Origin of the sequence: Micromonospora sp. MA102 (assembly GCF_025460765.1) — a bacterium.
Lineage (GTDB): Bacteria > Actinomycetota > Actinomycetes > Mycobacteriales > Micromonosporaceae > Micromonospora > Micromonospora halotolerans.
In genome coordinates, this window is the sequence record NZ_JAMWEG010000011.1 from 57,235 (window position 1) to 114,905 (window position 57,671).

52 protein-coding genes and 1 pseudogene (1 of these 53 running past the window's edge) are annotated in these 57,671 nt (G+C 69.9%); 33 read left to right on the forward strand and 20 right to left on the reverse strand.

What is annotated here, in order from left to right; genetic code table 11:
• Positions 1-145 carry the 3' portion of a hypothetical protein gene (locus NFX44_RS21810; protein ID WP_262285428.1) on the forward strand. It extends 71 nt beyond the left edge of the window, so only the last 145 of its 216 coding nucleotides appear in the window; its start codon lies beyond the left edge, outside the window; it ends in the stop codon at positions 143-145.
• Between the two features lie 495 nt (positions 146-640).
• On the opposite strand, the gene NFX44_RS21815 is transcribed toward NFX44_RS21810, so the two are convergent.
• The 3 genes from NFX44_RS21815 to NFX44_RS21825 all read right to left on the reverse strand — a co-directional run bounded on the left by NFX44_RS21815 (position 641) and on the right by NFX44_RS21825 (position 3,131).
• Positions 641-1,120, reverse strand: coding sequence for a hypothetical protein (locus NFX44_RS21815; RefSeq protein WP_262285429.1), 480 nt, complete (start codon positions 1,118-1,120; stop codon positions 641-643).
• Positions 1,121-1,303: 183 nt separating this feature from the next.
• Positions 1,304-2,353, reverse strand: coding sequence for an IS110 family transposase (locus NFX44_RS21820; protein ID WP_262285430.1), 1,050 nt, complete (start codon positions 2,351-2,353; stop codon positions 1,304-1,306).
• A 412-nt stretch (positions 2,354-2,765) separates the two neighbouring features.
• A complete protein-coding gene (locus tag NFX44_RS21825) occupies positions 2,766-3,131 on the reverse strand; it encodes a hypothetical protein (RefSeq protein WP_262285431.1) in 366 nt (121 codons plus the stop codon).
• 326 nt (positions 3,132-3,457) lie between these two features.
• Between NFX44_RS21825 and NFX44_RS21830 the strand changes: the two genes are divergently transcribed.
• Complete coding sequence (locus NFX44_RS21830) at positions 3,458-3,955, forward strand: YcxB family protein (protein ID WP_262285432.1); 498 nt, start codon at positions 3,458-3,460, stop codon at positions 3,953-3,955.
• An 891-nt stretch (positions 3,956-4,846) separates the two neighbouring features.
• Here NFX44_RS21830 and NFX44_RS21835 read toward each other — a convergent pair.
• Positions 4,847-5,380, reverse strand: coding sequence for a hypothetical protein (locus NFX44_RS21835; RefSeq protein ID WP_262285433.1), 534 nt, complete (start codon positions 5,378-5,380; stop codon positions 4,847-4,849).
• Between the two features lie 277 nt (positions 5,381-5,657).
• Here NFX44_RS21835 and NFX44_RS21840 point away from each other — a divergent pair, with 277 nt between their 5' ends.
• From NFX44_RS21840 to NFX44_RS21855, 4 genes and pseudogenes are all read left to right on the forward strand, one after another.
• Positions 5,658-7,415, forward strand: a complete 1,758-nt coding sequence (locus NFX44_RS21840) for an IS481 family transposase (RefSeq protein WP_262285552.1) — start codon at positions 5,658-5,660, stop codon at positions 7,413-7,415.
• A complete protein-coding gene (locus tag NFX44_RS21845) occupies positions 7,412-7,699 on the forward strand; it encodes a hypothetical protein (protein ID WP_262285434.1) in 288 nt (95 codons plus the stop codon). Before NFX44_RS21840 ends, NFX44_RS21845 begins: the two co-directional genes overlap by 4 nt.
• Positions 7,700-7,879: 180 nt before the next feature.
• A complete protein-coding gene (locus tag NFX44_RS21850; RefSeq protein WP_262285435.1) occupies positions 7,880-8,287 on the forward strand; it encodes a GrpB family protein in 408 nt (135 codons plus the stop codon).
• A gap of 801 nt (positions 8,288-9,088) precedes the next feature.
• Positions 9,089-9,565, forward strand: a pseudogene (locus NFX44_RS21855) (sulfotransferase domain-containing protein); the annotation flags it as partial.
• A gap of 34 nt (positions 9,566-9,599) precedes the next feature.
• On the opposite strand, the gene NFX44_RS21860 reads toward NFX44_RS21855, so the two are convergent.
• Positions 9,600-10,175: a DUF6069 family protein gene (locus NFX44_RS21860; RefSeq protein ID WP_262285436.1), complete on the reverse strand. Its 576-nt coding sequence runs from the start codon at positions 10,173-10,175 to the stop codon at positions 9,600-9,602.
• A 179-nt stretch (positions 10,176-10,354) separates the two neighbouring features.
• Here NFX44_RS21860 and NFX44_RS21865 point away from each other — a divergent pair, with 179 nt between their 5' ends.
• The gene (locus NFX44_RS21865; protein WP_262285437.1) at positions 10,355-10,717 is read left to right on the forward strand and encodes a YciI family protein; all 363 of its coding nucleotides are present in this window, start codon (positions 10,355-10,357) and stop codon (positions 10,715-10,717) included.
• A complete protein-coding gene (locus NFX44_RS21870; protein ID WP_262285438.1) occupies positions 10,714-11,967 on the forward strand; it encodes an RNA polymerase sigma factor in 1,254 nt (417 codons plus the stop codon). Before NFX44_RS21865 ends, NFX44_RS21870 begins: the two co-directional genes overlap by 4 nt.
• Before the next feature lie 297 nt (positions 11,968-12,264).
• On the opposite strand, the gene NFX44_RS21875 is transcribed toward NFX44_RS21870, so the two are convergent.
• Positions 12,265-12,789 (reverse strand): hypothetical protein, encoded by a 525-nt coding sequence (locus NFX44_RS21875; protein WP_262285439.1) that lies wholly within the window; start codon positions 12,787-12,789, stop codon positions 12,265-12,267.
• Positions 12,790-12,910: 121 nt separating this feature from the next.
• Here NFX44_RS21875 and NFX44_RS21880 point away from each other — a divergent pair, with 121 nt between their 5' ends.
• Positions 12,911-14,128 (forward strand): DUF4236 domain-containing protein, encoded by a 1,218-nt coding sequence (locus NFX44_RS21880; RefSeq protein ID WP_262285440.1) that lies wholly within the window; start codon positions 12,911-12,913, stop codon positions 14,126-14,128.
• A 34-nt stretch (positions 14,129-14,162) separates the two neighbouring features.
• Here the strand turns inward: NFX44_RS21880 and NFX44_RS21885 are convergent, their stop codons facing one another.
• Positions 14,163-15,404, reverse strand: coding sequence for a hypothetical protein (locus NFX44_RS21885; protein WP_262285441.1), 1,242 nt, complete (start codon positions 15,402-15,404; stop codon positions 14,163-14,165).
• 816 nt (positions 15,405-16,220) lie between these two features.
• Between NFX44_RS21885 and NFX44_RS21890 the strand changes: the two genes are divergently transcribed.
• Positions 16,221-16,868 (forward strand): hypothetical protein, encoded by a 648-nt coding sequence (locus NFX44_RS21890; protein ID WP_262285442.1) that lies wholly within the window; start codon positions 16,221-16,223, stop codon positions 16,866-16,868.
• A 615-nt stretch (positions 16,869-17,483) separates the two neighbouring features.
• Here NFX44_RS21890 and NFX44_RS21895 read toward each other — a convergent pair.
• The 3 genes from NFX44_RS21895 to NFX44_RS21905 are packed head-to-tail and all read right to left on the reverse strand — an operon-like array spanning position 17,484 to position 19,214.
• Complete coding sequence (locus NFX44_RS21895; protein WP_262285443.1) at positions 17,484-17,744, reverse strand: hypothetical protein; 261 nt, start codon at positions 17,742-17,744, stop codon at positions 17,484-17,486.
• 5 nt (positions 17,745-17,749) lie between these two features.
• Entirely contained in the window at positions 17,750-18,844 is a 1,095-nt protein-coding gene (locus NFX44_RS21900) for a WXG100 family type VII secretion target (protein ID WP_315974620.1), read from the reverse strand.
• 10 nt (positions 18,845-18,854) lie between these two features.
• Entirely contained in the window at positions 18,855-19,214 is a 360-nt protein-coding gene (locus tag NFX44_RS21905; RefSeq protein ID WP_262285444.1) for a hypothetical protein, read from the reverse strand.
• A gap of 365 nt (positions 19,215-19,579) precedes the next feature.
• On the opposite strand from NFX44_RS21905, the gene NFX44_RS21910 reads away from it, so the two are divergent.
• The 6 genes from NFX44_RS21910 to NFX44_RS21935 all read left to right on the forward strand — a co-directional run bounded on the left by NFX44_RS21910 (position 19,580) and on the right by NFX44_RS21935 (position 23,957).
• The gene (locus NFX44_RS21910) at positions 19,580-20,368 is read left to right on the forward strand and encodes a MarR family transcriptional regulator (RefSeq protein WP_262285445.1); all 789 of its coding nucleotides are present in this window, start codon (positions 19,580-19,582) and stop codon (positions 20,366-20,368) included.
• Positions 20,369-20,459: 91 nt separating this feature from the next.
• Positions 20,460-21,098 carry a GGDEF domain-containing protein gene (locus tag NFX44_RS21915; protein WP_262285446.1) on the forward strand — a complete coding sequence of 213 codons (639 nt, stop codon included), beginning with the start codon at positions 20,460-20,462 and terminating at the stop codon, positions 21,096-21,098.
• Positions 21,099-21,306: 208 nt separating this feature from the next.
• The gene (locus NFX44_RS21920) at positions 21,307-21,891 is read left to right on the forward strand and encodes a hypothetical protein (RefSeq protein ID WP_262285447.1); all 585 of its coding nucleotides are present in this window, start codon (positions 21,307-21,309) and stop codon (positions 21,889-21,891) included.
• The gene (locus NFX44_RS21925; RefSeq protein WP_262285448.1) at positions 21,888-22,151 is read left to right on the forward strand and encodes a hypothetical protein; all 264 of its coding nucleotides are present in this window, start codon (positions 21,888-21,890) and stop codon (positions 22,149-22,151) included. The genes NFX44_RS21920 and NFX44_RS21925 overlap by 4 nt, the downstream gene beginning before the upstream one ends.
• A 199-nt stretch (positions 22,152-22,350) precedes the next feature.
• Complete coding sequence (locus NFX44_RS21930) at positions 22,351-22,872, forward strand: hypothetical protein (RefSeq protein WP_262285449.1); 522 nt, start codon at positions 22,351-22,353, stop codon at positions 22,870-22,872.
• A complete protein-coding gene (locus NFX44_RS21935; RefSeq protein ID WP_262285450.1) occupies positions 22,869-23,957 on the forward strand; it encodes a C40 family peptidase in 1,089 nt (362 codons plus the stop codon). Before NFX44_RS21930 ends, NFX44_RS21935 begins: the two co-directional genes overlap by 4 nt.
• 55 nt (positions 23,958-24,012) lie before the next feature.
• Here the strand turns inward: NFX44_RS21935 and NFX44_RS21940 are convergent, their stop codons facing one another.
• The gene (locus tag NFX44_RS21940) at positions 24,013-24,837 is read right to left on the reverse strand and encodes a DUF4262 domain-containing protein (protein ID WP_262285451.1); all 825 of its coding nucleotides are present in this window, start codon (positions 24,835-24,837) and stop codon (positions 24,013-24,015) included.
• 292 nt (positions 24,838-25,129) lie between these two features.
• On the opposite strand from NFX44_RS21940, the gene NFX44_RS21945 reads away from it, so the two are divergent.
• Both NFX44_RS21945 and NFX44_RS21950 read left to right on the forward strand, forming a co-directional pair.
• Positions 25,130-26,014 carry a hypothetical protein gene (locus NFX44_RS21945; RefSeq protein ID WP_262285452.1) on the forward strand — a complete coding sequence of 295 codons (885 nt, stop codon included), beginning with the start codon at positions 25,130-25,132 and terminating at the stop codon, positions 26,012-26,014.
• Positions 26,011-27,084, forward strand: coding sequence for a DUF4314 domain-containing protein (locus NFX44_RS21950; protein ID WP_262285453.1), 1,074 nt, complete (start codon positions 26,011-26,013; stop codon positions 27,082-27,084). Before NFX44_RS21945 ends, NFX44_RS21950 begins: the two co-directional genes overlap by 4 nt.
• 16 nt (positions 27,085-27,100) lie before the next feature.
• Here NFX44_RS21950 and NFX44_RS21955 read toward each other — a convergent pair whose 3' ends face one another.
• Positions 27,101-27,880, reverse strand: a complete 780-nt coding sequence (locus tag NFX44_RS21955) for a hypothetical protein (protein WP_262285454.1) — start codon at positions 27,878-27,880, stop codon at positions 27,101-27,103.
• Between the two features lie 416 nt (positions 27,881-28,296).
• Here NFX44_RS21955 and NFX44_RS21960 point away from each other — a divergent pair, with 416 nt between their 5' ends.
• Both NFX44_RS21960 and NFX44_RS21965 read left to right on the forward strand, forming a co-directional pair.
• On the forward strand, positions 28,297-28,599 hold the full coding sequence (locus tag NFX44_RS21960) for a hypothetical protein (protein ID WP_262285455.1): 303 nt from the start codon (positions 28,297-28,299) through the stop codon (positions 28,597-28,599).
• A gap of 501 nt (positions 28,600-29,100) precedes the next feature.
• Positions 29,101-29,292, forward strand: coding sequence for a hypothetical protein (locus NFX44_RS21965; RefSeq protein WP_262285456.1), 192 nt, complete (start codon positions 29,101-29,103; stop codon positions 29,290-29,292).
• Between the two features lie 339 nt (positions 29,293-29,631).
• Here NFX44_RS21965 and NFX44_RS21970 read toward each other — a convergent pair whose 3' ends face one another.
• Complete coding sequence (locus NFX44_RS21970) at positions 29,632-30,000, reverse strand: hypothetical protein (protein ID WP_262285457.1); 369 nt, start codon at positions 29,998-30,000, stop codon at positions 29,632-29,634.
• 101 nt (positions 30,001-30,101) lie between these two features.
• Positions 30,102-30,641 (reverse strand): hypothetical protein, encoded by a 540-nt coding sequence (locus NFX44_RS21975; protein WP_262285458.1) that lies wholly within the window; start codon positions 30,639-30,641, stop codon positions 30,102-30,104.
• A gap of 433 nt (positions 30,642-31,074) precedes the next feature.
• On the opposite strand from NFX44_RS21975, the gene NFX44_RS21980 reads away from it, so the two are divergent.
• The 12 genes from NFX44_RS21980 (at position 31,075) to NFX44_RS22035 (ending at position 41,653) form a co-directional block, all read left to right on the forward strand.
• On the forward strand, positions 31,075-31,203 hold the full coding sequence (locus tag NFX44_RS21980) for a hypothetical protein (protein ID WP_262285459.1): 129 nt from the start codon (positions 31,075-31,077) through the stop codon (positions 31,201-31,203).
• Between the two features lie 133 nt (positions 31,204-31,336).
• Positions 31,337-31,642 carry a hypothetical protein gene (locus tag NFX44_RS21985; RefSeq protein ID WP_262285460.1) on the forward strand — a complete coding sequence of 102 codons (306 nt, stop codon included), beginning with the start codon at positions 31,337-31,339 and terminating at the stop codon, positions 31,640-31,642.
• A 252-nt stretch (positions 31,643-31,894) separates the two neighbouring features.
• Positions 31,895-33,019, forward strand: coding sequence for an AAA family ATPase (locus NFX44_RS21990; protein ID WP_262285461.1), 1,125 nt, complete (start codon positions 31,895-31,897; stop codon positions 33,017-33,019).
• Positions 33,020-33,037: 18 nt separating this feature from the next.
• Positions 33,038-34,633 (forward strand): VWA domain-containing protein, encoded by a 1,596-nt coding sequence (locus tag NFX44_RS21995; protein WP_262285462.1) that lies wholly within the window; start codon positions 33,038-33,040, stop codon positions 34,631-34,633.
• 206 nt (positions 34,634-34,839) lie between these two features.
• Positions 34,840-35,829 carry a DUF4192 domain-containing protein gene (locus NFX44_RS22000; protein WP_262285463.1) on the forward strand — a complete coding sequence of 330 codons (990 nt, stop codon included), beginning with the start codon at positions 34,840-34,842 and terminating at the stop codon, positions 35,827-35,829.
• Positions 35,795-36,163 (forward strand): hypothetical protein, encoded by a 369-nt coding sequence (locus NFX44_RS22005; RefSeq protein ID WP_262285464.1) that lies wholly within the window; start codon positions 35,795-35,797, stop codon positions 36,161-36,163. Before NFX44_RS22000 ends, NFX44_RS22005 begins: the two co-directional genes overlap by 35 nt.
• Positions 36,164-36,388: 225 nt before the next feature.
• The gene (locus NFX44_RS22010; protein WP_262285465.1) at positions 36,389-36,820 is read left to right on the forward strand and encodes a DUF3085 domain-containing protein; all 432 of its coding nucleotides are present in this window, start codon (positions 36,389-36,391) and stop codon (positions 36,818-36,820) included.
• Between the two features lie 68 nt (positions 36,821-36,888).
• Positions 36,889-37,410 (forward strand): hypothetical protein, encoded by a 522-nt coding sequence (locus tag NFX44_RS22015; RefSeq protein WP_262285466.1) that lies wholly within the window; start codon positions 36,889-36,891, stop codon positions 37,408-37,410.
• Between the two features lie 987 nt (positions 37,411-38,397).
• A complete protein-coding gene (locus NFX44_RS22020) occupies positions 38,398-38,769 on the forward strand; it encodes a hypothetical protein (protein ID WP_262285467.1) in 372 nt (123 codons plus the stop codon).
• Positions 38,770-39,039: 270 nt separating this feature from the next.
• Positions 39,040-39,276, forward strand: a complete 237-nt coding sequence (locus NFX44_RS22025; protein ID WP_262285468.1) for a hypothetical protein — start codon at positions 39,040-39,042, stop codon at positions 39,274-39,276.
• 679 nt (positions 39,277-39,955) lie between these two features.
• Complete coding sequence (locus NFX44_RS22030) at positions 39,956-40,306, forward strand: DUF4352 domain-containing protein (protein ID WP_262285469.1); 351 nt, start codon at positions 39,956-39,958, stop codon at positions 40,304-40,306.
• Between the two features lie 105 nt (positions 40,307-40,411).
• On the forward strand, positions 40,412-41,653 hold the full coding sequence (locus NFX44_RS22035) for a hypothetical protein (protein WP_262285470.1): 1,242 nt from the start codon (positions 40,412-40,414) through the stop codon (positions 41,651-41,653).
• Between the two features lie 413 nt (positions 41,654-42,066).
• Here the strand turns inward: NFX44_RS22035 and NFX44_RS22040 are convergent, their stop codons facing one another.
• Together NFX44_RS22040 and NFX44_RS22045 are read right to left on the reverse strand one after the other, a co-directional pair.
• The gene (locus NFX44_RS22040; RefSeq protein WP_262285471.1) at positions 42,067-43,770 is read right to left on the reverse strand and encodes a response regulator; all 1,704 of its coding nucleotides are present in this window, start codon (positions 43,768-43,770) and stop codon (positions 42,067-42,069) included.
• Positions 43,752-48,416, reverse strand: coding sequence for a hypothetical protein (locus NFX44_RS22045; protein ID WP_262285472.1), 4,665 nt, complete (start codon positions 48,414-48,416; stop codon positions 43,752-43,754). Before NFX44_RS22045 ends, NFX44_RS22040 begins: the two co-directional genes overlap by 19 nt.
• A gap of 4 nt (positions 48,417-48,420) precedes the next feature.
• Between NFX44_RS22045 and NFX44_RS22050 the strand changes: the two genes are divergently transcribed.
• Positions 48,421-48,972 (forward strand): hypothetical protein, encoded by a 552-nt coding sequence (locus NFX44_RS22050; RefSeq protein ID WP_262285473.1) that lies wholly within the window; start codon positions 48,421-48,423, stop codon positions 48,970-48,972.
• Positions 48,973-49,584: 612 nt separating this feature from the next.
• Here NFX44_RS22050 and NFX44_RS22055 read toward each other — a convergent pair.
• From NFX44_RS22055 to NFX44_RS22070, 4 genes are all read right to left on the reverse strand, one after another.
• A complete protein-coding gene (locus tag NFX44_RS22055; protein WP_262285474.1) occupies positions 49,585-50,448 on the reverse strand; it encodes a DUF2637 domain-containing protein in 864 nt (287 codons plus the stop codon).
• Positions 50,445-53,405, reverse strand: a complete 2,961-nt coding sequence (locus NFX44_RS22060) for a BTAD domain-containing putative transcriptional regulator (protein WP_262285475.1) — start codon at positions 53,403-53,405, stop codon at positions 50,445-50,447. Before NFX44_RS22060 ends, NFX44_RS22055 begins: the two co-directional genes overlap by 4 nt.
• A gap of 231 nt (positions 53,406-53,636) precedes the next feature.
• Positions 53,637-55,619 (reverse strand): hypothetical protein, encoded by a 1,983-nt coding sequence (locus tag NFX44_RS22065; RefSeq protein WP_262285476.1) that lies wholly within the window; start codon positions 55,617-55,619, stop codon positions 53,637-53,639.
• 67 nt (positions 55,620-55,686) lie between these two features.
• On the reverse strand, positions 55,687-57,555 hold the full coding sequence (locus tag NFX44_RS22070; RefSeq protein WP_262285477.1) for an Hsp70 family protein: 1,869 nt from the start codon (positions 57,553-57,555) through the stop codon (positions 55,687-55,689).
• Between the last annotated feature and the right edge of the window lie 116 nt (positions 57,556-57,671).

Sequence of the window (57,671 nt, forward strand, 5' to 3'; positions counted from 1 at the left end):
GCTGATGCAGCGAATGGGGCACGCGAGCATGCGTGCGGCGTTGATCTACCAGCACGCGACCAGCGAGCGGGACCGCGAGATCTCCTCTGCCATGGACCGGCGGATCGCCCGGCAGACTCGGCGCAAGGGCGGCCAGAGCGGCTAATGGCCCACGGGTGGCCCGCAAGATCGGAACGGGGAGTGGCCGAGCGGCCCAGGATCGGGGGATGCAGCCTCTGACCTGGGTCGGATGCTGTTGGAGCGGGCGACGGGAATCGAACCCGCACCGTCAGTTTGGAAGGACGAAGATCACGGCCTGCATGGACCTGGTGGGCCAGGCCAGCCGCAGGACGTGGGGATCGTTCGTGCCCGCTGATGACCGCTGGAGGTACGGGCTACTGGCACGTGGGTGGCACGGATGACTACGCATACGAGATCAAGTTGCCCACCACGGTCTACCTGCCCCAATCTCGTCTGGCCTGCGGAAACCCCTCTCGATATCTCTCAGCGCCGGCCGCCGGGGCTCGCCCTCTTGAGGACTGGATGAGGACCGAGATGCAGCAGGCTCATGACCGTCTGTCCGTCGTTGTCGGGCCGTTGGCGATCGCTCGGTATGGGCCGCGCCTGCCTGTGCCTCTATTCCGGCCTCACGCACCGGCTGCTACCAGAGGTCCAGTAGCATCGGCGGTACCTGACAAGCCAGGCCTACATGATTCATGCGATCGGTGATCGGAACCCCATCGTCCGTCGGCACGGCAAAGCGTCGCTTGCCTCCGGCGGCGAGGTCCCGGGCATACTGCTCGCGGACCTCGATAAGGGCTTCCCAGTCCGATAGCCAAGCGGCGGTCGGCCGGTCATCATCAAGCCGTTTGCTTCCTAAGCCCCGCACGCGTGCCACCATGGCAACCACCGCGGCATTCTGGTCCCGGATCGAGCGAACCCTCACGTCGATGGCAGCGTTGGAAGGTGCAGCCCTCGCGGCGACGGCCGCCTGCATGGTGGTGCAGGCGCTCTCCGCAACCTCGGCGACCTCGGGACTGTCAATCAGTTCGGGACGGTCATGGTTCGCATAGAGCCACCAGCCGGCGCAGGAAAGGAGGATGAAACTTGCGGCGACAACTGCGACCACCACTACGGCCACGGCCACGATTATCCCCTGACGTTCCGAGCGAGCATCGACGTCAACTATTGGCGGCGGGGGCACGGGCGTCATGACTGCATCCTGTCGCCCCTGTCAACATTCAGTCGGTGCCAGCGGTGGGGCCTGGCTGTACGGACGGCTGTGCGACGGACCGGCGCTGACCATCTGACGCTTCTATGTTTGTCAAGCGGCAGCCATGTTGAGGCTGCGGTAGAGCTCGCGGGCGATGTAGCGCTTGAGACAGCGGCGGATTTCGGGGTCGGATATGCCTTCCGATCGGCGGCGGGTGACGTATGCCTGGGTGCGGGGACAGGTGCGCCATCGTGTGAGCAGGATGTCGTGTAGGGCTCGGTTGAGGGCACGGTCGCCGCCGCGGTTGAAGCGGTGACGCACGATCCTGCCGCTGCTGGCCGGGATCGGACTGGCACCAGCAAGCGCGGCGTAGGCGGCTTCGTTTCGGCAGCGACCGGGATGAGACCAAGACACGATGGCCTGGGCGGCGCTGACGGGACCCACACCATGCTTGGCCAGCAGATCGGGCGCGAGGTCGGCAACCAGGTTGGCGAGTTGGGCCTTGTTGTCGGCAAGGTCTCGACCTACGGCGCGGACCGCCAGGGCCAGACGGCGTGCTTCGGCGCGGCGCACCGCCTGCTCACGGGTCTGGTCGCGAGGGCCACGACGGCGAGCGATGTGGGCCAACCGTTCGGAGGTCAGCGAGCCGCGAGACAACGTTCGGTCCGCCTCATCTCCGGTCAGTAGCAGCGCACGCAGACGATTCACGGCCCGTGTTCTGGTGGCGACCATCTCCCGCCGAGCACTGAGCAGAATCCGTAATGCCTCCCGATCGCCGTCAGCCCGCGGCGTCGGCAGCCTCTGGGCGTCCAGGCGCAGGGCGTGCAGCGCGGCCAGCCGAGCATCGATCGGATCAGACTTGCCCCGCCGCCGCTCGACCCGGCGTGGACGTTCGACCTCCACCACCATCAGCCCCGCCGCGGTCAGCGCCCGCGCCAGCCCGATCCCGTAGCTGCGGGTGCCCTCCAACGCGACAACGACGCGTGGGCCCGGGGCGTGCTCGCCGATCCACGCCAGCGCTTCGGCGAAGCCGGCCTCATCGTTGTTGATGCTCAACGTGGCGATGTGCACGCCACTCGGCGCAGTCAGCTCCAGAGCATGGGAATCGCGGTGAGTGTCGCCGCCGATGACGGCATCTACGACGTCTGCCAGCATGGGCATACGGCCTCGGTCTCCTTCCAGGCAGGGGCCAGGGGTCGGCGCCGGCCTGGGTGGAGTCATCGAGCGGCACATCTGTGAGGAGTCACGCGTTGCAGCGCGGACAGGCTTCTTATCAAGCCAACCCGGTGGGCCAGGCCGGTGCCGGCGCTGCCGAGGACAAGTCAGAAGAAGAGCACGCAGCTCCGCGGCGAAATCCGTAGCGAGTCATCCGACAACACCGGCACCGATCCTGGCGGCAGTCCACCCAGAACCGCCAGACGTGACACTCACTGATCCGTAGGAGCGTCCCGCATACACCGTCACCCGCCTCGCCTCCCCGCTGGCTCGTGGCCGACGTTCATCCGGTGGCCGCTGTTGGCGTCGCGCTGGGGTCAGGCTGGGGTCAACGAGCGCCAGTGTCTGTGATCTTGATCTACGCCGACGACAGCCAGAGGCCGGGCAGCGCCATGCCCTCGGGAACGCCGTCGAGGATCAGGGAGGCGTTTACGCCAGCCGGAGCAACCCGCGGATCGATGGACCTGGTGCAGAAATGCCTGACGCCCCGCACGGTGACCCTGTGCCGCAGCGCGCCCTCGTTTAGCCAGAGGAGATCGCCCTCGCGGATGTCCTCCAGCTCCGGGCGCCCGGTGACCACGAGGCCGACGCGAGGAACCGTCAAGGAGTCAGCGATGAGCATCCGAGTCACGGTGACCTCCTTGAGAGTCTCGCTTCCGCCCAGCCGGCCTCTAAGCATGGCCCCCAGGCTGTCCGCTTGGGAATTGTCGATCTCCAGCAGCAAACCGGCTTGGCAGCCTGGTTTCGGCAGTCTTTGTGGCCTCGGCTGGCCCCTGCTGTCCTCGCCCAATGGCACGCCGGGTGCCCGCCGCGACCGCCGGCCGGAAGCGATCGGCGACCCCTGCCTTGCAAAGATCAAGCCTGTTGGCTGTCGACGTCTGCCATTGCGGCTGACCTGCTCGTCTCGTCGCCCCGCGTCGGCGTTTGACGGTCGCAATCGCTCGGCTTGGCTGTACGGATGGCTGTACGGCGGTGTCACCAATGGCAAGATCTCGGTGCACGTCGTCGTATGCCCTGGCTCATGCTGAGGCCAGTTTGGAGGAAGCGCCCATGGAGATCCGGGTCAACAAGCCGTACGATCCCGCCCGGCTGCTCGCTGACCTACGGATCATCTACGGCGACACCCTGCACCTCACACGATCCTTCGCCGCAGCCGCGGTGGCCGTCGGTGTTGGCGGTGCAGTGCTGCTCCTGACCTTTTCGGGCATGAGTGGCCTCGTGGTTCTCCTACTGGCGCTGGCGGCCTACGGCGTCTACCTCGGCTTCGGCCATTCGCGATCTCTACGGCGTGCAGTGTCCAACCTCCCCGAGATCTGCCAGCACGAAGCGCTTCTCACCGTGACCGAGGATCGGATCATCCAGGAGCACCCTTCGATCCGTAGCGAGATTCTGTGGACAGCGATCACCCGTGTCGTAGAAACAGACGCTGGCTGGCTGCTGTTTTACGGCTCTCGGCAGGCTATCTCTGTGCCTAAGGAGGGCATGGACGAGGACCAGGAGCTGCAGTTCCGGACCTTCCTCACTACGCACACGCCGGTGGCAGCCTGAGAGGTGCGAGGTCAATGGGGTGCCGCCGACCTACACATTACGAGATCAAACTGCCCGTCCCGCCGACCTGGCCACACGGCGATCAAGCAGCGGAAACGCCTCTCGATACCTCTCACCACTCGCCCGCCATCCGCCGACCTCTTGCGGACCAGATGCGGACTGGTCCAATCGGGAGACGAGCGCCGCTGCCCCGTTCCTGCGATCTGTGCACGCTCCTGCGCCGATGAGGCATTCAACAAGCCGCCGGCGAGTCGTGATCGGTGTAGCCCTGGCACTGCCGTAGCCTTGTTGATCTACTCGGCGATCACACAGAAGTCCTATTGGACGGGCGTGGCTGCGTCCTTGCCGGCAGCTGCGGCCGTCCTCCTAACGGCGGTAGCGGCAAACCGACGAAACGAACGCAAGTAGTAAGGCCGTTAGCTCGGGCCAGAGCCCCTGGCGGACTACAGCACCGTCAGTTTGAAAGAGCGTGCTCAACCGGCCGTGATGCCCGAAACGCCTACTCGCGACGGTGGGCGGGCCAAGTCTCGTGCCGCTGGTGACCGCTCGCACCCGTGGCTACTGGCCCATGGATGGCCCGTGTCGCCACGCTGCCCCCATCCCCCGGATAGGTGCCAGAGACTGCGGCACCCGGTCGGGGTCAAGGGTGGCCGGAGGCCATCGGCTTGCCGACGCGGAGCGCCCTTGACGCCGGGCGGGTGGCGTAGAGGATCCGGCACCCGGGGGATGGTTACGGCCTGGTCCTCGTCGTCAGCGAACCGCGGGCGGTGCGCACCGAGGCTCGGGGGCAGGCAGCTCTGCTGCGCGGCAGCGATCGCCCCAACCTCGACGGCGAGCAGCCAGGACGGCGCTCGGCCCGCCTCACCATGCCGCCGGTTGACAACCGCTCGATTACGCCTCGTCGTACGCGTCGCCGTGGCTGGGCGCGAGAGTCGGATTCGCGCCGTCTGTGCTGAGAAGCCAGCGGAGCAACTCGGGAACTGATGTAGCGGCGACAGGCATCTCGCCGGCTAGGCCGTAGGTATCCCAACCGACCAGGTAGCAGCGTCCCTCCCGGGTCGGGTGGAGGTCGATCACGACGTGCGGGTCTGTGGATGCCCCGCCGCCGTCAGCGATGACGTAACAGCCGTTGGTCAGATCGTCCGGCGCCTCGGTCTCGACCTCTCGCGCGACGGCCTCAGTCAGCAGTCGGGGACTCGCCGGCACGAGGTCGTCGGGTCCGCAGATTCGCCATCGGTAAGGGCCGTCGCGGAACAGCCAGGCCCCGCCGCACAGCTCGTAGAACTCCCGCAGGTCGTGCGTGATGTAGAGTCCTCGGCCTGCCACAGCACCACCTGTCGGCGGCAGGACAGAACATCCATGGGTGCGCGCGACCTGATCGAGCAAGTCACGCAGCTCCCGGGCAACCCTCCCGGAATCCGTCACGTCAGAACGATAGGCCCCATGTGGCCGGCCGGCCCGGCCGATGCCGGCCGGAGGTCGCCAACAGGCCGGGGCCGGGGCGGCGCGGCCCGCTTGCGGGCCGCCTTGATTCATTAGAGGCCAATTCGGCAACGTACGGGCGGTAGTTGGTGTCCCGTCACGGAACATGCTTGACACTCGCGTCCCACCAGATGCTTGACATGATCGATATTCGGCTTCCTCATCGCGTGATGGTTGCGGGCATCACGGGCTGGGGAGGCCGGGATTGGCGCTGGTGGAGTTGTCGATCGTGGAACAGCGGTATCGGGCTGTCCTCGCCGTGCAGGCCGGAGAACCCGTGGTGGAAGTGGCGGCCCGGATCGGGGTGTCCCGGCAGACCATCCATTCCTGGCTCGCCCGCTATGCCGAAGTGGGACTCGCCGGGCTGGAAGACCGATCCCGCCGGCCTCAGGGGTGTGCTCATCAGGCGCCGGCGGAGGTGGAGGCGTTGGTGTGTGAGCTGCGCAGGCTTCATCCGCGGTGGGGCTCCCGGCGGATCGCGTTCGAGCTTGGGCGGCATGGGTGTCCGGAGCCGGCGCCGTCGCGGATGACGGTGTATCGGATCCTGGTCCGCCACGGTCTGATCGAGCCGGCCAAGCGTCGCCGGGGCCGCAAGGACTATGTGCGGTGGCAGCGGGCTCGGCCGATGGAGTTGTGGCAGATGGACATCGTCGGCGGGATCATGCTCGCCGACGGCACCGAAGCCAAAGTCGTCACCGGGGTGGACGACCATTCCCGGTTCTGCGTCATCGCCCAGGTCGTCAGGCGGGCCACCGGCCGGGCCGTCTGCCTGGCCTTCGCCGCCGCCCTGCAACGGTTCGGGGTGCCCGAGGAAGTGCTCACGGACAATGGCAAGCAGTTCACCGACCGGTTCGGCAAGGGCGGTGAGGTGATGTTCGACCGGATCTGCCGCGAGAACGGCATCATCCACCGGCTCACCCAACCCGCCTCCCCGACCACCACTGGGAAGGTGGAACGGTTCCACCAGACCCTGCGCCGGGAACTCCTCGACGAGGTGCCAGTCTGGCCCGACCTGGACACCGTCCAAGCCGCCGTCGACGCCTTCCGGCACGAATACAACACCGACCGGCCGCACCAGTCCCTGGACATGGCCTTCCCCGCCGACCGGTTCACCCCCGCCCCAGAGCAGGTGGTGCCGGTGAAACTGCCCGCCCGGCTCACCCAGCCCGTCGACCAGCCCCTCGTCTCCCCGCCGATTCCGATCCCGGCGGTTCAGCTCGTGCCAGGGGCGGTGGAGTTCGACCGCGTGGTGCCGCCCTCGGGAAACCTGCAGGTCGCGGGCAAGCAGTTCTGGCTCGGCCCGGCCCGATCCGGAGTGACGGTCACGTTCTGGGCCGACACCGACGTCATTCACCTCCTGATCGCCGGCACCCGCATCAAGTCGGTGCGCTCACACCTGTCCGCCGCCGACCTCGCCATCCTGCTGCGCCAGGGTGGCCGGCCAGCTGGGGAACCGCCCCTGCCGCCGGCGCCACCGGGCGAGGCGATCGAGGTTGACAGGACCATCAGCCGCGGCGGTCACGTCTCCCTCGGGCAGCACATCGTCCTGGCCGCCGAAATCCTCGGCGGGCAACGCGTCGGCATCCGCATTGACACAACCACGCTGAGCTTCTTCGACCTGACCACCCGGGAGCTACTACGCACCCGACCGAACCCGCTCAGCACCGCCGAGGTGGCTCGGCTGCGGGGCGCCCGACCCGCCGGCCCGCCGCCGCAACCTGCGGCCCGACCGGTGCAGGTGCAACGCCGCGCCTCCAACAGCGGCGTGGTCATGGTGGTCGGGCAGAAAGTCGCCCTCGGCCGAATTCACGCCCGCAAGACCGTCACCATCGACGTCACCGACACTGAGCTGTCCATCGCCTGCGACGACGGCATCCGCACCGTCCGACGCACCACCGACCAGCCCGTCCGCAACATCAAAGCCAGCCGACCCCGAAAGACCGACTCCCTCTACAGAACAGGCACGATGACCCGATGAGCAGCGCATACGAGACCGGCAGGTTCGCCAACATCCGCCCCGACGAGGTCGACCACGTCAACACCAACACCGAGGCCGCCGAGATCGTCGGGCGGATGCTCACCGACCTCCGCGCGCACCCCACCGAGTGGGAGAACCACACCCTCGAACGCTTCCTCGCCGCACTCGAGTCCTCGCTCAAAGCTCTGCCCTGGCTCTACCGCAACCGCGGGGACGACTTCCCCGACCAACCGACCTGGAAGCAGTTCACCGAGGCCCTCGTCATGGCCACCGGCCGCGAGTAGCCCTCGTCGAAGCAAGATCCCTAGACCAACCGTCAAGCATGTGCTGGGACGGATTCGTCAAGCATGTGGTGGGACTAGACAACGGGCGGTAGTTGGTGTCCTGTCACGGGAGATACTTGACATGATCGCCGGCCTATTGGTGGGGCTGCCGGGAAGCGGCCGCCCTGACAGAGTGGCGGCATGCCGGACAGCAATAGCAGCGATTCGCACGAGGCCAACGCGGGCGTCCACATTAAGCCCTGCGACCCGGCGTGGCCCGAGCGGTTCTCTGCCGAGCCCAGCGTGGTCGGCCAGTCCATCGGTGCCTGGATCACTGGCGGCATCCACCACGTCGGCAGTACGGCGGTGCCCGGGCTCGCCGCCAAACTAGTCATCGACATCATGGTGGACGTCGCGGACCTGAAGTCGTCGCGCCCGTGCATCGAGTTGCTGAAGCCTTTGGACTACTGCTACTGGCCCTACCTCGCTGAGGTTATGCACTGGTTCTGCAAGCCACGCCCCAGCCACCAGACCCAGCACCTGCACCTCGTCCCGACCGGCTCGCCGCGTTACCTCAACGACAGCCCAGTTTCACTCCAGTCCGGCTAGCCAATCGAGGAGCCGGCGAAGCGACCACCGTGCCGTTGAGCCAGGGCGGACAGGGCTTGGACCCGCGCCTCGAACGCTGGGCCAGGAATGAGTTCGGGGAAGGCGACAACGAGCTGCCAGTGGAGCCCTGCCGCTAAGTAATCATTGCTTGTCATCGGACGGCCTGCCTCCCCCGGCAGGTACGTGGCCAACCGCCGCGGGCCCAGCTCCGTCAACTCTGCCCGGCATGCTTGAACGGCCGAGGCACTCGGCAGGTCGATGCCGTACGTGGTCTGGCGCTCCGCCGCTGCGGGATACTCGTCACCGTGTCCCATGGCCCAATGCAAGCGCTGCGCCAGATCGTGAAGAAGAAGGTTGAGATCGCCCTCTGAGGCTCCTGCTGGCAACGGCCCATGCTCGGTCAGCCGCCGGATCAACCACTGCGTCACGACAGGTGGGAGCTGCTTCGCCGCCAGATGCCCATGCAGGACCACGGTCAGTCCGAGGATCGTCGATAGGTCCTCGTGTGGCAGGGGCCGCGTAACAGGCTTCACGTGGCCAACCTATCGGCCGTAACCAAGACGACCGTCACATGTTGAAACGGAACTTAGAGCGCTGTCGCGCCACCAGCGCGAGCGCTGCTCGACGCCAGCTCACACCGTGTCTCGGGCTGCCTCCCTTCGGCGCTTGTCGACGACGCCTCGCGGTGTCTTGTCCCCCTGTGAGCCCACTGCCGGGCGCCGGCGTTGCTGCGTTTCGCCGCGCTGCAATGCCCACAGCACCCTGTGACTTGCTTCGGCGGCCGCGCCTAGGCTGCTGCCCATGATCGTGTGGGTGTCCTCGTTTCCACGCTCGGGAAACACGTTCCTCCGCATCCTGCTGCACCGTCTATGCGGCGTACGGACGTCCGTCGTATACGACGTCGACGGCGTCGCCACACGCTTGGGCGCGTCCGTGGTCGGGTTCGAGGAGCGGCCTGCGGCAATCCGCGCGATGCGGACTGCCGAGCAGGTGCACTTTGTCAAGACGCACAGGCAGCGCGACGACGACGTCGACGAGTCGGACCGAGCCATCTACCTCGTCCGCGACGGCAGAGACTCGCTGGTCTCATGGGCTCGGCTCAACAGCGAAGGGAAAGGTCGCGAGTTCGAGACCGAACTGAGAGCGATGATCAACCGAGAAGACACGGTCGGGACCGGGAGTTGGGGGCAGAACGTGCTTAGCTGGCTGCTGCCACCAGCACCCCATCGGGTCATGCTCAGGTACGAAGATCTCGTACGTGAGCCGCGAGCATCCGTCCAGCGGGTGATGGCGCAACTACTGTTGTCCGGGATCACGCCTCGGGTCGACGTGGGCATTCCATCGTTCGAGGAGTTACACGCAATCCAGACCGGAACTCGGCCGCCCGTCGTGCTGCCCGCTGCGCGGAGCTGTCACTGGTTGGCTGGCTCGGCCAGCCTTCCGCACCCGCCGGGACGGCCGGGGAGTGACTGAGCCTGCGGGTGACGGCGGGGATGACGATGGCCGCGGCGAAAATGTGTGCCAGGGCGAGCATCACCTTGGTCGAGGTCGCGGTGGCCCCGGCGAGGAACGGCCCGGCCAGGGACAGCACGGTCAGTGCGATGGTGGTCCGCAGGTAGGTGCGTGCCGGGCGGCGGCCGTGCCGGGCGAGCAGCACCGCGAGGATGGTCCCCCAGAACACCGCGACTGCCGTGCCCATGGCGAACATGCCGATGGTGATCGGCCTCGAGACGGAGGCACCGATATTGCCTGCCTCCATCGGTACCCCTACCGCGCGGGCCGCCAGGCCGTAGAGTTCGGTCGCGGTGGCCGCGGCCAGTCCGGCCAGCGCGCTGACCTGCCACACCGGCCGCGTCGCAAGGATATCGGTTCCTGTCCTGGTACCCATGATGGTGCTCCCTCGTTCTCGCAGTGATGTGCCGTTGCCAGTGGAACGGAGCGGTGCTGCCGGGCTCGACATCGCCGGCGGAGAAAATCTCCGGTACGGATGTCGAGGCTGGCGCGCCCGCTCCGTTCGTGAGGTGAGGACGCACCGGGCACGGTGCCTGGATCGGAAGGACGACCCTGATGAAGTACCTGCTGCTGATCTACGGCAACCAGGAGAAGTGGAGCTCGATCCCGGCGGAGAGCTGGCCGGAGGCGATCGCCAAGCAGGACGCGTTCAACAAGAAGTACCAGGGGACCGGCGAGCTGCTCGGCGCGTACGGCCTGGCCGACGCCGCGGTGGCGCGGTTGGTGCGGCGCACGGGCGGCGCCCCGGCGGTGACCGACGGGCCGTACCTGGAGACGAAGGAGTACCTGGCCAGCCTCTACCTGCTGGACTGCGAGAACGAGCAGCGGGCGTACGAGATCGCCGCGGACATGCCGTGGGCGGACGTCGAGCCGGTCGAGGTGTGGCCGGTCCTGCACGAGGCGGCCGCGGACCTGTGATTCCTGATCGGGGCGTCGAGGACCTGCTGCGCGAGTTGGCGCCGCAGGTCCTCGGCGCGTTGGTTCGCCGTTACGGGCAGTTCGACACGTGCGAGGACGCGACGCAGGAGGCGCTCGTCCGGGCCGCGATGCGCTGGCCCACCGAGGGCATACCGGAGAATCCCCGCGGCTGGCTGGTGACCGTTGCCTCCCGTCGGCTGCTCGACGAGGTCCGCAGCCACCAGTACCGCCGGCAGCGGGAGAACGCGATCATCGCCGCGACCCCGCAGTCGGAACTGCTCGGCCGGCCCGCGGACGCCGATCCGGGCACCGACCGGGACGACTCACTGACCCTGCTCTTCCTGTGCTGCCATCCGGCGCTGTCCCCGGCCAGCCAGATCGCGCTGACCCTGCGGGCGGTGGGCGGCCTCACCACCGCGCAGATCGCCGCCGCGTTCCTCGTCCCGGAGCCGACGATGGCGCAACGCATCAGCAGGGCGAAGCAGAGCATCAGAACCAGCGGTACGACTTTCAGCATGCCCGAAGGGCCGGAACGCGCCGAGCGGCTGCGCGCCGTGCTGCACGTGCTGTACCTGCTCTTCAACGAGGGCTACACCGCCAGCACCGGCCCGGACCTCACCGCGCCCCAGCTGTCCGGCGAGGCGATCCGGCTCGCCACCTGGCTGCGCCGGCTGCTTCCCGAGGACGCCGAGGTGGCCGGGCTGCTGGCCCTCATGCTGCTCACCGAGGCGCGCCGGCCCGCCCGTACGACACCGGACGGGGCGCTGGTGCCGCTGGCCGAGCAGGATCGCAGCGCCTGGGACCGGACGCTCATCGGCAACGGGGTCGCGCTCGTCAGCGCGGCGCTGGCCCGGGGCCCGGTCGGCCCGTACCAGGTGCAGGCGGCCGTCGCCGCGGTCCACGACGAGGCCGAGCACCTGGACGCGACCGACTGGCCGCAGATCCTCGCCCTGTACGAACTGCTGGAGCAGCTCGCGCCGGGGCCGATGGTCACGCTGAACCGTGCCGTGGCCGTCGCCATGGTGCACGGCCCGTCGGCAGGGCTGGTGCTGCTGGCGGCACTGGAATCCGACAGCCGGATGGCGAGCCACCACCGCCTTCTCGCGACCCGCGCCCACCTGCTCGAACTGGCCGGCGAGCACGCCGCCGCGGCGGCCGACTACCGGGAGGCCGCCCGACGCGCCACGAGCCTCCCGGAACGCCGTCACCTCACCACCTGCGCCACCCGACTCGCGACGAGCGGACGTTGATGCCGATCCTCGGCCACCGTCGGCGCCCGGGTGGCCTCGGTGCGCGGTCACCCGGCCGCCGCAGGTCATGTCGTCGGCCTGCTCGGCGGTGAAGCTCGACAGCACGCCGAGGCGGGGCAGTTCCTCCCACGCCCCGGTGAGCCGCACCGGGGCGGTGGCGTCGCCCGGTCCGCTCATGGCCGGACCCCGATCCTGGACCAAGTCTCTAAGTGGCCGCAAACCGGGCGTACCGCCGACAACTGGCCTGTTCGTCAACAATGCACACCAGCCATGGGCCGGGTGCCTAAAGTGTGCGCATCATGCCAAGTGCCTGACAGCCATGCTTGACCGATCGATCGGCCCTGGCGACGCGAGTCGGCCTGCCTGGTAGGCGGTCAGCCGGCGCAGTATCTCCGCGCGGTCGTAGCTGGGAAATCGGACCAGCAGGAGGCGTAGCTCGAACTGCGACTCGCGTTGCTGGTCGAAGGTTGCCCTGTCCATAGGCCGGGCGGACACGTGCCACGAGTCCAGTGCTGCCCAGTGTGTCATCCGCAGGTAGAAGGCGTCGCGAGGGCCGGCTTGGGCGAGCGCAGTCAGGAACGCCATCCCGTCGTCAATCGGGAAGTCGATGTAGGCCCACCCTACTTGCGCGGCGATGACCGGGGCCATGTGCGGCAATTGCTCCGGCCAGTCAGCGTTGCTCTCGCCCGCATTCTGGCAACAGGTCCAGGTCGTCAGCCCCAGACGCCAGATGACCTCGATAATCGGCGCAAGCTCCTCGTCGATGTCGGCGCTAAGGTCGCCCACGCTGACCCGGCGGACGGCGTGCAGGTTGTCACTCACCCGCGCGATCTTAGTGGTCATGGATGCCGGCGTCGGCCGGCTGTAACGAAACCTCGCCCTCCAGCCCGCCTCGACCGTTGCACGCAGTGCAGCCTGAGCCTACGCATTCGGCTGACCGCTCGTGACGATCATCGCCGTAAGGAGTGGCTGGGCGTCCGAGCTGACATCAGGCGACAGGCTGACCGGCAAAACCGGCCCCCGGCTTTACGGTCAACGCGTGGGGTTTTCGATCAGGCTGGCTCCGGGGGTGCGGATTCGCGCTTCGTCGCGCGGCATCCGTACCAGTGTCGGCCCGCGGGTCGCCCGTGTTCACATCGGCGCCGGGCGAACCGGCTTCTCCAGCGGAGTCGGCCCGGTGGGGTTCTACACGCCGCTGGGCGGTGGCCGCCGAGGCGGGCGGGCGGCGCCAGCGGCGAGCTACCAGCGGCAAATCGCGGCGCAGCAACGTCAGGCGGTGCAGGCGCAGCGAATGGAGGAAGCCGGGCTGCTGGCGCAGGCGTTTCTGCGCATCCTCGACCTGCACCGGGTGGAGTTCCCCGCCGCGTCCCGACCGATCGCGCCGGAACCCGCACCACCGGACCGTGCCGCTATCTACAAGCACTACGAGCAGCACGCCCTGGTCGGCATCGGCATCTTCGAGCGCAGCAAACGGGCACGGGCGAAACAACGCGCGACCGAGTGGACCGAGGCTGAGGTGCAGCGGCAGTGGGCCAGCCTACGAGAGCAGCAGGCAGGCTGGCAGCGATACCTCGACGACCGCTGGCGGCAGCTGTACAGCAACAAGCCGGATGTCGTCCTAGAAACCCTTGAGGAAGCCTTCGAGGACAACGAGGCGCCGAGCGCCGCCGTCGGAGTCACCGACGACGAGGCCTCCCTCGTCGTGCTCGTTCCCGCCGTCGGCCAAGCTGTGCCTGAGCGGATGCCGACCACGACAGAGGCCGGCAACCTGTCGTTACGTAAGCTCCCGCAGCGCGACCGAGCGGCCTACTACAAACTGTTCGTCTGTGGGCAGGTTCTGGTTACCGTGCGGGAAGCCTTCGCCGTTGCACCGGGTATCGGCTCAGCGAGGGTGGCTGTTCTTCGTCAGGATGGACTGGACAGCTACGGCCGAAACCGTGTGTCGTGCCTGATGGCGACCAAGATTGAACGCGCCTCGCTCACCGGGGTGCGGTGGCAGGAGGCTGACGCCGCCGACATCGTCACCGACACGAGCTCGGAGCTTCTACTCAACCGGCGACCTCGTACGGGGGAACTGCTGCCGTTGAAACTTGAAACGGAGCCCGCGCTGGCTGCACTCATCAACGCCGTCGATTTGGCCGAGCTCACGGCTGCCACCTAGCTGTCGCACCGGAGCGGCGCGCGGTACCTCCCAGCTACTGGTCGTCTGACGCCTCGGCCGCCTCGATCTCTCGCCGCGGCTCACCAGCGGCATGCTTGCCCCGCTTCTTCGGCTTGAACAGGGACGTGACCCCCGCGCCGACGGTCCCGGCCGCACCGGCGATCGCCCCACCGACTCCCTTCACTGCGGTCAACGCCTGAGGCTCGTCAGGAACTCCATCGCCATCGAGGTCGACGCTTCGGAAGGGTCGGGTTACGCTGCCGGCTGCGTTCGCCACCCAGTTGCCCGTAGCTTTGGCCGCGTCCTCGAGCGCCACAAGCGCCCGGTTTGGCTCATCCTCTTCTTCTTCCGCCGTGACATTGGTCGGCACTGTGAGGTGATCGGGGAACTCCGTTGGCGCCTCGGCGAATGCCGTCTTCGCCGCCTCGATGACCTCGCGACCAAAAACGAACCGAGCGACACCGCCGGCAACGGCGCCGACGCCGTACTCAATCGCTGCCTGCTGCCTACCGTTCAGGCCGGAGCGCACGGTCTCCAACCGACCCGTCTGAACGGTCCGGATCAGGTCTTGTGCCGCGCCTCCTGGGAGGCTGTCTGCAAGAGTGTTCGCCCAATGCGACCAGTCTTTGCGGCCGGAGGCGATGGTGTGGCCGACGCCGACGATGCCGTCCGTCGACGCGCTCGCGAGGTCGGTGGCCATGGTTGCAATCTGCTTCTGGCTGACGCGTTCGTTAGACAGGAGGTAGACGAGAGCGTGGGCTTGGTCCCGGTCGAGAGCCATGCCGTGAATGTCGGCGATCGCGAGGGCGAAGATCGCGGTGATCTCGAACTGGAGTTGCTCATCACCAGCCGGAAGGAGTGCGGCGACCCTTTGGGCGCCTGTCTTCGCGGCGTTGAGCGCCAGGCCTTTCGCGGCCTTTTTCGCCACCTCCTTGCCGGCCTTCTTCGCTACCTCCTTGCCGGCTTTCTTCGCCGCCTGGGCGCTCACAGTCTTGGCAGCCGTAGCGGCGCCACCGCCCGGGATCAGCGCGATCCCGACGGCAGCGGCAATCGAGCCGGCGGTGACGATGCCCCCGGCGACGGTGATCGCTGCGACGTAGTGCCGCTCAAGCATCGTGATGACCTCGGCAGGAGTCGCGTCGGGGTTCCGCCTCCGCACCCGTTTCACGTACCTGCGGGCGATCGCGTGCCGGGCGCTCACAGCCTTCGCGATCTCACGCTCGGCGTCTTCGTTGGGGAGTTCCGCTTCCAGAGTGATGTTCTCGACGTCAGTCACAGGATCGTCTCCCCGTCGTTCAGGTAATCGTCGGCGCCAGCCCAGCTGCGCGAGTCTAGTTAGCGGGCCGTGTCGTAGGCGACCCCGAACACCTCGTCGGCGCTCATCGCCGGTAACTCAGCTCCGCCGCCCGCTGCCGGTGGTGGTCACAGACCGCCTCGCAAGCCCCACGGCCGCACGGGCCGGCGCCGGGCTTCCTCACCGACGCTGGCGCCCGGTCGGCGGCGTCCAGCTGTCACCGCCGCCGGCCGCGTGTCAGAGCCACCTGATCTGACAGGCATCCCGCAGCGCTGGCGGCACAGTCGTGACACGGACTGACATCGCAGGTCAGCAGCGCTTTCCGGCCAGGACGGGGCGGGGAGCGCTGACAGATCGGGCCGCTATCGTCTCGGCCAACACCATCCCCGTATATCGCTGCATCCCGGTTCGGTCCCACCGCAGGGATCCCCCGCCGCACCTCAGCGGTACGCGATGCCCACCCGCCTCGGCCGGTCGGCACGCGTCCCGCGCGGCGGCCTCTCGAGGTCGACCAGCCACTCGCACCACTGATGTGTCATCTTCCCGTCTGTCCTGAAGCCGACCCGCACCTCGTGGGCCGGTTATCCCTGCGCGCCCACGCGCAAGTCCATCAGAGGAGGATCACCCATGTCCCCTGTCAACGGCACCCCGCTAACCCGCCACGGCAGCCGCGTGCCCGCCACCCCAGCACGACCGCCGGCGAAGGCCACCCCAACGGCAGGGCCGCCACCGGCCGCCACCCGGGCGGCCACCACCGCATCGCGGCCGACCGTCACGCCGGCCCCGAGCGTCTCCACGATGGTGATCTGTCTGCCCGAAGAGCTTCCCGCCGCGGCGCTCACAAGCCACCACCTCGACACACACTTCGGTGTCAGCGGCACCCTCACGACCCTGTTCTGGACGGCGCCGCGGCTGCGACTCTGGCAGCACCACCTCATGATCGGGCTGCGCAAGGGCCGCCCCGCGCCGTGCGCGGGCGGTCCGATGCGGCTGCTCGACCTGGCCGGTATGCGCCACGCCGCCGCCGTGGGCGCCGGCATCCGCTACCAGATCTGGCAGCGGCTCGTGCATGGCACCAGAGCGGCCACCTCCTGGCCGATGTTCGAAACCCGCCACCTCACCGACCCCGACCGCTACCCCCTCGAGTCCGCGGTCGCGGACTTCCACGCCCAGCCCCGCGTACAGGCCATGCGTCTGCACGCCGCCACCCTCGGCCCCGGGCAACCCTCCGTCGGGGAGCTGGAGATGTACCAGGCAGGTGAAGTCGCCTACCAGCACTACCGGGCCGCGAGCGCCGTCGCCGGCGATGCGATGCTCACCGCCGATGGCCGCAAGCTCGCCCCGGCCAGCGATGCCCTCGCTCACCGCATCACCTACCTGGAGCAGGCCCTGGCCCACCTTGAGTCCCTCGGCCCAGATCAGCGGCTGCTCGCCGTCACCCTCTAGTACGACACAGGCCGCCGACCTCACTGTCACCTCAGGGACCCCGACCGCCGCCCGGTGCCTGACGCTGCCGCTGTCCGCCGCATCGGCTATCGAGCTGCGGACGGCTGCCGCTCCCCCGAGCCGGCTTAGTCCAACCGATCTCGCATCACCTCCAACCTGCCTCGACTCCGGCCGGCGGGTCATTCGTCGCCGGCCGTGGTGGCGGCGGGCCGGCCGACGGCCGCAGGAGGCGGCCGGCGCGCATCGCCAGCGCCCCGGGGCCGGGGCTTTCTCTGAGCCGAGGCCGGCGAGAGGCCGCTGTTTCCTCTTCCACCTGCCAATCGAGGGCCGCTCCGTCACGACACACCGGCTGTGCATCGCGTCGGGAACGTGCGCCACGCTGGCAGGACCTCCCTTGTCTGCTCCGCCACCGCCTCAACAGCTCCGCGGGTCGCCCGCTCAAGAGCGTCGGAGCGCTTCTTCGAAAGCCCGGGAGACGCCGAGGCAGCAAGAAGGCAGCGACCGCGTCGCCGCGACCAAGCGCCGGCACGGACGAAGTTCCAAGCGTGCAGCCCTTGTGGGACGGATGCGGACGCGGCGCACAGGACTCTTGTCAGTGAGGCCTCGTCCTGGTGGTCAGGAGGGGGTTGCGAGGTCGTCGCGCTCCTTGGGGGTCATCTCTTGGTATGCGGTCCAGAAGGTATGGAAGGGCGCTGTTAGCTCGACGCCGTAGGTGTTGCTGGCAGCTGCCTGGCGGAGGTTGAGCTGGCCGTCTTGAACTGCGGTGGCCATCTCGCGCAGCAGCGGGTTGTTGCTGCGGGCGAGTTGGTCCAGGACCTGGCGCAGGGCTTGCCCGCGCTTCTCGTCGCCGCCGGTGATGTCGTCCAGGTCGTCCACTCCGTTCACGCCTGTGCCCCGGCGAGGGGGTGGTCGTAACGGGCCCCGTCGGGGAGGGATGGCAGGGCGACGGCGTCGAGGTCGCTGAGTTCGCGGGTGAGGGCGGCCCGGAAGACGAGGACGGCGGCGGAGATCTGCTGGCAGAGCTTGGTCGCTTCGCCCCAGAGCCGGAACATGTTCGCGACTTCGGCGGCGGCGACACCGTAGCCGACGAGCGCGCCGACGCCGGTTTCGGAGGTGACGGTGCCGGCAGCGGCGGCGATGCCGGCGATGATGGCGGCGTCGATGAGGCTTTTGACGACACCGCCGAGGGCTTCACCGGCGGACCAGACGGCGTCGGCCATCTCCCGGTACGCCTTGCTGATCGCGGACATGGGGGCGTGGAGGTCGGCGGTGGCGTTGGCGGTAGTCGTGAAGTAGCGGAAGGCTCCGTCACCGGCGGCGCCACGCCAGAGGGGCCGCAGTGTGGTGGTGCCGGATTGGACGTTGTAGGCCAGGTCGTGCAGGGCGCCGCCGATGTTGTCGACGACGGGCGCCATGTTGGCCAGGGCTTCCCAGTCCCCGGAGACCTGGCTCTGGATCCTGCTGATGGGGTCGAAGCCGAAGACGTGGTGGAAGACCTCGTTGAGCCAGTTCGCGGGGCTGATGTAGTCCATCCAGCCCAGCGGGTTCGCGGGCTTGTCCGGGTCGCCGGGGGTGTCGAGGTGGCCGCGGACATCTCGGACGTCGACGAAGTTGGCTGGAGCGCAGGGGTTGTTCGCCAGTTCCAGTTCCAGGGCGGTGATGCAGCGGTCGACCGCCGGCGGCAGGGTGCGGTCGAGGCGCTCGGCGTTGGCCAGGTCGGTCGAGCGGTAATAGCCGGCGGCGGCTCGCAGTTCGGGGGCGGAGTTCTCCAGGAGGCAGGCGAGCCGGTTCAGGGTGCCGTTGATGACCTCTACCGCGTGCTCGTGCGCCTCTTTGGCGATCTTGATCTGTTCGCCTCCGGTCGCGACGTCGGCGTGCCGGTTGAGGTAAGCGCGGATCTCCGACACGTCTGCGGCGGCGCGGTCGACCTGGCGGGCGAACCCGACCAGCGCTTCCGGCTCGACCGACAGTGTGATCTGCGCCGCCCTAGTCGGTCAGGAACATGCCGGTCACGCCCACCGCAGCCAGGACGACGGCGGCGGCGAGCACGTAGAGCCGCGGGCGCGGTTCTCGGACGAAGTAGGTAGCCAGTCCGAACGCGCCGCTGAGGATCGACACGGCGTACCACGGGAAGCTCGCCGGTGTGGCCTGCCCGATGAACACCATCCAGGTGGCGACGACGGCGACGAAGATGGTGGCGTAGGCGATCGTCTGCCGCAGGTTTCGGTAGGCGGTGTGCTGCAACCGGCCGACGGACTCCCGGTAGTCCTGCACCGCCGCAGCCCGTTCCTCGTCGCTGGCCTGCCGCCGCTTGTTGCGGCTTCCAGAGCCCCGGCCCCCACTCATGCCGCAGAAGATACCAACGGCCGTCACGCCGCCGCTGCCCTGAGTGACGCCGACAGATCATCTCGACCGCGAGCCACCAGGCGACCCAAACACGCTGCTCTGGTGCGGGCCCGGGGGCAGTCCGCGCTGACCGCGAGCCCCCTGCGGGCAAGAACGATCGTCGCCTCCCACCAGCTGGCGGCCTCGGCGCCATACACCGCCAACGCCTCGCTTTCGCCGGATCCGGCCACACGCCGCCCGGCTACGCCGAACCAGGCCCTCTGGCCTGTCCCGAGATGCGGTCCATGCACTTGATCAGCGCCGCCTTCGAAGCGTGGATCAGTGCGCGGACCACGACCGCATCGAACGATGAAAGGACAACTGGCATGACCGACACGCACACGGAAAGCCCTCCCGCGCACAGCGCGTTCAAGGTCCTCACGGCGCTGGCCGAACTCGGCCAGGCCACCGCCGCCGAAGTCGCCGAGCACGCCGGACTCGGCTACTCCACCACCACCCCGAAGCTGCGCGCCTGGGAAGGCTCCGGGCAGGCCGAGCGAGTGCGCACCGGCGACGGCCGCACCCTGTGGCGGCTCACCGACGCCGGCCGCGCCGCCACCACCGCTAACCCGCAGCCCGCCGCGGCCGACGCACCCGCACCGGCCGCGGACCCCGAGGTTGCCCAGCTTGACGCCACCGAGGCGCAACTCCAGCCTGGTGATGCCGACCCGTCGGCCGCAGCCGACACCACCGGCCCGCCCGACAGCTCTCCTGCCTCCCAGCGGGAGCCCGAGCCGGAAGCACTGGATGCCGGTGCGTCTACCGCCGGCAACCCTGCGGGTAAGGCAACCGACCCGGCGTGCCAGACGCCGGCAGACAGCCACGACAGTGGCGACGGGCCGCGCGGCGAGGACCGCTCGGCGGCAGCGCGCCGTAGGGGCGGGTCGTTGCGCGGTGCGGTCCTGGACATCCTCGAAGCGCACCCCGATCGGGCCTACAGGACCGGCGAGCTGTGCAAGCTCATCGACGCCGCGAACGCCGGCACCGGCGCGGCGAAGGCCAGCGCCGGTGCGGTCGCCAACGCGGCCATCAAGCTCGTCGCTTCCGGCAAGGCGATGCAGACCGTCGAGCGTCCCGCCACCTTCCAGCGCGCCCCCGCCAGCGGCGGCGAGTAGTCCACCTGTCCCGGCAGCCCGAGGGCGGGCGTCGAAGTTTGGCGACTCACGCCCGCCCCCGGTGCTCCTTCATTGACAAGGAGCGTCCCGAGTGTCTCCCACCCTGAACACGATCGCTACCGCCGCCGGCGGCATCCTCGCCGGCCTCGCCTTCGCCGGAGCCTTGCTCTGGCGGCAGCAGCAAGCCCTGCAGACGGCCCGTTACCAGGCCACCCACGACGACATCACCGACCTGCCCAACCGGCGGCTGTTTCTCGGCCACCTTCGTGCCGCGCTCGCCGATCGCACCCCGGTCGGCGTGGTGCTGCTCGACCTGGACCGGTTCAAGGCCGTCAACGACACCCTCGGCCATGACGCCGGCAATGACCTGCTCGAACGGATCGCACGGCTCCTGATCGGCCTGCCCGCACCGGTGCAGATCGCGGCCCGGCTCTCCGGCGACGAGTTCGCCCTGCTCGTGTCCGGCGACCGGGACGACACCGCCGCCGTGGCCCACGCCGCCTGGCAGGTCATCGCCGCCACCCCGATCCGCGTGGTCAACGGCAACCTCCGGATGGCCGCCTCGGTCGGCCACACGCACAGCGGTAACCGGCACACCAGCCCCAGACAGCTGCTCGCCGAGGCCGACACGGCCATGTACCAGGCCAAGCGCTCCGGTAGCGGCGTGTGCGAGCACCACCCCCACGCCGCCGCACCTGGGCGGCGCAGCCGCGACCGCCACTACCGCTGACCACCGGGCGCCCGGCCTGCACGTCGCCGGCTGACATCCGCGCGGCCCCCACCGATGCCGGGCCGCCGCGGTCGGCTTCCCCGGGCTGCGCGGGCCGCGCAGCCCACCGGTCCCCCGCCCACCAGTGGGCCCGTTCCTGATGCCGAGGACCCCGAAGCCACCGACTGCGGGGTCCTCCCCTTTCCTGCTCGATGACAAGGAGACCCTTGTGTTGTCCTTCGCCGCTGTCCACACCCTCGCCGGATGCCTACTGGCCGTCGACGCCGACGCCGACACGCTGGACTGGGGCCGGCCCGTGACGCTGCTGCTCATCCACGACCGGCCCCTGATCACCGACAGGCCGACGCCGGTACGCCAGATGCGCAGCGTGGAGTTCCCGCTGCACCGCGACGACCTGCTCACCGACTCGGCCGGGCTGCCCGCGCTGCTGCACCGCCTCGCCGCCGGCCTCGACACCCCGGACGCGGGGGCACCCTACCGGGCCACCCTTGACACCATCGTCCGGCTGATCCGCGCGACGCAGCCGGACGTGCGGCTGCTTGCCTGGGCCGCCTGCTACGACGACATCCTCACCAACGACGGCCAGCCGAGGCAGGTCCGCCACATCGACGCCGTCGACACCGACGGCCGCGTCTACCAACTCACCCACCACCTGGGTGAGGACCACCCGGCGCTGGTCGTCGACGACACCCCCGACCCAGACGACACCCCCGCCACCCAGCCCGGACTGGCCGCGCTGGTGGCCGCCACCGCCCGCCACCCCCACTGGAGCAAGTCGGGGGGCACGGCATGACCGGGCAGCTGCCGCCTGACACCGACCCCGACGAGCCGATCTTCACCGTGTGCGGACCCGAAGGCGCGTCCATTCGGTGCCGGGTCTGCGGCGCGGTCGACCAGATCGTCTCCGACGAGGTGCCGTCCATGGCCGGCTACGGCGAGGACACCTACACCCGGTGCACCCGCTGCGGATCCGTCGAGACCACCGACCCGATCTTCGGCTGGCGCCCCCGGCCCGCCACCTGGCCGCCCCGCCCGGACCGCGCCCAGCCCTGACCGATACGGCGCCATCAGCTCCGCCCGTCCTACACGGACGGCATGGCCATACCGACGGCATCGCCACGCGCGACCAATGCCGCACACCAGCCGTGACATGCCTGCCAGGGCCTCCCCTGCCACCCGCACGCGCCCGCCCGCCGCAAAGCAGGCGGGCGCGTCCCATTTCATTCGCATCTCGCTGAAGGAGTCCTGTCCCGTGAGCAGCCACTGCTACGTCGGCGTCACCGAACCCGACCACCCGCACCTCGCGCACGCCCGCTTCGTGCTCTGCGACGGCCACCCGAGCGTCATCCTGTCCAGCCTGGCCGCGATCTGGGCCGGGCATGCCCGCTACGACACGCGTGCGTTGGTCACCGCGATCCTCGGCTGCGACTGGGAGTACCTCGACCCGGACACTACCGCCGCCACCCGCTCGCCCTTCGCCGGCCAGCTCCCGGTGCCGGGCGTCGGCATGCCTCTGGCAGCCTCTACCTGCACAGACGGGACGGTGGACTCACCGGAACCGGTCACCGTGTTCCCGTTGAGTCACGCCCGGCACCTCGACGTCGAATGGATCTACCTGCTCGACCCGGACACCGCCACTGTCGCCGTGCACACCGACGACAACAGCCTCGTCGCCCGGTACCCCCTGTCCAGGTGCCTGCCCCGGCCCGCCGCCGCGACCCGCTGCCTGGCAGAGCCTGGACGCACGGCGGCGGCGGCGGGAGCACCGCGGTGAGCGCCCGGGCCCTCGCCGCCGTCGCCGCCGCGGTGATCGCGGTGATGGTGCTGTGCGCGGGCGGGATCGGCGCGTTGTTCACCGGCGGCACCGCGTCGGCAGCCTGCCACGGGGCCGTCGACGCCGGGTCCACCATCGCGGTGTCTCCGCCCGCGGCCGGCACCGCCGAGTGGAACAGCGACCAGGTGGCCCACGCCGCCGTGATCGTCGCCGTCGGCCGGGATCTGAAGGTTCCGCCTCGGGGCTGGGTGGTCGCGCTGGCCGCCGCCATGCAGGAGTCGACCCTGCGCAACCTGCCCGGCGGGGACCGCGACTCGGTGGGGCTGTTCCAGCAGCGCCCGTCGCAGGGCTGGGGCACAGCTGCCCAACTGCGGGACCCGCGCCACGCGGCCGGGAGGTTCTATCAGGCGCTGCTGGGTGTGGACGGCTGGCAGGCCATGGCGCTGACTGACGCCGCCCAGGCGGTGCAGCGATCCGCCTACCCCGGCGCGTACGCCAGCTGGGAGGACGACGCGATCGCCCTGGTCCGCGTCCTGACCGGCGGCACCCAAACAGGGCCTGTCGCCGCCGATCTGGAGCAGGCCATGAGCAACCCGCTGTGCTTGTTCGACGGCGGCGACGGCCAACCCGGCAGCGAGCAGGTGCCGCTCCCCGCAGGGTTCACGCTGCCGCCGAGCACCCCGCCGCAGGTGGTGACGGCGGTCGGCTGGGCCCTGGCCCAGCTCGGCACCCCCTACACCTTTGGCGGGGACTGCACCGCGCCCCACTCCGGTGTTCCCGCCCGCCAGTGCGACTGTTCCTCGCTGGTGCAGCAGGCGTATCGGGCGGCCGGCGTTGCCCTGCCACGGACCACGAGCGAGCAGGTCGACGCGGGCCAGCCTGTCACCGATTACCGGGACCTGCGGACCGGGGACCTGCTGTTCATTCCCGGCAGCCGCGGCAGCGCGGCCCGTCCTGGCCACGTCGGCATGTACCTGGGCCAAGGGTTGGTCGTGCAGGCCCCGCACAGCGGCGACGTCGTCAAGGTCACCCGCCTGGCCGGGTGGGCCGGGCAGCTCGCCGCCGTACGCCGAGTCGTGAACTAGGCAGGCAATAGGGGTTGGGCTCGCCGGCGCCCAGCAGCCATCGGCGCGGCCGGCTTCAGCTGGGCAAAGCCGAGCGGACCCAGCTCCCGTCCGGGGCGCGGTCGGCCCGCTGGCCGTGGGCAAGGTCGGCAACGGCTGCCACTTCGGGATGAGTATTGGCGATGTGCCGCAGGTTCGTCACTGCGGTCGCGTCCCCGTCGCCGGTGTCGTCGAGAAGTCGCCAGCTGCCGTCATGGCCCCGCACGACGGCCGTGATCTCCGCCTTGCCCTGCACAACAGCGGACGTGGTGCGGACGGAGAAGTACGGCAGGCTGGTGCCGAACGGCCAGCCCCCATACGGATCGAACTCGGTCCACACGCCCTGTGGATGCTCGGTCGGTGACAGCCACAGCAGCGGTTGGCTGGCTCGGCAACCGGCTTCGGCGTCCTGTTCCCACGCGAACCGGCCCTGCTTGTCCGGCCAGAACACCTGCACGATCGGCAGCGGCGGGGCCTGATAGAAGTCGATGGCGGCGCCGAAGAAGTGGCGATACCAGGCCGGGTGAACGGGACGGATTGCCACGTCGTGGTTGGTGAGCACGTCCGGGCGCCGTTCATCGGGCTTCAGTACTTCACCTTGGCGAACTTGGTCGGCCACGACGTTGACGATCGTCATCGCGGTGTTGGTGGGCAACCCGAAGATGCACACCTCCGGGCTGCGGAGCGTGTGCCACAGTCCCGTCGAATACGCCCAGCCCGGCGTCCGCTCGTCTGCGGCCAAACCCGTAACGCTCCATCCATATTCGCGAATGTGGTCGGCGATGCGGCGATCGCGGGGGTCCCATGTCGCCTCGTCGGACGGGTGTTGGCACAGCAGGCAATGGCATGGCTGGTCAGTCACCGGGCGAGGCTATCGCGCCCAGGTGCCCGCGCCGCCGGTCGGGCCAGCGGGCGGGGACACCTGGCAGCCCGCATGTGCACAGCAGCCGCCAGCCCACCTACCCCCGGCAACTCGCGGCACCTGTCGTCCTGCCCTACCGCCAGGAGCAGAGGAAGCCAGGCCGGCAACAGGCACTCCACCAAAGGTGCGGTGATCCACGCCAATCGTTCGCACCACCGGCCGGGGATCCCTCACGCGGTGCCCGGGCGCTTCCCCGAACCTCCACCACTTGACCACCAGGAAGGACATCACCGTGACCGACACCAGCAGCGGCATTCCTCGGCCGGGCGCGAGACCCGAGGATCACACCGACTGGGTGACATTGGGTCGCCGCCTACAGGCCATCCAGAACAGCATGATCCACTGCGGTGAGCCGCACCGGTACGGCGACTACTACTACGCCGAGGCGCTGCGCCGGCTGCTCACCGACTCCCGCTCGGGCTGGATCCCGACCGCCGAGCACCTGTGGCTGCTCGACCTGCACGCGCAGGTCAATCGGCGGAACCTGCAGGAGGCGAACCGGCGGGCCCGCGAGGCCCGGACCCGCTACGCCACCGCCTCGGCCAAGATCCGCGCCGAGGTGGCCGGGTGGCTGCGCAGGGTCGCCAACGAGCGCACCGTGCCCGCCCGGTATCGACGCGAAGGGGTTCTACTCGCCGCCGATTGGCTCGATCCGGCCACCCCGGCCTCCCCCTACCCCAGCCCGGACACCAGCTCGGCCCCGGTCAGTGGCGCGGCGCCGTTGCCTGTGTCGGCCGTCGATGCGCAGCTGCTGCTGACCCTGCGAGACGCCGGCGAGCGGGAGGGCCGGCTCGCCGTCGGCTGGTGGCGGCAACACGCCATCGAGGGACGCAGCCACGCCGAGCAGACGCAAACGGCGCGAGCGGTGCTGGACGGTATCGACAGCAGCGACGAAACAGTCCTGGCCGCGCTGCCGCATTTCGACCTCGCCAGCTACGACGCCGACCGCTACCAGCACCATGCACCGGCCGGCGCGCCCGACTGGGCGCAACTACCCGACGTCGGCCAGGCGCTGGTCATCGACGCGGTGCGGAGCGGGTTCACCGACGCCGTCCTCGACGGCGTCACCGCTGGCTGCCAAGCCCTGCTCGACACCGGTGACGGAGGTCGACGGTGACCTACCAGCCCGGTGACCGCATCGCCCTCGAGCACACCAGCGACCTGCACACCAGGCTTCGGCGGGGCGACCAGGGCACGGTGCGCAGCTACGACCCGCGCCACCAGGTTCTGGATGTGCAGTGGGACAGCGGCTCCCGCCTGTCGATGCTGCTCGGCGCCGGCGCCGGCGACCGCGTCCGCCGCCTGCCCGAAACTGGCTGGGAGCGGGCGCTCGACGCCCTGCGCGAGGCGGGGGCGGCAGCCGGACGGAACGCCGCGCAGTGGTGGGCGCAGGACACGCTGGGCGGGCGTGCCAGCGGCGACGTGACGGCGACCGCGCGGAAGGTCCTGTCCGCGGTCGAGGCCGCCGATGGGCGGGACATCGACGGGCTGCCGGCCGCCGACCGGTACGTCCTGGCCGACGACGCCGACCGGTACGCCGAGCATGCCCCGCCTGACGCGCCAGCGTGGGAACGGCTCACCGCGCAGCAGCGTGACCAGGCGCGGTGGGCGTGGTGCGACGGGTACGACGCCGCCGCCGAAGCCGAGGCGGCCCGGCAGTGCCGCATGCTCCTGCACCCCGACGGCGACGACCGGGACCTGCGCCATGTGCACCCGGACCGGGTGGGCCTGGGCGGGCCGGGCGTTTTCGCCGGCGACTGGGCGTGGACACCCAACGAGCACGGGGAGCTGCGCATCCCGGTCGGGTTCGTCGGCACCCTGGTTGACACGTGGAACGGGTGGGCGGTGTTCACCTGTACCCGGGAGGTGGCGGAGGCGATCGTCGTCGACCAGCACGATGCCCGCGACCGCTACCGGCAGCACCTCGCCGCCACTGGCATTACCGGTGAGCGCCAGGAGCAGATGGTCGACGAGTCCATGGCCCGCCTGCGCTTCGACGGCGACGTCATCGTGGTCGACGAGACCCGGGTGTACGACGATCCTGAGGCCATCGAGCGCATCCCGCCCGACGCGGACGGCCGGTACACCGTGATGGGCCGCGCTTGGACCTGGATGGCGGTGCACCCCTACGACTGTGAGCGGATCGCCGGCGACCTCCCTGGCCCGCCTGCGACGGCGGCTACCTGACCCGGTCTCCGCCAGCTCATTCGCGGGTGAGCTCGTCCAGGGGCAGCCGGTACCAGTGCTCGGCGGTGATCAGGTGCAGCACCGGGCCGCGACCTATCGCGGTCACCCGCGGTGGGAGCGGGGCTCCGCCGGGCAGCACCAGCCGGTACTCACCGACGACGCGCATCGCCTGGTCGGCCAGCTCACCCACAACGAGGCGGTCCTGCTGCGGTCCGTACCCGCCGAGCAGTCCAACTCTGGTGCCGTTGAGTGCCAAGGCCTTCGCCCCGGAGACCTGATTGCGCCAGCCGATGACCGAGTCATCACGAATCTGCACGATCGGGAAGTCGCTGTAGTAGCAGGTCCACACCGATTCGTCGGTGACGTTGAGCGCGTAGCAGTCGTCGATGGCGCCCCGTTGGTTGTCCGTGTGGGACGGGAATCGCCACGTCGGCTCGAGCTGCGGTGAGAAGCGCACCAGTCCGCTGCTGCCCACCGGTGGTGCGGAGCTTGCATCGCCCCAGCCGTAGTTGCCGTAGACGCCTTCGTCGAAGTAGCCCACCCACACCTCTCCAGCGGTGGTGGTGAAGACGTGTTCGATGCCGTCACCGAGCGTCGCCCGCGTCTCGATGCGTCCGTCGCTTCCGTAGATGACGGCGTTGCGGTCCGGGCCGTCTTTGCGCCACCGGCAGCGGGCTCCGACCACCAGTACCCGCCCCTCGGGCAGGGGCTGGACTGAAGGGTGGGCCAGCGTCATCCCGGGCAACTCGGTGATGTCGACGGTGTCCCCCGCCTGCCTGGTCACTCGGGCGGTCACGGGTCGGGCTGCCGTCGGGTCGGGGAACGTCGCCCAGCCGGGTTGGGTGGTGACCGACCGCAGCGCCGGCTCGTCCTCGGATGTCGACCACAGCGCTACCAGCTCACCGGCAGGCCCGATGGAGGCCGACACGAGCGCGTCACGCGGGTCAGCCCGCAGGACCGGTGAACCCTCGCCCAGCTCCCACGTCGGCAGCGCCCGGCTCGTCTGCTTCCTCTTGCGCCATCGACCCTTCCCGCTCGTCACCCCGGTACCTCATCACCTCACCACGCCCCTGCGCCAGCCGATTCGATCTGCGGCAGATGCCCCTAACGGCGGCGGCATACCGAGAAACGCTCGCCACCACGCAAGCGTTCCGTGGCATCCAGACGGCCGGACGACATGAAGCGACACGACCGACAACGAGGAGCATCAACATGTTCGATGACCCTGCCGACGAGTTCGGCGAGTACGCCCACGAGGAGATCCTTCAGGCCCTCGTCCGGAGCCTGCTGACCAGCACCGACCTGGATCAGCTGTGCGATGTGGCCGACCTGCCCCAGCTCACCCACGACGACGGCACCCCGGTGACGGTCACTTCCGCCCGCGTCTACCGCGACGCCGGCGTCATGACCCTCGACCGTGGCGTGTGGCTGGAGCTGTCCGACGGCAGCGTCTTCGGCCTGACGGTGAGCATCGCCCGCCGCCCCCGCGACGAGGTCACCCTCCGCCGCAGGTAGGCCCTCGTCGCCGGATCGACTTGATCGATCCGGGTCGGGGTGCGTTCCTTGTCGTCGCCCACCGCCGGTGGCAGCGACACCACCACCCCGGCAGCCCTTCCGGGGCTGCCTCTGAGCACCTCAGGGAGTTGCTGATCGGCCCCTGCCAGGGGGCTGTTCCAGTACCTGCCCGTCTCCGCCGCGCGGACACCGCACCAACACGCCCGCGCACCCGGAGACGGGTGCGCGGGCCCCTATGACAGGAGAACCCGCATGGATCCTGCAACCCACTCGACCCGAGCTACCGCACCCCGCAGCCAGCCGACGGCCGCCGGCCCGGCTACCTCTACCGGCAGGAGGTGGGGCCGTTCGGGTCTTCCCGCGCTGATCAGCGCTGGGCAGGATGGCCGGATGCATCCTCACGACCCTTACCAACAACAACCGCCGCCCTACCCAGGGCAGCAGCCGTACGCGTACCCACCGCACCAGCCGTACCCGCCCCAGGGCCAGTACCCGCCGCCCGTGTTCGTGCAGCAGCCATCCAACAAGCCGGCCACTCTCGGCGCGTGGGCAATCGTCCTGTGGATCGCGCTGCCGGTGATCGGGCTGGTGTTGTGCTGCGCCGGGTGCTTCATCACGGGGGTGGGCGGGGCGTTCGTGGACGGGTTCAAGGAGGGGTACAACGAGGGCGTGTTGTGGTCGCCTTCGCCGTAATCAGCACGGCGCGCCGCACCGGGAGCTGTTGAAGATTGCAGATGGCTGACCAGGGGATCGCGCTCCTGGTCAGCCGTCCGCTTTTGTCTGGCAGCGTCAGCGCTCGCAGGCAGTCTTGGCCATACGGCGGTCCACCGAGTATGGGGATGGCACACGATCACCATCCTGCTTGAGGAGCACTTCACCTAGAAACGAGCGTCAGTTTGGAAGAGCGTGATCAACCGTCCGCGATGCCCGAAACGCCTGCGGCCGGCGGTCGCCCCGGCTGCGCCTCGTGCCCGCCCGTGACCGCTGCGCGCCATGGTTAGTGGCCCACGGATGGCCCGTGATGGTTCAGGTTCAGTCGTCGTGACCGGCAGCGGGGCGAAGGTGTTCCCACTGCGGGTCGTAGCAGACGAGCCCATGATCGGCGGCCATCTGTGCCGCCTCAGAGGAGACCTCGTCGGACCGGCTGAACGGGATTGTGAAGTAGACCATCGGGCCGGACGCCTCATCGATGAGGCCATTCGACAGGGGGTAGAGCTCGGCGTCGTGGCCGTATAGGTCGGGCCATCGGGCCGCTACGGAATCGACGTAGGCCCGGATACGCGGCGTCGACGGCTGTTCCTCGCTCTCGAAGTACCGCTGATACAGGGCTTCGTATGCCTCACCGGCCGCTTCATCGTCGGCGGGCATGTCGCCCTCCCACACCGCCAGGTCGTAACTCATGCGGGCAGTGTGCCAGTGCTGGCGGATCTCCTCGTCGGGCAGTCGTAGACCGTCCAGCCTCCCCGGACGGGGACAAGGTGGAGCGCTCTACCGGACGAGTCTCAATGGCGGATGTCGCCTTCCAGCCGACCAGAGTTGCCGCGGAATGGCCGTCCTCCGTCGGTCGTCGGTAAGGCTGCGATCCTCGCAGCCCAGTGGTCGACGTAGGTCTTCATGCCGTCGGCATTGCGCGGAATGTTCAACCAGTCCCAGGCAGAGTCGCGAATCTCCCGTTGGGCGATCATCTCGGTGCCATCGCCGTAGTGGAACGGGTAGCCGTCGACGATGTCCGACAAGTCCGCGTAGATGCTGTACAGCCGGCCGATATTCCCCACGTCGTCCCCGGGGAGCAGCTCGATCAGCGCACACTTCAGCTCCTCGACGACCCCCACCGGATCTTCTCTGCCCTTCAGCACTCGATGCATGTATCCATCGATGAGGTCGATCACAGCAGTCAAGGAAGACGATACGGCGTCGGTCACCCTCTCATGGTCGCTTGCCGTGTCACCCGCGAGCTGCTCGCGACCGGCGCGGATCTGCTCGGGCGCGGCGATCAGAATCAGCGTCGCGACGTTGGTGAAGGTCAGCGCGCGTTCCAACACCGGAGGTCCAGGTCACCTCGGACGAGCCCGCCGGCAGCTCCTTAGCAAGCGACGACTCGCAGATCTCAATCAGCGGCCATGGCGCCCTGGGCTGGCTGGGCGGCCGCTCTTCCATGGCCACTTGACGGCAAACGACCTTGAGCCACACCCAGCCAACCCGGCGGCCCGGAACACCATCCAGACGTAGGAACCCAAAGGAACGACCTTGGCCCCGTCGGGGGAGGCTGGTAGCCGTTGTAGTGCCCGGCGAGGGGATCCACCCCCGGCTGATCTCTCAGGGTCGGGGTTCGGGGCAGAGCTCCGAGGTCTTCGAGGTCTTGTCGTCCCTCAGCATGGCCGGCCGGCCCGGCCGATCGCCAACCAGCACGGTGCCCGCGACCGCTGCCGGCAGCAGCTCGGGGCCATCGGCATCCCCGAATACCGCCAGGAGCAGATGGTCGACGAGTCCATGGCTCGCCCGCGCTTCGACGGCGACGTCATCGTGGCCGACGAGACCCGGGTGCACGACGACCCGGAGGCCATCGACCGCACCATGCCCGACGCGCACGGCCAGTACCCGTGATGGGCCGCGCCTGGACCTGGATAGCGGTGGCACCCCTACGACTACGACCGCATCGCCGGCCACATTCCCCACCCGTCCGCACCCCAGGCCCAACACCGTCCGAACACCAACCCCGACACGAAAGGACGACGCCATGCTTGACAACAACAAGGACGACGAGTTCGGCGATTACGCCCACGAGGAGAGCCTGCAGGCACTCGTGGCACGCCTGCTCACCAGCGACGGCCTAAATCAGCTCTGCGACGAGGCCGACCTGCCCCAGCTCACTCACGACGACGGCACCCCGGTGACGGTCACTTCCGCCCGCGTCTACCGCGACGCCGGCGTCATGACCCTCGACCGTGGCGTGTGGCTGGAGCTGTCCGACGGCAGCGTCTTCGGCCTGACCGTGACTATCGCCCGCCGCCCCCGCGACGAGGTCACCCTCCGCCGCAGGTAGGCCCTCGCTGCCGGATCGACTTGATCGATCCGGGTCGGGGTGCGTTCCTTGTCGTCGCCCACCGCCGGTGGCAGCGACACCACCACCCCGGCAGCCCTTCCGGGGCTGCCTCTGAGCACCTCACGGAGTTGCTGATCGGCCCCTGCCAGGGGGCTGTTCCAGTACCTGCCCGTCTCCGCCGCGCGGACACCGCACCAACACGCCCGCGCACCCGGAGACGGGTGCGCGGGCCCCTATGACAGGAGAACCCGCATGGACCCTGTAACCCCACCCGACCCGAGCGACCCCACCCCGCCGCCAGCCGACGGCCGCCGGCCCGGCTACCTCTACCGGCAGGTCGCCGCTCACCTCGCCGCGCACCCCGATCGGGTGTTCAAGGTCGGGGAACTCACCACGGCGATCGCCGCCCCGTCCACCGGGGCGGTGTTCGAGGCGTTGAAGAAGATGGCCGCGGCCGGATACGCCACCCACTCCACCGGCCCGCACCGCTTCCAGATCACCCAGGCCGGGATCGACGCCGCTGGGACTATGCCACCGCCCGCCCCGCGTACACCCCGCCAAGGACGTCGCGGTGCGGGTCGGCGGCAGCCGGTCACACGCCCCAACGGGGACCTGTATTTCCCGCGCAAGCTCGCGGGGGCGACCGATGTGGACGTTCTGCGCCGGCTACGCGAAAAGCGGATACCGGTGCTTCTCTACGGGCCGCCCGGCACCGGCAAGACCGCCCTCGTCGAGGCCGCCTTCCCCGACCTGCTCACCGTCGCCGGAACCGGCGACACCGTCGTGGAGGACTTCCTCGGCAACTTCATCCCCCTCCCCGACGGCGGCTTCGAGTTCGTCTACGGCCCCCTCGTCACCGCCATGCGCGAAGGGCGGGCGTTGCTGGTCGACGACGCCACCCTCATCCCGCCGAAGGTCCTCGCCGTGCTCTACCCCGCGATGGACGGACGGCGGGTCATCACCATCCCCGGCTACCGCAACGAACGCGTCGACGCCGCAGACGGCTTCTACGTCATCGCCGGCCACAACCCCGGCGTGCACGGGGCGATCCTCACCGAAGCGCTCGCCTCCCGGTTCGATGTGCACATCGAGGTCACCACCGACTGGGACCTCGCCCGCCACCTCGGCGTCCCCTCCCCCGCCGTGGCCGCCGCCGTCGCCCTCAACGGTGACCTGGCCGCCGGGCGGGTCAGCTGGGCACCGCAACTACGCGAGCTGCTCGGCTTCGCCCGCGTCCGCAAAACCCTCGGCCTGCCCGCCGCGGCCGCCAATCTCGCCGGCCGCGCACCTGAGGAGGACCGGGAGCAGGTTCTCGCCGCGCTGCGGCAGAACTTCGGCACCGAGATCACCCCGCTGACCCTCGGCAAGCAGCGCTAACCCCTGGAAGGAGTCCCGATGCCTCACGCACATCACCTGCAGCCCGGCCCGACCCCGCCCACTGGCGGCGACCCGGCTTGGCAGGAGTGGTGCGACGCCTGGACACGGCATGTCCCGGTGCTGACCGGGCGCACCGACCTGACCGTCACCGTCGCCCCCGGCGCCGGCGGCGGCGCGCCCGCCTGCTTCTACCCCGCGGCGGGCCGCATTGAAGTCGACGCCACCCACATCGGCGCCCCCGACGTCGCCAACCCCCGCCGCGCCGGCCACAAACGCCTCGTCCCGACCGCCTACGGGCTGCTCGTTCACGAAGCCGCCCACGCCGTCCACAGCCAATGGAGCACCCCGCCCGGCACCCCACCCGTCGTCGCCGCCGTCGCCGAGCTCCTCGAAGAATCCCGCGTCGAGAACCGGCACCGTGCCCGCCGGCGAGGTGACCGGCGGTGGCTGCGCCACACCGTCACCACACTGGTCAGCCCCGCTGACGCCCCCGTGGACGACCCGTGGCACGCAGGTCAGCTCGCCGGGCTGCTCCTGGCCCGCGTCGACGCCCGCATCATCACCGCCAAAGACATCAAAGGTGTCCGCGCCGCCGTCACCACCGTCCTCGGCCGAAAACGGCTGCTGCAGCTGCGCGACGTGTGGCGGCAAGCCCACACCACCGACGACACCGACGCCGACGCGATGATCGACCTGGCGTGGCGGTGGTGCCAGATCCTCGGCATCGACCCCCACCGCCAACCCGACACCCCCACCGTCGATGCGGGCGTGTTCGCCGGTGTGCTCGCCCAGGCACTGGCGGACTACCTCGCCCACACCGCGGGCCTCAATCCCGCGCAGTATCGGGCGCAGCAGCTCACCGCCCGGTTCTCCGCGCCCACCACCTGGTCGCTGCGGCACCCCACCGACGCCGAACGCGCCGCCGCCCGCACCCTCGCCGCCCGGCTCCGGCGCGCCCGCACCCACCAGCCCGAACCCGACACCCGCCCCAGCGTCGCCCCGCCAGGACGGCTGCGCACCCGCCACGCCATCACCGCGAAGGCGCAGATCGCCGCCGGGACCGTGCCGACGGCTGCCCCGTGGCAGCGTCGCGCTCAGGTGCCGCCGCCGAAGCCGACGCTGCATCTCGGGGTCATCGTCGACGCCTCGTTCTCCATGCACCCCTGGGCGGCACCGATGTCGTCGGCCGGGTGGATCCTCGCCCACGCCGCCCACGCCAATCAGGCGGTCACCGCCGCCATCGCCTTCGGCAGCAACGTCACCCTGCTCGTCCCACCCCGCCAGCACCCCCAGCAGGTCCTCGAGCTGCGGGCCGACGGCGGCAGCGCGGCATTCACCGACGCGGTGAAACTCGCCGACGAGTTGCTGCAGCTGCGCCAGCCTGGCCGGCTGCGGCTGCTCACCGTCGTCTCCGACGGCGACCTCCCCGACATCGCACCCGCCCAACGGCTGATCACCACCCTGCACCGGGCCGGCTGCGCCGTGCTGTGGCTGCGCCCCGCCGACCTGCCCGGGCACACCTTCGCCGACACCACCACCCTCACCGTCGCCGACCCCGTGCAGGCCATCGGGCACATCGCCGACGCCGCGGTCAGCGCCCTCGAGCGCGCCTGACACCTCCTGGCAGCCCGAGAGGGGCTAGGCCGAACCGCGCCGCTCCAGGGCTCGGATGTCGCCATGCCTCACCGGCTGGCCAGCGGGCCCGCGGATCCCATCCCGCACCTCCATAGCCGTTGCCGGATACCGGCGCGACATTCGCGCACCCCGGAACAGCCGATCCACCCTGCCCGACTTCACCTCACCGGACGACAGGAGACACCATGTCCGACTTCAACCGGCTGCCGGTCGGCTCACCGGCCGACCTGCTCACCGCCGTGCCGTACCTGCTGGGTTTCCACCCCACCGACAGTTTCGTCACCGTCGGCGTCGCCGGCACCCGGGTCGTCGTCGCCGGCCGCGCCGACCTTCCCGAACCCTCCCAGGTCGAGGCCTGGATCGAAGGAATGGCCCGCTCGCACGTCCGGCTACTGCGCCACGCCGACGCCACTCGCGTCATCGTGATCGGCTACGGGCCCGCGACCGCTGTCACCCCGGTCATGGACGTCATGACCCCACGCCTCACTGCCGCAGGTCTCGACATCCTCGACGCCCTGCGGGTCACCGACGGCCGCTACTTCTCCTACCTCTGCCAGGACCCCGCCTGCTGCCCCACCGACGGGACGCCCTTCGACCCCCGCCGCAGCGACGTCACGATGCACGCCATCGTGGCCGGCTGCCGAGCCCTGCCCGATCGGGCGGCGCTCGTCGCCAGCATCGCCCCCGCCAGCGGGGCCGCCCGCATCGCCGTCACCCGCGCCACCGTCGGGGCCCGCGCCCGCCGCCGCGCGCTGCTCGCCCAGGCCGGACACGACGGGTTGGTCCGCGCCGGCATCGAGGCGGTGACCGCCGCGTTCGCCCGCTACCGCGACGAGCAGGTCCTCAACGACGACGAGCTGGCCTGGCTGACCGTCCTGCTGTCCGACCCGGTGATCCGCGACGCCGCGTGGCAGGTTAGCGACGACTGGCAGGTGCCCATGTGGACCGACATCACCCGCCGGGCCCACCCGCCCCTCGCGGCGGCGCCGGCCAGCCTGCTCGCCTTCACCGCCTGGCGATGCGGCGATGGGGCCCTGGCGTCCGTCGCCGTTGACCGTGCCCTCGCCGCCGACCCCGATTACAGCCTCGCGCACGTGATCGACCAAGCGCTACGCGCCGGGCTCCCCCCGTCCGTGCTGGATGGCTGGCCGCACATTGGTCAGCCACCGTTCTGAGCCGCAGGAGAAACGCCCGATACAGACCTTCCTCGACGCCGTATCCGGGCTCCTGCACGACCACGGCTACACCCTCAACCCCAACCAGCTCCCCGACGCCTGCGCCCATCACCTCGACGAGGTGAACGCGCTGCTCGCCGCACCGGGCACCATCACCGCCGCTGGTGGTCAGATCATCGCCCTGACCGCCGCCACCGGCGCGCTCAGCGACCCCCACACCAGCCGCAGCGCGGACCTGTCGCTGCGGGAGTGGCTCGGCCACATCGCGGACACGCTGACCACCGCCCCTCGCTTGCCACGACAAGGCCACCACAGCTCGTCACCGCGCCCGTGACTTGCTCATCTACGCCGGCTGACCTGATGTCGATTCCCAATCCCAGCCCCGCTGAGCGCGTACCGGCCGCGGTGCGACGTCCTGAGCGGCCCACCACGGCGACGTTCAGCGCGTGGCCGTGAAACGAACGCCGCGGACCCAGCACCACCAACCGCCCGCGGGCCGACGTCGCATGCCGGTGCCCTGCCGACCACACCCACGCCCAGAAAGGGGGCACCCCTACCCATGGCCCTGCATCTCTACTTCGACCTGACCCAGACGCTGCGGCTGGCTGAGCACGCCGTCGCCGCCACGGACCAGGCACCCTCGTTCACCGAGCACGAAGACCGCATCGCCTGCCCCGGCGCGCTGGTGTGGGTGCACGACCACGGCGTCTACCTGATGTCCAGTGGCCTGCCGCGCCTCGAGGATCCGAACCGGCCCGGCAGCAGCCTCGTCTTCTACGCCCACGGCTGGGACCCCGGCAGCGACGGCCACCGCCGCGCCCCGGATCTCGGCGGCGACGACTTCGCCGAGCACCTGCACCTCACCGACCAGCCCACCCCGCTGATCACCACCCTGCGCACCGCCGCGGCCGCCGGCTACTCGTGGCTGCACTTGACGGTGCGTTCCGACACCTACGAGGTCCGGGTCACCCGGGTCCGCCGCCAGTCCTGACACCAGCCGACGGTCCCGCCGCCCGCCAGGGCGGCGGGACCGTTCCCGTTCTCGAGGAGCAACCTGCGATGACCACGCCTCAGACGATGACGTCACCACCGACCCTGGAATCGGTCCTACTCGACGCCTGGAACATGTTCCACCCGGACCAGCCCGCACCACTGGGATGGCTCACCCACACCACCGCCCAGATCCACGCTCACCTGCACCACCAACACACCCCGCCGCAGGCCCAGCCGCCCGCCGCCGACACCTACGCACTGGCCCACTTCCGTCGGCAGGTGTGGCGAAGGTTGCGGGAGGCCGCCAGTACTCACGACATCGACGCCGACGCTGCAGACCGGGTGCTGAGCGCGCTGGACCTGCCAGCGCTGCCCCGCTGCTGGCAGGTCCGCCTCACCTTGTCCGTCCTCCTTGAGGTCACCGCTACCGGCCGTGAGGACGCCTTCGACGCCGCCGAAGCAGCCGTCGAAACCGCCCTCAGCGCCGCAGAGGTGGGAGCGCGGTTCGAGTGGGACGGCAGCGAGCGCGACGGCGCCGATCCCCGCGACGTGGACCCGGCCACCGACGAACCGGCCGACCTGAGGTGAGCGCCGTGGTCCGGGGCTTGGTCATCGCTCGGCTCCGCACACATGGCCGCCGTTCTGTACCCGCGGCACCTGCTGCTTCGCCGCACACGACCACACCAGCGCGCACAGACACGACGGCGCCGAGCTAAACACGGCCGCGCCTGTACGCCGCGCACTACGACCACTCGTCGGTGCCTTACCAGCACGACAACCCGCCGCACCGAGCTGCTTCCTCAACCACCGGCCGACGAACCAACGGTACCGAAGTCCTCGCCGTGTGAACACGACTTGATCTATGCGGAAAGTCGAGCGTCACTGCATCCGGCCGCCGCCCCTGGCGAACCCGACAGCGGCACCCCACACCGCTGGCCAGGGGCGGCGGACCCCACGAACCAAACCCGTCGAAGGAGGCAACAAGCCGTGCAGCTGCCGCACCGCCACGCCGTGCCGCGCACCGTCAACGACGTCCTGCTGTGGCTGCTCGCCACCGACGTCGCCGCCCCCCACCAACCCCATCCCGACCAGCCACGTCGCTGCGCCAACCTGCGTTGCGCCGGCCACCTATACCCGTGCCCGCCGGTACGGGACGCCAGGCGCGCCTGCCAGGCCGCGACCCGACCTGACCCGCCCACTCAGGGCTCGGCCCGAGTGCCCGTACCTACCGCCCGGTTCGCCGGGTGGTTCCGGCCCGCGCGCACGCAGCCGAATGCCTCACCGCGCGCCGCCTGACCGACAGCGGAACATCCCACTCGGTCCGGCGCTGCCGGTGCGCGACGACCCTGCAGGGGCTGACGTACCGGCCAACCGGCAGCCGGACCCACGGGGTCTGTACCTGGCACGGTCAGCGCTGGCTCTCCCCAGCCCTCGAGCAGGCGGCTCAGCACCGCGGGGAGATCCCGGTCCGTCACGGCCCCATCGCGCACCCGCTTCGACACCTCAACCTCAGTTCGGTCTGCAACGGGCGCCGGTCTCCGGCAGCGCCGCTGCGAACGTGCGAAAGGAAGCCTCATGGAACCTGTTCTTGAACCCGACATCGAGTGCGATGGCGACGCTGAAATCAGCGTCGGCGACGCGGTTCTCGGCAAGTCACGGCTGTTGTCACGGCAGTGCGACACCTGCATCTTTGCCCCCGGCAACCGGATGCACCTCGCCCCCGGCCGGCTGCGCGCCCTCGTTACCGAAGCCCGCCAGCGCGAAGCGTTCATCGTCTGCCACAAGACATTGCCGCACTGCGGCAAGCCGGAGGCCAAGCCGGCCATCTGTCGGGGCTTCGCAGACCGCTACCGCACCCAATCGCTGCAACTGATCGAACGGCTCTTCGGCTTTGTCGAGGTCGACCCGCCACAATCAGCCGAGCACAGGCCCGCGGCAGGGAGTTGACCGCCGTTGAAGTACGAGGCCCGCTTCGCCTGCCGCCCGGGACTACCGTCTGCCGGTGCAAGGCCCGCCGCGGCTACTGGGTCCGCTGGAACCACCAATGTCGTAACTGGCCCCTGCCGCATCGCCAGGCGCAGAGGGGTGAGCAGGCCGGCCTTCAGCGCGTGGCGCTCGGATCCCACCACAATGCAGCCGACCCGCCCTCAGCCTGGGAGGACTTTGCTTCTGACGGGGGTGTCGCCACAGCGAGGCGCCGGGCGTCATCATGGCCGGATGGTGGCAGTAGAGGCGTGGTTTCGCGGTGGGCCGGTCGACGGGAGACTGATGCCTGTGGAGATCGTCGCCGACGGCAGCCCGCCAGCGGTGGTCAAGCTGCCTCAGACTGGCTCTTACGTCGGGGCGAGCGATGTCGCGGCGCCCGCAGTGGAGCACGTCTACATCCTCGTCGACAGGATTGATGACGTCGAGGTCTACCAGTACCGGCAGCCCGTCTCCGAGGCGGCAGACTGACCGCTTAGGCGGGCGGCCCTGCTCAGCTGTTCCCGCTCGCGTTGCCGGGCGGCAAACCGTTCCAGTGCGGCCTGGTGGGCGCGCCGGTGCTTGCGCCAGTACCGGATGCGCCACCAGCGCAGCTGCACTCGTTGCAGGAACGACGCCCGCTGAAACGATCCCACCTCGTAGCCGCACCAACCATGCTCATGCTCGGCTTCGCTCGGTGCCTCGCGGGTCATGCGGCCAGTGTCGCACCGACTCCCGCCGTTGACGTGGCGGCAACGCGCAGCACCAGGTCTCCACCTGGAACACGTGGGACCGCCGCCACGGACGCGCTGACTGCGCTAGGTGCAGGTGAGCCGACCGTGGTGGCTGCGATCGAAGTGAGAACACCGCCTTCGGCGATGGCTCCACCGGGCTTTGTACGTGCGCCCGGGACTAGACCTGCCGGGGTACGACGTGCCGCTGCTGCTCGACGACGAGGCCGACCCGTTCTGGGATGCCACTGCCGGAGCGCGACCGGGCGGGTGGCTCATCGTCGGACGGCGGACCGGCCAAATCAGATGTTGCCCCAGGCAACCGGCGACTGGGTCAGGACTTCCGGGGGAGGCACCTGCCGAGACGCTGTGAGAGCGTTTGGGGGTAGCGCGCTCGATACGGGGCAGCGCGCCATGCAGCCTGGGAGACCTCCACACCCATGACCACCTGCTATGACCCTGCCCAGAACCAGCCCGGCCAGCAGCCGATGCCGCCGACCGCTCAGTTCCCGCAGGTCCCCGCCGGACAGTTCCCGCCGCAGCCCGGCCAGGTGTTCCATGCCGACGGCACTGTCACCGCCCAGGACGCCTTCGGCCGCGAGTACGACGTCGACGGAGAGGCCGCCATCTATAGCCACGACGACACCAAGGGCTTCCTCGACAAGATCAACCCCGGCAACTCGGTGAAAGCGAACGGCTACTTCGAGGTGCCCGAGGGCACGATGCTGAAGGCCATCACGATCGCGGCCGGTCTGTTCACCTTCGCCGGGGACGCCGTCGTCACACCCTGACAGGCCAGAAGGCTTCGACACCTACCCCGGTCTCGACACGCCAGCCCGCGCTACCCGCTCAACTGTTCAGAGCTGTTTCCCCCGCTTGTAAGTCAGGAGCCGATAATGGAGAACGAGATTCAGCTGATCAGTGACGGCGATGGACTGGCGGTAATCGGCGATCCGACGGCTGTCGAACGCTTCATCGTCTCCGAGGGACTGCCGTCGACGGACCTCGGACTGCCTCGGCTCGGGTCTGTCCTCAATGCCGGGGCGGCCGCGGCACAGGCGGGTTCGGAGATCGCCGCCCACTCGGGTCGCTGGGTGCAGCTGACCAAGGAGTCCGCGCAGACTGTGCACAAGTTCGGTCTGATGCCGACCAAGACTCCAGGCGTCAGCCACGCGATGGTGGGGCAGCCGGGCTCGATCCAGAAATGGCTCCAAATCTCGAAGGTGCACGGAGCGAACCCGGCGCTGCTGAGCGGTGCCGCGGGGATCATGGCACAGTTTGCGATGCAACAGAGCATGAAGGAGATCACCGACTATCTCGCCATGATCGACGAGAAGGTCGACGATGTGCTCCGCGCCCAGAAGGACGCCGTGCTGGCCCGCATGATCGGCGTGGGCTTCGTCATCGAGGAGTCCATGACCATCCGCGAGCAGCGGGGCCGCGTCGACGAAATCACATGGTCGAAGGTGCAGGGCGCGCCGACAACGATCGCGGAAACCCAGGCGTACGCGTTGCGTCAACTGGACGCGCTCGCGGAGAAGCTGGAGCGCAAGACCACGATCGGTGATCTCGCCAAGGCAGCCAAGGAAGCAGAGTCCAAGGGACAGGAGTGGCTCGTCGTCTTGGCTCGCTGCTTCCAGCTGCAGGACGCGATCGCCGTGCTCGAACTTGACCGGGTGCTGGACGCGTCGCCGGGGGAATTGGACGGGCATCGCCTCGGGCTGAGGGCTGCCCGACAGAACCGGCTCGAACTCATTTCCCGGTGCACCGAGCGCCTGCTGGCCCGCATGGACGCGGCTGCGGGCAGAGCCAACGCCAAGGTGCTGCTGAATCCGCTGGACTCCCCCGCTGTGGTGAAGTCGAGCAACCATGTCTCGATCGCCATCGTCGAGTTCCACGAGCGGCTCGGGATCGAGGGCGATCGACAGTCATCGGAGGCGAGACGATGGACGGACGCGGCCAAGGAGGCGCGGGACAAGGCGCTCGAGACGGGAGCAGACGGCGTCGGTGCTGCCAGGCGCCTCGGCGACGAGACCCTCGGCCGCGCCAAATGGGCGACGGGCAAGCTCTCAAGCCGGATCGCCGAGCGAGCGCTCCGTCGGCGCAGGGACGACGAGGAACGCGATGAGCCTGACTGAGTGGGGACCCAGCGTCAGCCACATGGCCTCCCCGATGGGTCTGGACCAGTGAGTCTCGGGCTCGGTATGCCTCGACAGGCTTCACTTGAGCCGTCCTGATCCAGTCAGCGGCCACCTTCGTCTTGAGGTCCTCTCCTTGCTCTCGATCTGCAGGACTTCACGGCCGAGCGTCCGGTAGGAGAGAGACTTTCTTCTGCGGTTCTCAGCGCTGCTTTCCAAACCTTGTCGGTGGCGTCCTCGGGCGAGCGATCGGCGCAGCGAGCGGATGTCTGCGCACCGATTGCCGCCCGACAACACGATCACATGGTGGCTGGCCCTACCGCGTCAGTTCTGATGCCACGTCAGTGAAATACTGAGATCGTCGTCTACCGGCCTCGCCACGGCTACGAGCGTAGATGCGGTCCGGGCCGCTATCAGTCGGCCAAGGCCTCGGCCGCCTGCTGCAGGTGGCGGGCGGCCGCGGTTAGCGCGAGGACGGCCCGGGTCGGCAGCAGGCCCGGGCGTGACCCCTGGCGCAGGAATTCGCGGGCAAGGGCGACGTGCCATTGCCAGTGCCAGTCCGCCCTGCGCGGCTCCAGGTCGTCGAGGCACAGGTAAGTGGCGCGCTCGGTGACCAGCTTGTGAATGTAGGCGTCGGTGGGATCGCCGGGGTCGGGCTCGAGGCTTCCGGTGCAGTCGCACAGGCCGGTCGCGAAGCCGGCCTCGGCCGCGAGGCCCGACCACAGCATGGACTCGATGCCCGGGCGGCGGACCTGCAGGACCAGGTCGACCAGTAGGCGGGTCGTGTCTGTCGCCCAGTGGTGGAGGCCGTACTGGGAGGCGTCGATCAGCAGGGGATGGGGCTCGCCGACGGACTGCACCAGGACGTTGCCGGAGTGCAGGTCGCCGAAACCGCGGGCGTGCAGCACCTGTTCGCCGAGGCGCTTCGGCGCGACGCCGGGCAGCGCGCCCGTGTCCACGAAGTCGCGTAGCAGGGAGGCCATCTGCTCCGCGTCGGCCTGACCGGCGCCGCGGTTGTCGCGCCACACCTGCGCGTAGGTGCCGAGGGCGTCGAGGACGCGGCCGCGCAGCACCGGCGACATGGTGAGCCACTGGCTGACCGGCTGGGGCTTGCGCAGGCCCGGCTGCAGCAATTCTCTGAGGTGGCCGCGGTGCAGTTCGCCGGCCACCTTCGTCGCCTGCTCGGTGGTGGTGCCCGGCTGCTGCAGCCAGTCCTTGAGCGTGACCGCGTCTTTTGCCAGCTCGGCGGCGATCGCGCTGTAGCCCGACTGCTCGTGGGACCGCAGTTCGCGGTCGAGCCGGACAAGTACCTGCGATCGCAGCGCCCGCGCCGCTAGGCTGTTTGCCTCCTTCTCGGCCGCGAGGGATGCGCGATCGAGGCCGATCTTGAGGACGAACGACTCTGTGGGCTGGCCCGGTTGTACGCGAACGACCTTGCAGACGTGGGCGCCGGAGCGGCCGGGAGCGAGGTGGTGGACGGTCAGCGAGGTGCCGGTGTCGTCGTCGGTCCCGAGGCACTTGACGATCAGGGTGCGCGCGATCAGTTCGCCGCGCCTCATGGCGTCGCGGTATTCCCCGGGCGGGTCGCCGAGGCTGTGGAGCATGGATTGCACTCCCGCCTCGGGCGCGAAGACGATCCGGAATCCGTCCTCCCGATCCTGCACGCGCATCCGCTCGCGGATCCTGCGGGCGAGGTTTTCGCCATCCCAGCCGTTCCGGTCGCCCTCGAACGCTGGAGACATGGTCAGGTGGTTGTCACGGATAATGGCGTCATCCGCACCGGCCTCCATGGAACGTTTTAGGAAATTCGGGTTTTTTTTCGATTCCCCGGTCACGACGAGGATGTAGCAGTTGTCCTTGCGGCGTTTGCGTAACTCCTTCACCACGGGGAGGCAGGTCTCGTCGTTGAGGTCGAAGTCGAGGACTGCGAAGTCGAAGTCCACCTCGCGCGCCAGCTTGACCGCCTCGGCAGGGGTACTCGCCTCCTCGTACTCCACCTCCCATTCGCCGAGCTGGGAGAAGCCGTAGTCGAGGATGTCCTGGACCTGCCGGATCACGGCCGGCTTGTCGTCGACGACCAGCCCGCGCGCGAAGGTTTTCATGTCGGCATCCTCCATCGGTCGAGCTCCACCGTCACCGCATAGGTCCACGGCCGCTCGAACTCGGCCTCGTACAGCTTTCCGCCGAAGCGCTCGAGTCGGTGCCGCAACGTTTCCAGGCCTTTTCCGCTGCCGCCGGACTGCGGCGCGCTGCCGGTATTGCGGACCGTGATCACCAGGCGGTCCTGCCGGTAGTCGAGTTCTACCCGGAATTCCTGCGGCACGTCGGCCACCCGGTGGGTCGTGCGTGCGTTGTGCCGGATGTCCAGCAGCACCTGCTGGAGCAGCCGATCGGTACAGAAGACACGGAAGGCTCCGCGCTGCTCGGCCGGCAGCAGCCCGTCGTCGAGTACGTCGCCCCGTTCCCCGAAGAACTCCCGTACCGTCGGCAGCGCGTCCACCGGGCCGCGCGCGACGAATTTGCGCAGTACGGACTTGTCACCGTCGAGCGCGAACCGCAGCCACCAGAGGAGGTCGGGGAGCAGGTTCGCGGCCTCTTCCTTGCCGGGGACCATACCGGACTTGATCTTTCTTACGAAGTTGTCGACGCGCACCGTGGTCTCGTCGATGAACCTCGGCCCGTCCTCCGAGAGGGTTCGCTCCCACAGCGGAATCTCCTCCTGGGACAGGTCGCGCACTGCGCTGTGACTGACCAGGATGTCCCGCAGCATCGCCGCGTTCGGCAGGATCACACCGAGCAGGAAGTTCTGGCAGTGGCTCCAGGCCTCCCCGATCGCCTCGTGGTTGCGCGGCAGCCGGCCGGTGGCGATGACGAACTCGACGGTCGACTTCGCCAGCCACATCGGGGTGGAGAAGTCGTGCGCCGCGTAGGAGATCTCGTGCTTGATCTGCGACCAGGCCTCCTGCTTGCCGGCTGGCGGCGCGTACAGCGGCCGCCGCGTGTGCGAAAGCAGGTAGCGGACTAGCGGCACGCTGACGTAGCTGGACCGGATGCCGGGCGCCTCGCTTTTGTCGCGGAGGTCGTCTAGGAGGCGGCCCAGGGCGTCCGTGAGCTGCCGCGCCACGCGCAACCGGGGAAACGGTGCGCCGGTGCGCGGCGCGGCCATCAGCTGCAGGACCTCCAGCATGACCTGCGGGACGACGAGCCCCTCGTCACGGTTGGTGCGCAGGATCCAGACCAGTTCGGCGGAGAACCGCTCGGGTGCGGCCCGGGCGAGCAGGATGACCGCTTGCACCCGCAGGCGCGCCTCGATCAGCAGCGCGGCCTCGCCCACGAGCATCGCCGCCGCCATGTCCACGATCAGGGCACGGCAGCGGGGAAACGACAGCGGCGCCGACGACAGCCACTGCGGCTCAGCGACCAAAAGCCGGATCAGCGCGTCGCGGTACTCCCGGTTGCCGGCCGCCTCTTCGAGCCGCTCCACCACCCGGGCGCGGCGCCTGGTGTTGACGTCGGCGTCGCGCAGGCGCAGCCGCCAGCTCAGATAGGCCACGCACTGGCGCTGGGTCACGTCGGCGCCGAACAGGTCGGCCGCCTGCTCCTCGAACAGCTGCTGCTTGGTACGGGTCTCCAGCAGGTTCAGGACCCACTCCCGATGGTTGGCGAGCAACTCGGGCACAGGCGCGTAAAGCGTCAGCTCCGCGTACCGGCGGCGCAGCGCACAGATGCCGCAGTGGCCGCTGCGCAGGTTGCTCATGGCGGTCCGGGCCAGGTAGTAAATCCTCACCGCAGCCCGTTCCTGAGGCGAGGAATCCTCCGAGCGGCGGACCCTGGCGATGCGCTGCAGGTTCACCGCGTCGCTGTCGCTGAGCCCATTAACCAGCAGGACCACGGTGATCGTGACGGCGCCCTTGTCAGCCGCCAGCCCGACCAGCTGCTGCACCGTCCGGCCGCTGCTGGCACCCGAATCGAGGATGAGCGCGTGCTCTACCGTCGGCAGCGCCGCCGATCCGGGCAGCTGCCAGTTCGCGGTATGTGCCGCCCGGGGCACCGAGACCGCCTCCGCCCGCATGGCCGCCGGCAGCGCCTGCTTCATCTGGTCAGCGGTGACGGTCAGATCGTCCGCCGTGCCCTCGGGAAAAAGGATTGTCACCCTGGCCGACGCCTCACCGAAGGCCTCACGGTGGCGCCGTCTGATCTCGCTGACCAGGCGGCCGAACACCGCCTCGGTCCAGTCTCGCTCGCGGAACAGCAGCGTCGGGTCGACGTAGGCGGTGTAGTGCCGGTCGGCCGGGCGCTCGATGTGCCCGAGCCTGGCCGCGGCGTTGCGCTGCATCGTCTCGACGTACAGTTCTTGGTCGATTTCGGGCACCGGGAGCGGCTGGCAGCCGTGCTCGGGGCTGCGCAGGACGGGGTCGATCGGCTGCGCCGGGCCATCGTCGTCCGCGGGAAGGCCGAGGTCCACCACGGCGAGCGACGCCAGCGGCAGGTCGACGCCGGGTTCGCCGGGTGCCCGCGCGTCGACGATGGTCGCGACAGCGACCGGATCCATGCCCAGGTCGAGCACCTCGGCCACGACGCCGGCTACCGAGTTGCCGCTGGAGACCACGTCGGTGACGAGTAGCACCCGCGGCCGCTCGTCGGTGTGGGGGACGTCGCGCAGGAAGTCGTAGTAGGCGCCTTGCGCGGTCACTGTGCGGGCCACGGCGGCGGCGACCTCCGCCGGCGTGTGGGGGAGCCGCAGCACGACCAGCGGCACATCCTCGGCGGACGGCGGCAGGCACTCCTCGGCTCGGGCGGCGAGGGTGACGCCGGCGAGCGCCCGCAGCTCCAGCTCGGACAGCACGCCGTCGAGGTTGAACCAGCGGCTGGTCCGGCGCAGGCTGGGCGTCAGGAACCGCCCGCGGCGCACGTTCCCGCCGTCCGCCGTGCCCTCGCCGGTGTTCTCGGGCGCGTCCCGGATCACAGCGGCGATCCGATCGCCGACCCAGGTCGCCATGGCCCGCACAGCGCTTCGAGGTGACGCCCGCAGCCGGACCCGCTCGCCGTCGGCCACGACCAGCGCCGTGTGCCGGGCTAGGCCGTCCACGGCGGACATCTCGTCGGCCGTGAGCTCCGTCAGCGGCAGCGGCTCGCCTGCCGTGGAGATCCGGCTCAGCACGTGTCGCTGCGCCGGCGTGCCGCCCGCCCAGTAATGCCGGTTGCCCGGTGCCAGCACAAGGACGGGCGGGGGGACCTCCTCACCGGCGGCGACGCGGTCGTCGTACTCGGCGTTGACGTATTCCATCGCCACCGCCATGAGTGGGCGGTTGACGCTTGGGAAGGCAAGGATGGCGGCCCGGTCGCCGCGGAAGCCCGCCACGATGTCGATTACCTGGCAGGCGGCGCGGCCGATCTCGACGTCGTGGGCACCGTGACCCTCGTCCGGCGCGTTTACCGCCACGACGAGATGTCGGTTGTTCGCCAGGTTGCTGCGGATGTCGTCGCGGCCCTTCTCGTTCAGCCCTAGGGGCGAGTAGAGCGTGACTGCCAGGCAGCTGGTCGCCGCCGGCTCGCCGTCCGGGTCCGCCGTCGGCGTCCGCAACTCGCCAGCCTCGGCTCGCGCTGAGTCGCCGGGGTCGGCGAGGATGACGCACTCGATGAGGGTGCCGGGCACAATCGCGGGCGCCCGGCCGGCGATTTTCTCGGTTTCGCCCCGGTAGACGTGGCCGCTCGCCTGTCCCTGGCTGCTCACCAGCAGGGCGCCCTGGAAGGCGCGAGCCACCCGGGCGACCTTCCACATCCCGCGGGCCGCGTCCTGCGCTCCGGTACGCGTGTCGGCCACGCTCACGCCCCCCTCGATGCCTCGGCCGGTGTCCGCCACTACCAGCCGGATCATCGGGCTGCGCGTCGCCGCGGCGTGCCGGGCGAAGCCTTCCAGCGAGGGGTCGAAGTCGGTCGCCCGCTGCCCGTAGGTCTCGGGGTCGACGATCACCCCGCCGATCAGCACCTCGCTCGCCCCGGAGTGCCGTTCGGCGTTCTCGAGCAGCTCGAGCAGGATGCCGCGGGTCACTGCGGCGGCTGTCTCGCGCCGCAGGCCCAGCTCGCGGAGCGTCCGTTCCGCGGCGGTCGGCCGGGTGACCAGCGTGACGTCGCGCAGGCTCTCGCTCGGCAGCCACTGGTACCTCATGATGCGTCGGTAGCGGTGCGGCCGCTCGGACGTCGGCGGAGCGATGAGCACGTCGCCGTCCGCGTCGGTGGACGTGGCGCCGCCGCCCGCGACCACCTGCTCGTCCAGGTGCTCGCCCAGCGCCTCGACGACGCCCGCCTGTTCCAAGTAGAGGCGGCAGTTGTGCCGCTTCACGATGCGCTGCGCCGCGAGTGGATCGGCCGGTGTGCCGCTGGGCAGCGCGTCGGCGCTGGGCAGACGCACCTTGCAGTCGGCGCCCGCGGCTGCAGCGGCCCGGACGAAGACCAGCAGGTGGCCGAGAGCGACGAAGTCGGCGAAGCCCAGGTCGCTGAGGTCGATCAACATATGTCTGCCTCGCAGCGGGCCGGGTCCCAGGCGGGCCAGCGCCGCAGCCCACGTCGTCGCGTTGAGGCGGCTGCCGATTCTCAGATCCGTCATGGTGGGTGCCGTTCTGTCCAGGGCTGGATCGGCGATCGACTTCGAAGCTACCCACAGCGACTCACGGATCACCATCAGGTAAACGCGTATTGATTTCGCACTGGCAGACGTGATCCGATCCGACTGTGCCGAAAGCAGGCCGGAGTGGAGGCGCACGGACGTGACGGTCCCCAGCTACGACGGAGCGCTCGCGGAGTTCAGCGCACTCCGGACCGAGATCGACTCGCGATCCAAGTATCAGCAGCAGATCCTGTCGTTGCAGCTGACTCTCACGAGCGCTCTGTTCGGACTCGGCCTGGCTAAGCCGGTGCCGCTGGGCGTCCTGCTGATCATCCCGCTAACGTCTTACCTGCTCTGCGGGCGCTACATCGGACAGCGCTCCGCCATTCGCTGGGCGTCACGGTACATATCCGAGCAGCTCAGCCCGCGAGTGCCGGATGGCCTCGGCTGGTCGGCGTGGGTTGCCCGGAACCGCCGACCCGACCGCCTTTTCGACTGGTACGTGCCTATGCTCATCTGCTTCCCCGGGGCGAGCCTGCTCGCGCTCGGCTGGACCTTCCGCCTCGTCTTCGTCCCAGGCCACCGGTCCGGCTGGGCCACGACCGGTCTGGTCATCGTCTGGCTGGTCGGGCTCTTCGCCGCGGCGGGATGCGGCTATCTCGTCAGCCGCGTCTTCCGCGACCGATCACCTGCGGCACCCTCGGCCCCATGATGCGAAGCGCTGGCCGGGAAGGCTCAGCCGCCTGCGCGGCCGACCGTTTCGCGCAATCGCTTGTGGTGGTTACATGGCCAATCCGGCTTCCTGAGACCCGGTCCGCCTCGCCCGGCAGCCCGCTGGCCGCCCGAGTATTTCGCTGCGAATACTAATGAGAGCTACCGGGTCAGCCGTTGGCAGACTCGGTGCCTGGTAGCCGTGGGCGGGTGAACACTCCCCTACCCTGGATCTGTGTCGAGTCCCAGCTAGACCCCTCGTAGGGAATCTGGCGACAAGCTGACCCGCAGCGAGCACGCAGATCGTTTCGCCGGCCGGCGGCGCTTCCGACATTTCGCTAGGCGGTGGTCAGCAGGGCTCGCCGAGCCGAACCGACACTAGGTACGGAGCCTTTCGACCGCCAGTCCGACCGCAATGGATCGGCATCGGCTAGAAGCGGATGCGCGGCGGCGTCGACACCACATCGCTGGTGATGGCACCTTCAAGACCGCTGGCGATTGGGCACTGTACTTGCCTCCGCTCATCGCAGTCGGTCCGCTGGAGGCTGTGCGCGTTGGGGCGCAAGGCGGAGTTTGCGGTGACCCCTGCGCAGACAGGTGGCAGCGAGGGCGGTCAGCGAAGTGCCCGTTGGCGTGTGCTGGCGCCGTTGCGTGCCGGTGAGGGCCAGTGGCGGCGGACGGTGCGTTCGGACCTGCCGATTCGGGCGGCGATTTCGGCCGGGTGCAGGGTGGGATCGCGTCGCCGCCAGTAGGCGACCGCTGGGGCGGTGTCTGACGGCACGTCGTCTGGGTTGGTGTCCGGGGCAGCGTGCGGAAGCTCCGGCCTGCTCGCGCCGTTGTTGTCCGTAGGTCCTGGCTGCGAGGCCTCGGATGGTCGTGTCGGCGGCGTGTCTTGAACCGGGTCGTGGTGCGTGTCGCCGCGCCGTACCCGAGTGCGGGCCGAGCGGATGACGGTCGTGGCTGGTGATTGTTCGACTCGGGGTGGAACTGTTGGCGGTGTGACCACGGCTGTCCCGAGCGTCGCGGCGTGGATCCTGGCGGTGATCTCGACGAGGCTGACGCTGGCGACGATGACGAGGCCGTCGACGGAGATGGGCAGGAGGTAGGCGGCGCCGTGTTCGGTCTCGCCGTAGCGGGCGGCGACGCCGACGAGGTGCCAGTAGCTCACCCAGGTGGCGATGGCGGCGATGACAGCGGTCGCGGCGAGACGGATGGCACGGAGCAGGCGACGGTGGTGGGGTGCGCGGGAGATCAGCTCAACGGTGAGTAGCAGCGCCAGGGGCGGCCAGGCGGCGATGATTTGGCTTATCGGGTTCGGGCGGGCGTGCAGCACGTTCGCGGCCACTGACGCGACGACGCCGAGGGCGAGGCTTGCCCGTACCGCCCACCGCAGTCGCTGCAGTTGGTCAACGCCGTCACCAGTCAGCGCGTACGGTAGGTCGTCTCTGCTGGAGGTGAGCGTGGTGTTCGCGGTCATTCGGCGCCTCCCTCTGTGTTGTACAGACGGCGGTTGCCGGAGGCATTGCTGTGGCGGCACAGGCCGGCGATGAGTCGGTCGGCGAGGGCGAGGGTCTCGTCGCTGGGTTCGGCGTCGATGTCGTTGAGCCGGCGTGCCAGGGTTCGGCGCAGCATCCGGATGCCCTCGACATCGCCGAGGTCTGCGCGGGCTCGCATCGCTGCTTGGTACAGGGCTTGGTGGTGCGGGTTGTGGGTGATGGCGGCGTCGAGAACGGCCAGTTGCTGCACGGGATCCCCGGCGAGGGTGTCCGTGAGGGCGAGGTGCGCGTCGAGGGCTTCCTGGCGTATTGCCTCCCGGTAGGGCTCTATCCATTCGTAGTCGCAGCCGTCGGCGAGGGGTCCGGTGTAGGCGTCGACCGCTCGGCGTAGCGCGGCGGCGCGGGTGTGCGGGTCGGTGGCCTGGGCGGCGTCGCGGATGGCTGTGCGCATGCGCCACAGGTCGATGTCGAGCAAGTCTCGGTTGAGGACGTAGCGGTGGTCGGGGTGGGTGAGGTGTCCTGCGGATCGGCCGGCGTGGCGTAGGACGGCGCGCAGTCCGGAGACGTAGGTGTAGAGCCGGCCGGCGGCTTTGCTTGTTGGGGCGTCGGGCAGCAAGTCGTCGAGGATCGCCTCCGTGGAGGCCGCGCCGTCGTGCACCGCCAGGTACACCAGCAGCTCGAGGGATTTGGCGCGTGGTGTGCGGTGCGGGTCTGCGCCGACGACGGCGGGTGCGCCCAGCACCTGGATCCGCACTCGCTTGCCGTCCTCGGGGTCGCTGCCCCTGTCGCTGGTTGCCTGATCTGGCGCCTGCGAATTCTCAGGGAGCCTGGATGCTGGGACGGCGAGGCTGTCCTGGTGCCCGTCTCCTGGCACGGCAGCGGTGCTGCGGGGTTTGTCGGCTCGGGTTTCGCCGCCAGCAGCCGAGTCGGTGATGGCCCCTTCGGTGTGGGTGGCGGGAGAGGGCGGAGCCTCGGCTGCGGGCGCGTGGGCAGCCTCGGCGGGCACAACGGATAGGCGTTCGGCGGGCGCGGGGACCTGTGGCAGCCCGGTGTGTGACTCCGCGAGGGTCGTGAGCAGGTCAAGGGCCTCGGCCGGGTTGAGAACGGTGAGCCGGTCAATCTCCTCAGGGTGGGTGGTGTGCCGGACGTCGCGCTCGCCGGAGGTGGCGGCGCCGTCGGTCGCGACGGTGATGGTGTCGCCGGCGGGCCAGTGGCCGAGGAGTACGCCGTGGATGTTCAGGCGTTGGCCCTGGTTGAGCAGGGCGGCGATCCGGGCCTGCTCGCCGCTGGGGTCGGCCAGCAGCATGACTGGTGGGACGGGTTCTTCGTAGGGGTTGGCGGCGCGCAGCTCGTCGATGGTGCCGACGTCGTGTTGCTGGAGCAGCCGAGTGCGGTGCATCGTCTGCGCTTCGAGGTTTCGCAGGGCCTCGTCCAGGTCGGAGGTGACGGTTAGCCGTGGTGTACGGGGCAGGTTGGCTGTGGTGGTGCCGAGCAGTGTCGCCGCGGTCGCCGATGGCAGGACCACCTCGGTGCGGGCGTCAGGATGTTCGGCGCCGCCTGCGGCGAGGGCGGCGGTGAGGAGTCCGCGGGCGGCGGCGTGCGCGCCGGGCCCGGTGAGGCCGAATCCCGCCGAACGCCACGGCGGCGACAGCAGGGTGTGCAGTGCCGGCACGACCGGCCTGGGGCCTTCATCTTCAGCCTGGTCAACGGCAGGGTGCGCGTCGTCGCGGCCCGACGTCCGGTCGTGCCGTTCACCGCTGGCGGTGTGCCGGTCCGGGTAGGGGTTGTCGGCGCGCCGGTGTGCCGGATCGCCCAGGTGTGAGTAGCGGCCGGTGGCGCGACGCAGCCCGCGACGGATCTGGGCGACCACCGGCGGCATGGGGGTCAGGGTGGGGTCGTCGAGGCGAGGCCGGGTTGAGGGTGGGCGGGGGACGTAGCGGCGTCGGCGGTGGGCCCAGACCAGCGCGGCGGCGGCGACGATGGCGCCGGCCAGGCCGAGGTCGACCCAGCTGCCGGTGGGAAGCGACACGCCTGGGGAAGCCTTCTCGGCAGGGCGGCTGGTGTCTGCCCTTGGGCTGATCGCGTTGCCTGTTGAGCTGTGTTGAGCGGCGTTTCCGTGGGGGTTCGCGGTGGCGGGGGGTTGCGGGGCGGCCGGGTGTTCGGTGTGCGCTGGCGCCGGACGTGACGGTCGCGGGTCGGAGTCCGGCGCCGCATGCTCGTCGGGATTGCCACCCTTCGGGGGTGCTGTGTTCGCAGGCGGGCGTGCCGTGGGGGGTGGGTCGGCGTCTGCCGGCAGGTCGAGGGTCCAGCCTGGGTAGATGACGTTCGGGTCGCGCAGGGTGCCGCCGACGTGGGGGAAGTGTGTGCCGCGGTTGAGGGCGAAGATTTCCGGCCAGCGGTCGGCGTCGCCGAGGGTGCGTGCAGCGATGCGGCAGAGGCTGTCTCCGCGCCGCACCGTGTAGGTGGGTGTCAGCGCGGCTTTTCGCGGCTCTGGGCTGGCGTGGTGGTGGGACGTGGACGTGGTGGTGGTCGGTTCGGCGGCGGGCATTGCGCTGTTGCTCGTGTCGATGGCGGGGTTGGCGTGTGCGGTGGCGCCGGTGGCGGTGGTGACGGCGGTGGCGCCGAGCAGCGCCGCGGTGAGGCCCTGGAGCGGGCCGGGAAGGCGGAGGGTCGTCGTCCAGTGCAGCCGGCGTGCCAGCGCGGCGTAGGCGTGGGTGAGGATGGCGGTGGCCAGAAGAAGCCATAGCGCCACTGCTGCGGCTTCGGCGAGGACGATGACGAAGCCGGTGCTCATCGGTTGGGCGATCCACTGCCGAGCGGTGGCCGGTGAAGGTAGCTGCGGGGTCCATGTGCCGGTGGCGGCGAGGATCACCGGCACGGCGGTGGTGGACAGGACGACGGTGGTGGTGGCTGCTGCGCGCGCTGTTCGGAAAGTCACCTGGCCTCCCCTCGTGGCCCGCGCTGATAGGCGAGGGTGCTGCCGGTGCGCGGGATTGGACGATGCCGTGACGCTATGGCCGCCGTGGCGGTGGTGGGCGGTGATGACGGCTGACAGGACCTGACACGACCTCACACGACCTCACACCCGCAGGTCAGGGCCGCCCCGCAACAGCTCCTGACACGTGGCTGCACGGGCAGATCAATGCTGCTGATGGGGTGAGCGGCTGGGTCAGCGCGAGGTGGGCGCGGGCTGGGCGCTGGCGGCAATGCCGGCGAGTTGCAGCCGCCTCTGGTAGCCGTCCAGGAGCCGGGCAGCGGCGTCGGCGTCTCCCAGCGCCTTCAGGTGGTCGGCGGCGAGTTGGTGCAGCGTCTGGTTGTAGGGGTCGACGCGGATGGCGTCCTGCAGGAGCCGCACGCGGTGATGGGGATCGGTCTGGGCCGCTGCGGCGCTGGCGTAGGCGTCGAGGACGAGCCGGCGGCTGGCCTCGCGCGGCGGGTCGATCCAGGCCCAGGTGTGGCCGGCGGCGAGGTCACCGGTGTAAGTGTCGATCACCGTTTGCCAGGCGGGTGCCGGGTCGCTCAGGGCGGTGGCGGCGTGGTGGGCGGCGGTGTGCAGCCGCCACAGGTCGACGTCCACTCGCTCGGCATTCAGGTGGTAGCGGTCGTCGGTGTGTCCGAGGACGGTGGCGTCGGTGGCGGTGCGGATACCGGCCCGTAGGTCGCTGAGGGTGGTGTAGAGACGACCGCTGACGGTGTGGGCGGGTAGCCCAGGCCAGATGGCCTGGACCAGGTCTGTGGTGGTGGCGCCCTCGGGATGCACGGCGAGGAAGACCAGGACTTGCAGGGCGGCGCTGCGGCGGATGGTGACGGGCTCCCCGCTGGCGAGGAGTGCGGGCCGGCCGAGCACCCGCACCTGAAGACGGGGGTTCGTGACCGCCGAGAGGTCCGGCGCTGCCGCCCGACGGTCACTACCGGCCTGGCGGGGAATCCGGGCGTGAGCAGTCTCGGCTGGCTGCCGCCGCGGCGGAGCGGGTTCGCTGACGGGGTGCTGACGTTCGCGAGCGGGGTGGGAGATGACGGCGAGCAGGTCCGTCGCGGCGGTGCGGTTGAGGACGCAGAGCCGGGGTCCCGCCCGCCCAATGTCCTCGTCGCGGGTTTGGCCGTGCTGGTCGATGCTCCAGGTGGTACCGAGCGGTGCGGCCCCGAGCATCACGACGGTCGCGCCCGCGTGGTGCAGGGTCGCGAGTTGGCCGGCCGTCGGAGCGTTCGGCGGGTCGGTGAGCAGCAGTAGGTCCGGGTGGCCGGCTCCCCCACTGGGCGGTGCAGGTGCGTTGATGAGGGAGGAGATCAGCGCTGCGGCTTGGTCGACAGTGTCGACGACGCGCAGGCCGGGGATCTCTGTGTCCGTGGAGATGTCGGGCAGGAGGGTGGTGAGGGAGGTGTGTGTGATGAGCAGGCGGGTCGTGTCTTGTGGGTCTCGCATTGCGGCAAGGAGTCGGGTGAGCAGGATGCCGCGGGCGGCGTCAGCGGCGCCGTCCCCGGTGAGGGCGACGCAGGGCGTGGGCAGGACTGGCAGTGCCGCGGTGGCGGGCGTCGCGGGCAGCTGCTCGGCGTCCGTCTCGGTGAGTGCTGCGCGGACGGCGGTGACGGTGGCCGGTAGCGGCGCCAGGTCCGAGTCGTCGGTTGAGGGTTGCCCGGGTTGGTAGGCGCGGCGGCGGCGCAGCCACAGCAGGGCTGCCGCAGCGGCGACCTGTTGGGCGGCGGTGTCGGGTAGCCAGCCCCCGGGCACCGTGATGCCATCGCCGGCCTGTATGTCGACTGCGCTGTCGTGCGGGTGGAGGGTGCCGGTGGAGGCTGAGACCGGCGGGATCGGTGTGTCCACGGTGGGGATGTGGGCGGTGTTGAGGGCGGCGGCGCCGGCCACGGTGGTGGCCGCGGCCTGCCAGGGTGTGGGTAGCGGTAGGTGGCGCAGCCATCGGGCGCGGGCGCGTGTCCGGCGGGCGGCGGTGGCCGCGACGGTGCAGGCCAGGCCGAGCCACACCAGCCAGGCGAGGGCGGTGAGCCCGGCGGTGAGGGTGTGTTGGTTCAGCGGGTTCTCGATCCAGTCCCGCAGCTGCGCCCCGGTGGGCCAGGCGGGCAGCGGCGGCCCGGCGAGGGTGGTCAACAGCCACGGCGGCACAACCAGCATGGTCGAGACGAAGGCGGCTGACACGACCCGCCGGGGCCACCTCATCCCCCGCACTCCCACCCGGTGTGGTCGCCGGCTGCGGCCCGTCGGGTCATCGGGCCGGCCGACGAGGTGGTGGGGCTTGTTGGCGCAGGAGGCGGGTCCACAGCTGGCGCAGCCACCACCCGGCCACAGCGATCGCGTAGATCACCCCGAGGATTCCCGAGGCGGGCCAGCTGACCAGCGCGGCGGTGATGACCGCCAGTGGCGCGCCCAGGATCAGCCGCAGAATCGGCTGGGACACCACCGCCATGACCGCGCCGACGCCGAGGAGCAGGCCGCCGACGCGTCCGGCGAGGTCGATCCACAGAGCCATGTTCGGCCAACGGTCGGCGGTCAGCGAGTACTGGATCAGCGCCATGCCGAGCCCGGCGGTGATCACCGATCCGGTCGGGAAGGCGAGCAGCTTCGACCAGCCGCCGGGTGGGGTGCGCCATTGTCGGGCGGCGACGAGAGCCATCACGGCGGCAGCGGCGACGATCGGAGCGATCGGCAGCAGCGTCCAGCGGAGGAACCCGCCGACGGGGTCGCCGATGTAGAGGCTGCCGAGGACGGCGTACATGCCGGCGACGGCGACGCCGAGGGATGCCGACGCCAGGATCCCGGTACCGGTCTGCGAACCAGGGCTGGATGGTGTGCCGGGCGTAAGGCTCGTGCGGGCGGCGATGGCGGAGGCGAGGACCGTGCCGGCGCCGAGGCTGGCGATCACGGCGAAGACGGCGGCCACCGCTAGCTCACCCCAGTTGAGCAGCGCCCACTTGTACATGAGGCTGCCGTTCCACTCGGGGGTGAGCAGGAACTGGGAGATCAGCCCGAGCGAGGCGAAGCCGGGCACGGCGATCGCGACCGCCCGCCGCACCGGCGGTACCGGCTCCTCCCCCACCGGCTGCCCGGCAGTGGCATCGGCGGCGCCGGCGTCTGCTGCCCCGCGAGCCGCCTCCAGCGCAGGATCGGCGAGCACGACGGGAGTTATCCCGGCGGTTTCGGTGAGCGCCTTCTCCAGCAGTGGCATCCGGGCGACACCGCCGACGCAATAGACACCTGCCAGGTCTTCAGCCCTGATCTCCGCAGCCGCGATCGCCTCGGTGGTCAATTGGGCGACGCGGTGCAGGATCGGGTGGGCGGCCTGTTCCAGCAGGCCCGTGCTCAGCACGATGGCTGATCCCCGCGGCTGCGGGATCGTGACCGCGACATGGTCGGCCAGGGCGTGCTTGCCGGTACGGACGCTTGCCAGCAGCGCCCACCGTTCACCGTCACCTTGGGCAGGGCTGGCGCCGGCGAGTAGGGCGGCGAGGGCGTCGTCGATCGCTGTGCCTCCGGCGGCCGGATCGGCCAGGGTGGCGAGGACCTCGAACCCGACTGGGCCGCGCCGCAGGACGCTGACCTCCGCCCCCGCGCCGACGTCGCAGACGGCGATGAACGATCCGACCGGCAGCTGCACCCCTGCGGCAAGGAGGTGTCCGGCGACTGCCACCGGGGCTTCGATCAGCGCGGGTTGGGACAGGCCTGCCCGGTGCGCCGCGTGACGCATCCACGTCCGTCGCCTCGGGCCCCACCCTGCTGGCACGACCAGCCGCACATCCTCGATGTCGGAACCGGCGACCTGCTGCGCCTCCTGAGCGACTCGACGCAGGGTTGCCGCGACCAAGTCGAGGGGATCGACGTCCTTGCCGGCGACGCTCAACCGCTGGTCAGGAGGCTGCCGCGGCGACGGGATGAACCGGTCAGGGGCAGTGCTGGCGGCCCGCCACGCCTGGTGGCCCGTCAGCGTGGCCCCGTCTGGGGAGAGCAGAACGGCGCTCGGTAGCCCGAGTTCCCCGTCGAACATCAGTGGTGCCGATGTGCCGTCCGGCCACGCCACTACGGCGCTGGTGCTGGCGCTTCCGCAGTCGATCGCCAGCCGCGCCTGCCCCGCTCGCATAGATCTCAGTCAAACATGAGGATCACGCTCACGTCACCCGTGAACTACTCATAGCCACGGACCAGGGTCCGCAGATCTGGAGTGACGCGCCACCGCAGCGCGGTGCCCTACGGCGG

Excerpts from the sequence above, each read along its gene's own strand:
- NFX44_RS21820 (WP_262285430.1), bottom strand. The coding sequence starts at position 2,353 with ATGCCCATGCTGGCAGACGTCGTAGATGCCGTCATCGGCGGCGACACT.
- NFX44_RS21830 (WP_262285432.1), top strand. The coding sequence starts at position 3,458 with ATGGAGATCCGGGTCAACAAGCCGTACGATCCCGCCCGGCTGCTCGCT.
- NFX44_RS21845 (WP_262285434.1), top strand. The coding sequence starts at position 7,412 with ATGAGCAGCGCATACGAGACCGGCAGGTTCGCCAACATCCGCCCCGAC.
- NFX44_RS21850 (WP_262285435.1), top strand. The coding sequence starts at position 7,880 with ATGCCGGACAGCAATAGCAGCGATTCGCACGAGGCCAACGCGGGCGTC.
- NFX44_RS21860 (WP_262285436.1), bottom strand. The coding sequence starts at position 10,175 with ATGGGTACCAGGACAGGAACCGATATCCTTGCGACGCGGCCGGTGTGG.
- NFX44_RS21865 (WP_262285437.1), top strand. The coding sequence starts at position 10,355 with ATGAAGTACCTGCTGCTGATCTACGGCAACCAGGAGAAGTGGAGCTCG.
- NFX44_RS21890 (WP_262285442.1), top strand. The coding sequence starts at position 16,221 with ATGGTGATCTGTCTGCCCGAAGAGCTTCCCGCCGCGGCGCTCACAAGC.
- NFX44_RS21905 (WP_262285444.1), bottom strand. The coding sequence starts at position 19,214 with ATGAGTGGGGGCCGGGGCTCTGGAAGCCGCAACAAGCGGCGGCAGGCC.
- NFX44_RS21910 (WP_262285445.1), top strand. The coding sequence starts at position 19,580 with ATGACCGACACGCACACGGAAAGCCCTCCCGCGCACAGCGCGTTCAAG.
- NFX44_RS21925 (WP_262285448.1), top strand. The coding sequence starts at position 21,888 with ATGACCGGGCAGCTGCCGCCTGACACCGACCCCGACGAGCCGATCTTC.
- NFX44_RS21960 (WP_262285455.1), top strand. The coding sequence starts at position 28,297 with ATGTTCGATGACCCTGCCGACGAGTTCGGCGAGTACGCCCACGAGGAG.
- NFX44_RS21970 (WP_262285457.1), bottom strand. The coding sequence starts at position 30,000 with ATGAGTTACGACCTGGCGGTGTGGGAGGGCGACATGCCCGCCGACGAT.
- NFX44_RS21980 (WP_262285459.1), top strand. The coding sequence starts at position 31,075 with ATGGTCGACGAGTCCATGGCTCGCCCGCGCTTCGACGGCGACGTCATC.
- NFX44_RS21985 (WP_262285460.1), top strand. The coding sequence starts at position 31,337 with ATGCTTGACAACAACAAGGACGACGAGTTCGGCGATTACGCCCACGAG.
- NFX44_RS21990 (WP_262285461.1), top strand. The coding sequence starts at position 31,895 with ATGGACCCTGTAACCCCACCCGACCCGAGCGACCCCACCCCGCCGCCA.
- NFX44_RS21995 (WP_262285462.1), top strand. The coding sequence starts at position 33,038 with ATGCCTCACGCACATCACCTGCAGCCCGGCCCGACCCCGCCCACTGGC.
- NFX44_RS22000 (WP_262285463.1), top strand. The coding sequence starts at position 34,840 with ATGTCCGACTTCAACCGGCTGCCGGTCGGCTCACCGGCCGACCTGCTC.
- NFX44_RS22005 (WP_262285464.1), top strand. The coding sequence starts at position 35,795 with ATGGCTGGCCGCACATTGGTCAGCCACCGTTCTGAGCCGCAGGAGAAA.
- NFX44_RS22010 (WP_262285465.1), top strand. The coding sequence starts at position 36,389 with ATGGCCCTGCATCTCTACTTCGACCTGACCCAGACGCTGCGGCTGGCT.
- NFX44_RS22015 (WP_262285466.1), top strand. The coding sequence starts at position 36,889 with ATGACCACGCCTCAGACGATGACGTCACCACCGACCCTGGAATCGGTC.
- NFX44_RS22020 (WP_262285467.1), top strand. The coding sequence starts at position 38,398 with ATGGAACCTGTTCTTGAACCCGACATCGAGTGCGATGGCGACGCTGAA.
- NFX44_RS22025 (WP_262285468.1), top strand. The coding sequence starts at position 39,040 with ATGGTGGCAGTAGAGGCGTGGTTTCGCGGTGGGCCGGTCGACGGGAGA.
- NFX44_RS22030 (WP_262285469.1), top strand. The coding sequence starts at position 39,956 with ATGACCACCTGCTATGACCCTGCCCAGAACCAGCCCGGCCAGCAGCCG.
- NFX44_RS22035 (WP_262285470.1), top strand. The coding sequence starts at position 40,412 with ATGGAGAACGAGATTCAGCTGATCAGTGACGGCGATGGACTGGCGGTA.
- NFX44_RS22040 (WP_262285471.1), bottom strand. The coding sequence starts at position 43,770 with ATGGAGGATGCCGACATGAAAACCTTCGCGCGCGGGCTGGTCGTCGAC.
- NFX44_RS22055 (WP_262285474.1), bottom strand. The coding sequence starts at position 50,448 with ATGACCGCGAACACCACGCTCACCTCCAGCAGAGACGACCTACCGTAC.
- NFX44_RS22070 (WP_262285477.1), bottom strand. The coding sequence starts at position 57,555 with ATGCGAGCGGGGCAGGCGCGGCTGGCGATCGACTGCGGAAGCGCCAGC.